Here is a 56,344-nt window from a genome sequence, read left to right as displayed (position 1 = left end):
GCGGACGTCGTCCTGCACGACGAGCTTTGCGGTCAATTCCGGGCTGATGCCGGCGGGATCTCCCATTGCCAATGCAATGAGCGGCTTTGCGGTCATATGGTCACCTTCTCTCGCGCGGTCTCTCGAGCTCTCTCTTGGGCTGTCATCTCATCAGCGGACGGCGCAGGCTTGCGCAGCAGGCGCGCAAGCTGCAGCACGAGCGGAAGCAGCAACAGCGCGATGCCGGCCACGATGAGGCATGTCACCAGCTTGTTGGCGAAGAATATCCCGAGCGATCCCTTGGACATCAGCATCGACTGCCGGAACGCGTCCTCGGCCTTGTCGCCGATGACGATCGCGAGCACGAGTGGCGCCAGAGGATAGAACAGCTTCTTGAAGAGATAGCCGACGATGCCGAAGCCGAGCATCATGACGACATCGAGATAGGAGTTCGACACCGAATAGGCGCCGACGACGCAGATGATCACGATCAGCGGCGCGATGATGACGAAGGGAATCCGCATCAGGGCGGCGAAGACTGGCACGGTCAAAAGCACCAGCACGACGGCAACGATATTGCCGACATACATCGAGGCAATCAGGCCCCAGACAAAGTCCTTCTGGTCGACGAACAGCATCGGCCCGGGATTGAGGCCCCAGATCATCAGCCCGCCCATCATGACGGCCGCCGTGGCCGAGCCGGGAATGCCGAGCGAGAGCATGGGCAGAAGCGCGCTGGTGCCGGCGGCATGATCGGCCGTCTCCGGCGAGATGATGCCTTCGACCTCTCCGGTGCCGAAATATCGGCCGCGGCGCGAGAAGCGTCGGGCGATGCCGTAGCTCATGAAGGATGCCGCGGTGGGGCCGCCTGGCGTGATCCCCATCCAGCATCCGATGGCCGCGCTGCGCAGCAGCGCAACGCTGTGCCGCGGCAGGCGGCCGATTGCGCGAAACACCTCCCGCCACTCAATCTTCGACGAGACCGCGCGGGCATGAAACTCCTCTTCGACGGCGACGAGCAGCTCGCCGATGCCGAACAGGCCCATCACCGCGACGACGAAGTTCACGCCCTTGACGAGCTCGTCGACGCCCATCGTGAGGCGCACGCTGCCGGAGACCGTGTCGATGCCGATGGCGGCAATGGCAAAGCCGATCGCCAGCGCGACGATGGTCTTGATCGGCGCTGCCCCGCCCATGCCGACGAAGCTGGCGAATGCCAGGAAATAGACCGCGAAATATTCCGCCGGCCCGAAGGCGAGTGCGACCTGCGCCACCCAAGATGCGAGGAAGGTGATCAGGATGACGCCGATCAGCGCGCCGAATGCCGCCGAGCCGAAGGCGGTGGCGAGCGCCGTGGTCGGCCGTCCGTCACGGGCCATCGGATAGCCGTCGAAGGTGGTGGCGACAGACGACGGCTCGCCCGGGATGTTGAACAGGATCGAGGTCACGGATCCCCCGAACAACGCGCCCCAATACATGCTGGAGAGCAGGATGATGGCAGAGACCGGCTGCATGCCGAAGGTCAGCGGCAGCAGCAGCGACACCCCGTTCGGAGCACCCAGCCCAGGCAGCACGCCGACGAGAATGCCGAGCAGCACGCCGATCACCATCAGCGCCAGATGCGGCAGCGTGATCGCGATGCTGAAGCCGTGAAGAAGTTCTCCAAGATTGTCCATCGGCCTCCCCGTCAGAAGCCGAAGGCCGCGGCGAGCGCGCCGTGCGGCAAGCTCACCTGGAACATGCGCTCGAACACGACGTAGAGCGCGAGCGCCGTCGCCGCCGCCATACCAAGCGCGCGCGGCACGGATTGTTGTTTGGGGATCGCCAGCACCGCGAAGATGTACAGGGCTGAGGCGACGTACATCCCGGCCAACGGAATCGCAGCCACGAAAATCGCGGCCGGCACGAACAGGCCGGCAAGCCGGCGCAGCTCGATCGAGGTGATCGCGATGGGGACGTTCGCCAGTGACGCAACCGGCATCAAACCGCGCGCCAGATTGTAGAGACTTCCGAGCACGATGATGATGCCAGTCAGGAACGGGAACGTGCCGGCATCCACGCCCGCGCTCGACCAGCCGATGCCGTTATCGAGGCTGGAGACGACGACGGCCACACCGAAGCTGCCGGTGAGGATTGCGGTCGCAAGTTCGAGGGCGCGGCGTGATATCACGAGCCACTCCAGCGAAACGCCAGATGTTTGCTCAGTCCTCGTCCTGAGGAGCGCGCGTTGGCGCGCGTCTCGAAGGACGGTTCCAGGCGACATCCCATCCGCGGCCATCCTTCGAGACGCCCGCCTGCGGCGGGCTCCTCAGGATGAGGACGGTGATTGAACTCGGCTGCGCGATCGAACGCCATCGGCCGCCTCACTTGACCAACCAGCCCTGCTCGCCCGCGACCTGCTTGACGTGCTCGAGGTCCTCCTTGATGAACTTGTCGAGTTCGGCGCCGGTCAGGAAGGTGTCGACCTGGGAGGTTTTCTCGATGTAGTCCTTCCAGTCCGGCGTCGCCTGCACCTTCTTCATCAGGTCAACATAGAACGCGGCCTGGTCGGGGGTGACCTTGCCGGGGAGCCACACCGTCCGCGGCTGCTCATATTGCTTGATGTCGAGGCCCTGCTCGACGCAGGTCGGAACGTCGCCCCAGCCTTCGGTCGCGGTGACCTTGGCGCCCTGCGGCAGCCGCTTCGGGCTGAACACGCAAAGTGGCCGCTGCGTTCCACCGCGCCATTGCCCAAGACTTTCGCTGGGATTGTTGACGTGGGAGTCGAGGTGTCCGCCGGCGAGCTGAACGGCGGTCTCGGCGCCGCTCTTGAAAGGAATGTAGGTCAGCTTGACGTGGCCGGCCTTCTCGATCATGCGGGTCAGCACCTCGTCGGTGTCCTTTGACTGCGCGCCGCCCATCTTGAAATCGCCCGACGCGGCCGCCTTTAGATAGTCGCCCGCCGTCTTGTAGGGCGCGTCCTGCTTGACCCAAAGCAGGAACTCGTCCTGCGCCATCGCCGCGATGGCAGTAAGATCGGTGTAGTTGAAGGCGACCTTGGAGACGAGCGGCTGCTGCCAGGCATTCGACGTGCCGAAGATCACCTTGTAGGGATCGCCGGCCGACGCCTTGCCATAGACATAGCCTTCCGCGCCGCTGCCGCCCCCTTTGTTGACGACGACGATCGGCTGCTCCACCAGCTTGTGCTTGGTGATGATGTTCTGCACGGCGCGCGCGAGATTGTCGGTGCCGCCGCCGGGCCCGGCGGTCGCCACGAACTCGATCGGCTTTTGCGGCTGCCAGGCGCTGAGCGCCGGCATCGTGCCGGCAAGCACGGTTGCTGCCGCGGAGAGCAGAAGTGTTGACGTCCGACCCATGATTTCCTCCAGCTGATTTTTGTCTCTTGTTCTTGTCGTTTTCGACGTCCGGTCAGGCGACGCGTTCCTCGCGTCTTCCCGGTGCCAGGACGATTGCGCCTTCTTGTTCGAGCGCTTCGATCTGCTTCTGGTCGAACCCGTGCTCGACCAGCACCTCGCTTGTATGCTCACCGTAGACCGGCGCGCCCGTGCGCACTTTGCCTGGGGTCTCCGAAAACTTGACCGGCAAGCCGATCGTCTTCACGGGTCCAAGCGTGGAATGCTCGACCTCGACGACCATCTCGCGCGCCAGCGTCTGGGGATCGCTGAGCGCCTCCAGCATGTCGTGCACGGGTCCACACGGGACACCCTTCTCGTCCAGCGCCGCCAGCCAGTGCGCGCGGGTCCGGGTGCGGAAGCGCTCGCTCAGGACAGCTTCGAGCTCCTTCAGATTGGCCATGCGGTCGGCGCCGTTGATGAAACGCGGATCGGAGGCGAGTTCGCTCGCACCGAGCGCGTCCAGCATCAACAGCCAGTGCTTCTTGTTGGCGCCGCCGACCACCAGCCAGCCGTCCGAGGCCTCGAAGGCCTGATACGGCGCGTTGAGCGGATGCGCCGAACCCATCGCGCGCGGCGCGGTGCCCGCGGCCAGCGCGATGGTCGACTGCCAGTAGGTCTGCACCAGCGCGGCCTCGTAGAGCGAGGTCTCGACCCACTGCCCTTCGCCGGTCTTGAGACGGTGCGTGTAGGCCGCGAGGATGCCCATGCTCGCGAGCAGCCCGGCGGTGATGTCGGACAGCGGCGGACCGCATTTCACGGGCGGACCATCGGGACGTTCGCCGGTAAAGCTCATGATGCCGCTCATGGCCTGGGCGACCAGATCGAAGCCGCGGCGATGCTTGTAGGGTCCGGTGCGGCCGAAGCCCGACAGCGAGCAATAGATCAGCGTCGGATGCTGCTTGTGCAGGTCTTCGTAGCCGAAGCCGAGGCGCTCCATGGCGCCCGGCGCAAAATTCTCGACCAGCACATCGGCGCCCGCGATCAGCCGCCGCAACACCTGCTTGCCGCCCACGGTCTTCAGATCCAGCACAATGCCGCGCTTGTTGCGGTTCATCATCAGGAAGGACGCCGCCTCGTCGCCAATCTTCGGCGGCACCGAATGGCGGGTGTCGTCACCGTTCGGCGATTTCTCGATCTTGATCACGTCGGCGCCCATGTCGGCCAGCATCAAGGTGCAGGTCGGCCCAGCCATGACATGGGTGAGATCGATGACCTTGAGGCCGGCAAGCGGCCCCGAACGGCCGGGGGTTGATTGCGAGCGATCGCTTTGCATCGGAGCGTCCTATTGGCCGCGCCATTGCGGCGCGCGCTTGGTTAGGAAAGCATCGAGCCCTTCGCGAAAATCCTGGCTCGTGTAGCACATCAGAATGAGGTCCTCGCCCTCGTCCGGCGTCAGCCGCCTTTGCAGGCGCGCCACGGCCTGCTTGGTCGCATTCAGCGTCAGCGGCGCGTGGCTGGCGAGCAATCGGGCAACCTCGTCCGCGCGCCTGTCGAGCGCGGCGAGATCCTCGACGACCTCGCCGAGCAGACCGACACTGGCGGCCTCCGTCGCGTCGATGAGGCGCGCGGTGAAGATCAGATCCTTGACGCGGGCGGCGCCGATCAGTGCAGTGAGACGACTGACATTGGACATCGACAGGCAATTGCCGAGCGTGCGGGCAATGGGAAAGCCGATTTTCGCGCTTTGGGTGCCGATGCGGAGGTCGCAGGCCGCGGCAATGCCCGCGCCGCCGCCGGTGCAGAACCCGTTGATCGCCGCGATCGTCGGCACGCGGCACTGCTCGAGCGTGGTCAGCACCCGATCGATGCGGTTCTCGTAGTCGATCGCGTCCTGCGGCGACTTGAAATCGCGGAACTGATTGATGTCGGTGCCCGCGGCAAACGCTTTGTCGCCGGCCCCGCGCAGCACCAGCACCTTGATCGCGTGATCGTCGTTGATCTCCTCGCAGATCGCGGCAAGCCGCTCATACATCGCGAAGGTGAAGGCGTTGCGAGCCTGCGGGCGGTTGAAGGTGATCCGCCCGATACCGTCCTGACGCTCGAAAACGAGGTCTTCCGCGACCACCTGCTGGTCCATTTCCTCAATGTCCTTCTGTTTTTTACAGTTTTGAATGCAAAATTATCGATTTACAAGCTGGAACTTGCATTTATTCGTATATAGCTCCATTTTTGCATTCAAATGGACTTCAGACCCATGCTCCATGAGGAAGTCGTCGGCCGCATCCGGGCCATCCTGCTCGACGGCGAAATCCCGCCGGGCGCGCGGATTCCCGAGCGCGAGCTGTGCGAGCGGCTGCAGATATCGCGCACGCCGCTCCGCGAGGCACTCAAGGTGCTCGCCGCCGAAGGGCTCGTGCAGCTTTTGCCGCATCGCGGCTCGCGCGCGGCAAAACTGACCGACAAGGACATGCGCGACCTGTTCGAGGTCTGCCAAGGCCTCGAGGCGCTCGCCGGCGAGCTCGCCTGCGAGCGCATCACCGACGCCGAGATCGACGCGATCGCCGCCGCGCACGCGGAGATGGTGCATCATCATCGCGAGGGCGACCTGATCCAGTACTATCGCGGGAATCGCGCCATTCACGAAGCCATCGTCGCTGCGGCCGGAAACCCGGTGCTCGCGGGGCTCTATACATCCGTGACCGCGCGCATCCGCCGCGCGCGTTACGTCACTCCGATGACGCCCGAGCGCTGGGCGGTCGCCGTGAAGGAGCACGATGCCATCCTGAACGCACTGCAGAGGCGCGACGGCGTCGGCCTTGCCCATATCCTGCGCGCGCATTTGCGCCACAAGCGCGAAGAGGTTTTACAGGCGGGTTTTGCCGAAACGGAAGGCAGCGACCTGGTGCCGCGGATTGCGTGAGACGGCATTCGCGACGTCAAAAGAATCTTGCGGTCACGCCGTATCGCGCGGCATCACTTCGCCTGGCCCGGCTACGGCCATGTCGCCAAGGCCGGCGAAGGATTCCACTATTGTCCCGAACCGATGCAGATGACGTTGTAATCGCCGGATCAGGGTCCGGGTGGCGTACGCGCCGCCCGGGCCGCCGAACGATCACCGCCGTCCGGCTGACCGGCAAGCAATTGCAATCCGCAATGTCTCCGGCGGCGTTGGCAAGCGGACATTTTGATGTTATTGAATTACATCTACTAATTGCAAATCGAGCTTATTGACGTGAATTTGTTTGGGAGCGTCAATGTCCCGCGAGAACGATGGTTTTGTCTTCCATCGTGACCTGCTCCAACGGGTCCCGGATGTTGTCTATTGGGCCATCAACTTCTTTGTCACATGGGACAAACTGCCGACCCTGCTCGGAGCTGCCAATCTCTCGGCGTTCCGCGATCGGTTGCGGGAGCACAATCTGCACCATACCGGCTACGGCACGACATCGCCTCGCTGGAGCACGGGCAATGACCGCTGGCGTTCCGCCGACGGCTCGTTCAACAGCCTCGACCATCCGCGCATGGGGATGGCTGGCGCCCGGTTCGGACGCAATTTCGCGCTGCCCCAATGTGTGCCGGACAGCCTGGACGACCTGCTCGAACCCAGTCCGCGCGTGATCTCGGAGGAATTGCTGGCGCGCCGCGAATTCATTCCCGCGACCAGCCTCAATCTGCTGGCCGCCGCCTGGATCCAGTTCGAAACCCATAATTGGTTCAGCCATGGGTCCCCCAAGTCGGGAAACGAGTTCAAGATTCCGCTGAAGCCAAACGACGAATGGCCAGCGGATCAGCGGATCGACGGCTGCATGACGATCCGTCGGACCGTTTGCGACGAGACGCCACGTGAACCATGGCTCGGCGCGACCCCCACGTTCCGCAACCTCAACTCGCACTGGTGGGACGCCGGACAGATCTACGGCAGCGACCGCGCGAGGCAGATGCAGATCCGTTCCGGGGCAGATGGGAAGATCGCGGTCGGCGATGATGGGATGCTTTCAGCCGATCCGGTGCATCCGGGCGCCGATCTCACCGGCTTCAATGACAATTGGTGGGTGGGGCTCAGCCTGCTGCATAACCTTTTCGCACGCGAGCACAATGTCATCTGCGACGGCTTGAAGACGCGGTATCCGACCTGGAACGACGAGGCGCTATTCCAGCATGCGCGCCTGATCAACGCGGCCCTGATCGCCAAGATCCACACCGTCGAATGGACGCCAGGCATCCTCGGCCATCCCGCGCTGGACTTCAGCATGCACGCGAACTGGTCGGGGATCCCGTGCCGGGTGCTACGCGCGGTGCTCGGCAAGAACAGCGAAGCCGCCTTTGGTATCATCGGCTCTCCGACTGATCAGCACAGCGCGCCCTACGCGATGACGGAGGAATTCACCGCCGTGTACCGCCTGCACCCGCTGATCCCCGAAACGATGGATGTACGGCGGCTCGATAGCACAGAGATTACCCCTAGCGATTTGGTCAAAATGCAGGGGCGCGCCTCCCGCGAGTTCATGCAGACTCACGGCTTCGTCGACCTGCTATACTCGTTCGGCACCGCTCATCCCGGCGCCATTCGCCTCCACAATTATCCCAACTTTCTGCGCCAGTTCACGAAGGACGACCAGCCGCTGCTGGACGTGGCGGCGATCGACATCATGCGCGATCGCGAGCGCGGCGTGCCGCGCTACAATCGGTTCCGCGAACTGGTCGGCAAGAAGCGGGTCAAGACATTCGAGGAAATCACCAGCATCCCCGATGCCGCCAGGAAGATGCGCGCGATCTACAAGGGCGACGTCGATCGCGTTGATCTGATGGTCGGATTATTGGCCGAGGACCTGCCGGACGGTTTTGGCTTCAGCGATACCGCCTTCCGCATTTTCATCCTGATGGCATCGCGGCGTCTGAAGAGCGACCGGTTCTTCACCGATGACTACCGGGCGGAAGTCTACACCAATTTCGGTCTGGACTGGATCCACAACAACGGAATGAAATCGGTACTGCTGCGGCATGTACCGCAACTCGGCCCGGCGCTCGAGGGCGTCAACAACGCCTTCGCCCCGTGGAACGTGCTGCGAGGCTGAGCCTTGGCCCTCTGCAAAGTCGCAGCCCCCCTAGCACCCGAGCGTGTCGGCGATCCCGCCAAAATCCTTGGCGACGATGTCCCAGTTGCCGGTGGCCTCGAAATCGACCTTCTGGAGCGGACCGTATTCGGTCGGCCGTGCCACGAAGGCCGTTTTCAGCCCGTTCTTCTGCGCGGCGGCGAGATCGCCGTTGTGGGCGGCGACCATCATCACCTGCTCCGGCTTGAGGCCGAGCAGGCGCGCGGCGCCGAGATAGGTTTCGGGATCAGGCTTGTAGTGCTCGAACAGCTCGGCCGACATGATGAGGTCCCAGGGCAGCCCTGCGAACTTCGCCATGTTCGTGAGCAGCGCGACATTGCCGTTCGACAGCGGCGAGATCACGAATTTCGTCTTCAGCCGCGTCAGGCCCGCCACGCTATCGGGCCACGGGTGCAGGCGGTGCCAACCCTTGGTGAGGTGATCGAGATCGGCTTCGGTGAGGCCTGGAATCGAAAATTGCGCGACCAGCTTTTCCAGCGAACGGCGATGCAGATCATCGAGCATGACATAGCCGCGCTCGGGATGTTTGCGCACGTCATCCATCGAAGCCATGTACATGCCGCGCCAGCCGTCGACCAAGGCAGTCCAGTCGGCGCTGATGCCGCGGCCCCTCGCCCACCACATGAAGTCGGTGATCAGGCTGGTGCGCCAGTCGACGACGGTGCCGAACACGTCGAAGACCAGGGCTTTGACGGCGGACAGGTCGGACACTGGCGCTTCCCTTAATTGTTCTTGTTGTCATTCCGGGGCGCGACGAAGTCGCGAACCCGGAATCCAGAAGTTGTGGCGCGAGATTCCGGGTTCTCGCTTCGCGAGCCCCGGAATGACGGAGAACATCAATCCAAATGGAACTTGGCCAGCTCGCGGTGCTCGGCCTTGATGTAGCGTACGGTGCCGGTGACGGAGCGCATCACCACCGTCTCGGTCTCGATCACCCCGTCCTTGCGGAATTTGACGCCTGATAGCAGCGAGCCCGTGGTGACGCCGGTGGCGGCGAACAGGCAGTCGCCGCGCGCCATGTCCTCTATGCCGTAGATCATCTTGGGATCGTTGACGCCCATCTTGGCGGCGCGCTCGCGCTTCTCGTCGGAGTCGAGGATGAGACGGCACTGCATCTGGCCGCCGATGCAGCGCAGCGCCACGGCCGCGAGCACGCCTTCGGGCGCGCCGCCGGTGCCGAGATACATGTCGACGCCGGTATTATCAGGGTCGGCGCAGTGGATCACGCCGGCGACGTCGCCGTCGGTGATGAGGCGCACGGCGGCGCCGGTCGAGCGCACGCTCTCGATGATGCTGGCATGGCGTGGCCGGTCGAGCACGAGAACAGTGATGCCGTCCGGCTTGACGCCCTTGGCCTTGGCAAGGCGGCGGACGTTTTCGGCCGGCGTCGCATCGAGCTCGACGACGCCTTTGTCGTAACCCGGACCGATCGCGAGCTTCTGCATGTAGACGTCGGGCGCGTGCAGCAGAGTACCGCCGTCGGCCATCGCCATGGTGGCGATCGAGCCCGGCATGTTCTTGGCGCACAGCGTGGTGCCTTCGAGCGGGTCGACCGCGATGTCGACCTGCGGGCCGGCGTTCATGCCGACCTTCTCGCCGATGAAGAGCATCGGCGCCTCATCGCGCTCGCCCTCGCCGATGACGATGGTGCCCTCGATCGGCAGCTTGTTGAGCTCGCGCCGCATCGCATCCACCGCGGCCTGGTCGGCCGCCTTCTCGTTGCCATGCCCGCGCAGACGCGCCGAAGACACCGCCGCCCGCTCCGTCACACGCACGATCTCCAGCGTGAGAATGCGCTCGAGCAACGCTTGCGGCGGGACTGAAATATGGGTCGACATCGGCTCACTCCTTAAACAGTTTTGGACGGACATCTCCGCCGCATCAACTCGTAACACCCACAGTTCGTTCGAACCGTGTCATTGCTAAGCATGCTCAGTTCTTCTCGATCCGTATCACCTGCGGCCGCCCGCTGATCACCTTGTCGCGCTGCACGGCCGCGAGCGCGCGGCGCACGGCGTCCTCGTGCGTGGCATAGGTGATGAGGATGACGGGCACCGGGACCGCCTTGCCGTTTGTCGACGCAGCGCCGCCATTGGGATGGCGCTGCACGATCGACTCGATCGAAATCTTCTGCTCCGCGAGCCGCGTCGCGATTGCAGCCGCGGTGCCCGGGAAATCGCGGGCCAGAAGGCGGATGTAGTAGCCGCCCTCGTGGCGCTCCATCGGCGCCTTCTTGGTGTCGCGCAGCTGCGAAACCGGCCGGCCGAACGGATTGGCGCGAATGCCGCGCGCAACGTCGGCGATGTCGGCGACGACGGCGGATGCGGTCGCGGCGCCACCGGCACCGGGGCCGACCAGCGTGATCGGCGGGATGCCCTCGCCATCGATCGTGACCGCGTTGGTGACACCCATCACCTGCGCAATCGACGAGGATTTTGGAACCATGGTCGGATGCACGCGCTGCTCGATGCCCGTGGCGGTGCGAACCGCGACGCCCAGCAGCTTGAGCCGGTAACCGAGATCGTCAGCGGCACGGAGATCTTCCGGCGCGATGGAGGAGATACCTTCGACATACACCGCGCTTTGAGCAACTTTCGTGCCGAAAGCGAGGCTGGCGAGAATGGCGAGCTTTTGCGCGGTATCGTGGCCGTCGACGTCGAATGACGGATTGGCCTCGGCATAGCCGAGCCGTTGCGCGTCCTTCAGGCATTCGGCGAAGGACAGGCCCTCCTGCTCCATCCGGGTCAGGATGTAATTGCAGGTGCCGTTGAGGATGCCGTAGACACGGTTGATGCCGGTTCCGGCAAGACCTTCGCGTAACGTCTTGATGACAGGGATCGCAGCGCCGACGGCTGCCTCGAAATTCAGCGCGCCGCCGTGCTTTTCGGCCGCCTTTGCCAGCTTGAGGCCGTGCTTTGCCAGCAACGCCTTGTTGGCGGTGACCACGGACTTGCCGGCAGCGAGCGCGGCTTCGACCGCCGACAGCGCGGGGTCGCCGGAGCCGCCCATCAGTTCGACGAAGCAGTCGATGCCGGGATGCGTGGCGAGGGCAAGCGGATCCTTGACCCATTCGACGCCGCGCAGATCGACGCCGCGCTTCTTCGCCTTCGAGCGCGCGGTGACGGCGACGACGCGGATGCCGCGGCCGCTGCGGCCGGCAAGCACGCGCGCCTGCGTTTCGATCAGACGGACAACTTCGGCGCCCACGGTGCCGAGCCCCGCTATGCCCACTTTCAGGGGTGCAACCATGATGCCTTGGAAAACCTGCGGAAGAGAACTTAACGCCGAGTGGCGAGCGGAACGACGTTGTGCAACGTTTCGATGCCGCTTTCAAGGAAGCGGCGCACGCCGCGCGCGGCCTGCCTAATCCGTTGCTCGTTTTCCACCATGGCGATGCGGACATATCCTTCGCCATGCTCGCCGAAGCCGACGCCGGGTGAGACCGCGACACCGGATTTCTCCACCATCAGGGTCGCGAATTGCATGCTGCCGACGCTGCGGAAGGCTTCCGGCAGCGGCACCCAGGCGAACATCGACGCTTCCGGCGGCGGGATCTCCCAGCCGGCACGGCCAAACGATTCCACCAGCGTGTCGCGCCGCTTGCGGTAGGTGTCGCGCATCTCCTTGATGCAATCGTCCGGTCCGTTCAGCGCGGCGGTCGCCGCAACCTGGATCGGCGTGAACGCACCGTAGTCGAGATAGGATTTGACACGGCCGAGTGCCGCAATCACGCGCTCGTTGCCGACCGCAAAGCCCATGCGCCAGCCAGCCATCGAATAGGTCTTCGACATCGAGGTGAACTCGACGGCGACGTCCATCGCGCCCGGCACCTGGAGCACCGAGGGCGGCGGGTTGCTTTCGTCGAAATAAACCTCGGCATAAGCGAGATCGGACAGGATCAGGATCTCGTGCTTCTTCGCGAACGCGACCAGGTCCTTGTAGAAATCGAGGCTCGCGACATAGGCGGTCGGGTTCGAAGGATAGCAGACGACGAGCGCCAGCGGCTTCGGGATCGAATGCACGATCGCCCGCTCGACCGCCTCGAAGAATTGCGGCGTCGGCTCCGAGGGCACCGAGCGGATCACGCCGCCCGCCATCAAGAAGCCGAAGGCGTGAATCGGGTAGCTCGGATTGGGACAAAGGATGACGTCGCCGGGCGCGGTGATCGCCTGCGCCACGTTGGCAAACCCCTCCTTGGAGCCGAGCGTCGCCACCACCTGGGTGTCGGGATTGAGCTTCACGCCGAAACGGCGGGCGTAGTAGCCGGCCTGGGCCCGGCGCAGCCCGGGGATGCCGCGGGAGGCCGAGTAGCGGTCGGTGCGCGGCTTGCCCAGCGTCTCCTTCAGCTTCTCCAGCACGTGCGCCGGCGCCGGCAGGTCCGGATTGCCCATGCCGAGGTCGATGATGTCGGCGCCGGCATTCCGCGCGGCTGCCTTGGCCCGGTTGACCTGTTCGAACACGTAAGGCGGAAGACGGCGGATGCGGTAAAATTCTTCCATGGCTCTCTCGGCTCCGGGCAACCGGTCAGGACAGAATCGACAGGCCATAAAGACCAGGCGGCAGGCGCCCGTATCCTTCGCGAAAATTACTCAAGATCAAATACTTAGAGCAATTATCGCCGACGTTGACTGAAGTCGTTCGCCCTGACTCTCGGCTGAACTAAGGTCTTTTAGCACGGCGAGGCGGAGGCGCCAGCGATTACCTTGCAGCGCCCTATTTCGCGTCCTTGGTGGCAACCGCCTGGCGGTCGCGCGCGGCAGCAAGTTCGGCCTCGATCTTGGCCCGTTGGTCCGGCGGCATGACCGCCTGATCGCGATCCGGCGGCAGATCGTGCACCGGCAGATAGCTACCGGCCTCCCTGGGATGCGCTTGCGCATCGGAAGGCGTCATATCCGCAAGCTGGCTCGAGCACCCGCCCAAGGCCAGCGCCGCCATCAGCAGCGCGCCACAGATCCGCCGCGACTTTTGCAGGTCCCTCAACGCCAACACTAGGGAAATCCCCACTTCGTACCAAAGCACGGCCCCGGGGCAATCTTACCCAAATCCGCGCCCAAGCTCAAACCATTGCTGCCCAAACGGTGCGAGCGAGAAAACAACCCCGGGACCACCAAGCCGAGCGGTGCGGCTCGATTGTGACGGAACCAAGAAAATTTGTCGCACTGCAACACATCTTCGAGAGTGTTTAACGCCAAACATGCGAGCTTCGCGGTGACGAATACGGAATGAATCGTTACTGTTCTGCTCATGAGTATGGCCACCACCGATACGCCCAGACCCGAGACGAAGTTCGATGCGGAAGCCTTCGCGATGAATGTCGCGCGGGCGATGGAAAGCGGCGGCAAGGCGCTCGCCGCGTACCTGAAGCCGCGCGAGAGCGGCGAGGTGCAGGATCGGCCGCCGGCCGAGCTTACCGAGGTTATCAAGACCTTCACCGCCGTCGCCGAATACTGGCTGTCTGATACGTCGCGGTCCTCCGAGCTCCAGACCAAGCTCGCCAAGGACTATCTCGACCTCTGGGGCTCGGCGGCGCGCCGCATGGCCGGTCAGGACGCACCGCCCGCGATCGCGCCCTCGCCGCGCGACAAGCGCTTTGCCGATCCGGAATGGAAGTCGAACCAGTTCTTCGATTTCATGATGCAGCTTTACCTGCTCACGACCAAATTTGCGCAGGAGCTTGTGCGGGACGCCGAGGGGCTCGATCCGCAGACCCGCCGCAAGGCCGAGTTCTACGTCCAGCAGCTCACCAACGCGATCTCGCCCTCCAACTTCGTGCTGACCAACCCGGAAGTGCTGCGCGCGACGGTGGCCAGCAGCGGCGAAAATCTCGCGCGCGGGCTGAAGATGCTGGCCGAGGACATCGCCGCCGGCAAGGGCACGCTGAAGATCCGTCAATCCGATCCTGACAATCTCGTCGTCGGCGTGAACATGGCGACGACGCCGGGCAAGGTGATCTACCAGAACGAGATGATGCAGCTGATCCAGTATGCGCCGGCGACGGAGAACGTGCTGCGCACGCCGCTCCTGATCATCCCGCCCTGGATCAACAAGTTCTACATCCTCGACCTCAAGCCGGAGAAATCCTACATCAAGTGGTGCGTCGATCAGGGCATCACCGTGTTCGTGATCTCATGGGTCAATCCCGACAAGCGGCTAGGTGCCAAGAGCTGGGAAGACTACATGAAGGAAGGCCCGCTCACGGCGATGGACGTGATCGAGAAGGTCACCGGCGAGATGAAAGTGCACACCGCCGGCTATTGCGTCGGCGGCACCATGCTCGCGACCACGCTGGCCTGGCTCGCCGAGAAGCGCCGCCAGCGCGTGGCGTCCGCGACGTTCTTCGCGGCACAGGTCGACTTCACCCATGCCGGTGATTTGCTCGTGTTCGTCGACGAGGAGCAGATCGCATCCCTCGAGCAGGACATGAAGGCGGCGGGCGTGCTCGAAGGCTCGAAGATGGCGATGGCCTTCAACATGCTGCGCTCCAACGATTTGATCTGGTCCTATGTCGTCAGCAATTACCTCAAGGGCCAGCAGCCGAGCGCGTTCGACCTGCTGCACTGGAATTCCGACGCGACGCGCATGACCGCGTCGAACCATTCGTACTATCTGCGCAATTGCTATCTTGAGAACCGGCTCTCGACCGGCACGTTGGTGCTGGACAACACCTTGCTCGATCTCTCCAAGGTCATGGTACCGATCTACAATCTAGCAACCCGCGAGGACCATATCGCGCCGGCGGAATCGGTGCTGTACGGCTCCCAGTTCTTCGGCGGCCCGGTGAAATACGTGCTGTCCGGCTCGGGCCACATCGCCGGCGTGGTCAATCCGCCCGCCTCGAACAAATACCAGTACTGGACCAACGACAACGTCAAGTCCGCCAACGTCGCCGAGTGGATGAAGGGCGCGGTCGAGCACAAGGGCTCGTGGTGGCCGGACTGGCGGCAATGGCTGGGCGCGCTCGATCCCGAGGAAGTCCCGGCCCGCACGGTCGGCAGCGATGCGTTTCCCCCGATCGAGGACGCGCCCGGCAGCTATGTCAGGGTTCGCGCATAGCAGAATCTTCCGCGCTTTCGTATAAGCTCCACGCCTGCGGCAGAAATTGATGAGGGGACCGGGTTATGACGCGTGAATTGTTCTGGCTGACACTGACGGTGGTCCTGACCGGAATCCTCTGGATTCCCTACACCATCAACCGCTGCCAGATTCGCGGTCTCGGTGGCGCGATGGCCAATCCCTCGCGCACCGACAAGCCGCAGTCGGAATGGGCGAACCGCCTCATGTTCGCGCATGACAACGCCGTCGAGAACCTCGTGCTGTTCGCGCCGCTGGTGCTGATCCTGAACGCGATCGACTACTCCTCGAAATGGACGGTGCTTGCCTGCGCCGTCTATTTCTGGTCGCGCGTCGCGCATCTGATCGTCTATGCGATGGGCATCCCCGTCTTCCGCACCCTGGCCTTCACTGTCGGCTTCATCGCGCAGGCCGTGCTGGCCGTCGCGATCTTCAAGGTGGTTTGATCGCAGCTCCGATGGCTTAGCGGCTGCAACAAAGGGGTAAAATCCTCGAAAGCCTGCCTCGGCTGCTGGTGTTGCCGAAGGATGACAGTGCGACAAAAACAGGAATGCCTTCCGTGGGCTGACGCGAAGGGTCGCCTATCCACAGGTATATTTGGTCATCGCATTGATGATTCGGGGCAGATATGAATTGGAAGATTGCATCCGCGCTCGCCGGACTCTCGCTCGCAGCCGTCACCACCCAGGCCAGTGCCGCCGATCTCGCCGCACGTCCCTACACCAAGGCGCCGCCGATGATCGCGGCGATCTATGATTGGAGCGGCTTCTACATTGGCGCCAACGGCGGCTATGGCTCGTCACGCAATTGCTGGGACCAGACGGTTGGTTTCGCCGCCGGCGTTGCGGAAGGCTGCCATGACGCGACGGGCGCCGTCGCCGGCGGCCAGATCGGATATCGCTGGCAGAGCAGCGCCTTCGTGTTCGGCCTTGAAGCGCAGGGCGACTGGGCAGATCTCTCCGGCCGGAACGCCAGCGCCGTGGCCGGCGTCGCGAACCGCACCCGTGTCGATGCTTTCGGCCTGTTCACCGGCCAGGTCGGCTACGCCTGGAATAACGCACTGCTTTACGTGAAGGGCGGCGCCGCCGTCACCCGCAACCGCTACCGCGGCATCGGAACGGGCGGTCTGGCCGGAGCCGAGTTCGACGGTGCCGACGACACCCGCTGGGGCGGCACGGTCGGCGTCGGCATCGAATACGGCTTCGCCCCGAACTGGTCGGTCGGCCTCGAATACGACCATCTGTTCATGGGCCGCCACGACGTCACGCTCACCTCCAACGGCGCGCTGACGCCGGTCGGCACGTTCTCACGCACCGACCGCATCGGCCAGGACGTCGATTTGATCACCGCCCGCATCAACTACAAATTCGGCGGCCCGATCATCGCGAAGTACTGAGAAGGCGCCCTCGCAGCCGTCATGCCCGGGCAGGTCGCGCCTGCGCGGCCGAAGCCGCTTCGGTGAGGCCAAGGCCACGGACATCCACGGTCGACCGCGGCGGTTGGCTTCATCGCACTGGCCGTGCTGGCCGTCGCAATCTTCAAGGTGGTTTGAGATCAGGCCTCGTCGTTTTAGATCAGGCCTTGCGAACGACGAGATGCAGCATGTTCGCCGGCGTCTCGTCAAAGCTCCGGATCACGTTCCTGTCCGACGACAGCGTGATCCATGGACCCGCGCTGGCGTAGGTCGCCTCGAGCCATTCTGGCGACGCATAATTGTAGTAACGCCCGAGGCTGTCCCGGCCGTCGCCCTCGCCCATCTTGTAGCTGGCATAGAACACGCCTGACGGCCTGAGCGCGCGATGAATCCGCGCCAGGATGCCGGCGAGCTCGTCGCGCGGTACGTGCAGGAGACAGGCGCTGGCCCAGACGCCGTCATAGGCCTCGTGCGCGTCAAGCTGGTCGAACCGCATCGCCTCGACGGCATGACCGAGCCGCTGCGACGCGATCTCGGCCATTTCAGGCGAGCCGTCGGTGGCGCGCACCGAAAAACCCTCGGCCAGCATCACCGCCGAATGATTGCCGGCGCCACAGCCGAGCTCGAGGATCGAGCCGCCGGACGGCAGCAGAGCGAGAAAGCCGCGCAGCCGCGTCGAGGGCGCCTTCGCCCAGTCCGCATAGGACCGGGCGTTGCTCCGATAGAATTGCAGAGTCCCTTCGTCCACGGCGACCACTCCGATCAGGGAAACAGCGCGATCTGCTCCAATCCAGCGGTCTCGGGAAATCCGAACATCAGGTTCATGTTCTGGATTGCCTGACCGGCCGAGCCCTTCACCAGATTGTCGAGCACCGAAATCACGATGGCGCGGTTCTTGATCCGGTCGGCGATGACACCGATCTGGACATAGTTCGAGCCGCGTACGTTCTGGGTCTGCGGCAGCACGCCCTTCTTGACGACATGCACGAAGGGCTCGTTTGCGTAGGCTTGCTCGAGGGCGGCCCGCAAGTCGTCCGGCGTCGCGCCGTCGAGCTTGACGTAGGACGTGCAGAGTTCGCCCCGCGACATCGGTATGAGATGCGGCGTGAAATTGACGGTCACGCTCGCGCCCGCCGCGACGCCGATCTCTTGTTCGATCTCCGGCGCATGCCGGTGCGTGCCGACCGAATACGGCGAAATCCCCTCGCCCGCCTCGCTGAACAGCGTGTTCTGCTTCAGGCCGCGTCCGGCGCCCGTGACGCCTGATTTGGCGTCGATCACGATGTCATCGACGTCGATCAGTTTTGCTTTCGCCAGCGGCACCAGCGCCAACAGCGCTGCCGTGGGATAGCAGCCGGGACAGGCGACCAGCCGCGCTGCGGTAATCTTCTCCCGATAGAATTCGGTCAGGCCGTAGACGGCTTCGCCCTGCAGCTCGAGCGCCTGATGTTCGTGGCCGTACCAATGGGCGTAGGTTTCCTTGTCGCGCAGCCGGAAATCGGCGGACATGTCGAGGACCTTGATCTTCGGGTTGGCCTTCAGCACGGCCGCGATGATCTGCTGCGTGGTGCCGTGCGGCAGCCCGCAGAACACCGCGTCGAGCTTGGTCCAGTCGACCTTTTCCCATTCCACGAGTTGGGGCAAATCCAGCATGAAGAAATGCGGAAACACCTCGCTCATGGCCTTGCCGGCGTGGGTGTTGGCGGTGAGTGCCGTGATTTCCGCATTCGGATGCCGCGCCAGCAGACGCACCGCATCCGCGCCGGTGTAGCCGGAGGCGCCGAGAATGCCGATTTTCTTCGAACTCATCACACGTTCCTTTCAGGCGTCGCTGGATCGTCTTGCCGGAGTAGAAAGTTGCAGCGTCGCTTCGTGACTGGTCTCGCGGGCAACGCTTATCGGCTACTCGTCGGCAAGGCCCAGCATCAGCCGCATGTTCTGCACGGCCGCGCCGGACGCGCCCTTGCCGAGATTGTCGAGCCGGGCGACCAGCACCGCTTGGTGGTATTTGTCGCTGGCGAAGACGTAGAGCTCGAGCATGTTGGTTTCGTTGAGCGCTTCCGGCTCGAGCTTGCCGCCCTTGGTCGCCTCGTTCTGCAACGGCATCGCCGAGACGTATTTCGAGCCGGCGTAACGCTTTGCCAGCGCCGCCTGGAGATCGGCGCCGCTGGGCTTGCCGGGCAGCGAGTCTAGCTGGAGCGGCACCGACACCAGCATGCCCTGCCGGTAGTTGCCGACCGACGGGATGAAGATCGGCCGCCGCGCCAGGTTCGAATAGAGCTGCATCTCCGGCAGATGCTTGTGCTCGAAGCCGAGGCCGTAGAGTTCGAAGGACGGCGCGCTGCCGTCTTCGAAACTCGCGATCATGGACTTGCCGCCGCCGGAATGGCCGCTCACCGCATTGACGGTGACGGGATAGTCCGCCGGCAGCAGGCCGGCATCGACGATCGGTCGCAGCAGCGCGATCGCGCCGGTCGGATAGCAGCCGGGATTGGAGACCTTCTTCGCAGCCTTGATCTTGCCGGCCTGATCCGGCGTCAGTTCCGGAAAGCCATAGGCCCAGTCGGGCGCGACCCGGTACGCGGTCGAGGCATCCAGCACCTTCGGGCCCGACGGCCCCATGCTGTCGATGAGCGCAACCGTTTCCCTGGCAGCATCGTCCGGCAGGCAGAGGATGACGAGATCAACCTCCTCCATCAGCGCCTTCTTGGCTGCGGGATCCTTGCGCTTGTCGTCGGCAATCGTCTTCACGACCACGTCGCTCTGCAGCTTCAGCCGCTCGTTGATGCCGAGCCCGGTGGTGCCGGAGCCGCCGTCGACGAAGACCGTGGCGGGCTTTGTCGCAGCGCCCGTCTTCGGGGCATTTTTGGTGTCAACGAGGCTGGCTTCAGAAAAGGTCATGGCGCGTTCCTTTCGAGCATGTTGGTTTCGGATGCGAAGGCCTCCGGCCTTACGTCCTGCATCAGTTGCGCGATCTCCCTGGCGTCGGCATGGGCTTGCGCGCCAAGCGCATTGGCGATCGCCGTATAGTCGGCGTCGGACTTGTGCTGGTTGAGCTTGAAGCTGGCTTCGACCTCCTCAACCGTCATGACCAGACCCACGATCGCCTTCTTCAGCGCCTCGAGCCGCCCGGCCGTCATCTTGGCCGACGTCCACGGCTTCTTCGGCAACAGCCAGCTCTCGAACTTGTCGCTGAGCGTATCGATTTGCTCGGCCAGTTCACCATCCGACAACAACCGCACCGGCCCGGTCAGATGGACCGACTGGTACAGCCAGGTCGGCACCTGATCCGGCGAGACGTACCAGTCCGGCGACACGTAGGCATCGGGACCGTTGACCGCGAGCAGCCAGGAGGTCGTCCCGTCCGCAAGCTTTAGCAGCGGATTGTGACGGGCGACATGAAAGGCAGCCTGCGGCGTGCCGTCCGCGGCATAGGTCAGATAGAACGGCAGCGGCGAGGCGACCGGCTTGTGGCCGTCGAAGGCGCACATGGTGCCGAAGCCGCGCGTGTCGGCGAATTTCAGGCTCGCGGCGCGGTCCTGCTTGAAAAAGGGTGGCGTGTACATCGTAGTCTCCTGCTGGCCTCCTTGGTGGCCGCCGGATCAGATCGCACTGACAGGAGAGAGAATGCCGCGGATCGGATCCAGCGGCAAAGACGATGATCTCAAACGCGATCGACCGCCCAAACCGCAAAGCTGCGGCGGCGGCGACGGGCGAACAAAATGGTCGCGGCGTTGATCATGGCGCGGGGCTATAGGGCCAGTTGCGGTTCGCGTCAAGGTTCGGACGTCACACCACCCGCCAGATCCATTCCATGATCTTCGCGATCACGTCCCCGAACAGCAGCAGCGCCGCCGACCAGATCAGCGCCGAGACGAAATTGGCCGCCTGGAAGCTCCAATAGGGCATCTCGAAAATGCCGGCCGCAAGCGGCACGGAGGCACGCAAGGGGCCGAAGAAGCGGCCGATGAAGATGCTCGGCACGCCCCAGCTGCGCACGAAAGCCTCACCCCTGGGCAGGAGTTCCGGATAGCGCGAGAGCGGCCACATCTGGGCGACCTTCTCCTTGTAGCGATAGCCGAACCAATACGAGACCCAGTCGCCCAGCGCCGCGCCGATGCCGCCGGCGATCCAGACCGGATAGAAGCTGATGCCACTCGCGCCGATCAGCGCGCCGATCGCAACCAACGCGCCCCAAGCCGGGATCAGCAGCGAGATGAAGGCAAGCGACTCCCCGAAGGCGAGCATGAACACGATGGGAGCTGCCCATGTCTGGTGAGCGCGCACGAAATCAGCGAGCCCGTGCGCAAACTGCTCCATTCAAAAATAGCCTTTCCGCCCTGCCCGAAGGTGCTGCTCGATGAAAAGGACTGGTAAGCCAAGGACTTGTGTGACATCAAGTCACAAAGTCCGGTCCAGGCTGGACCGGACCGTCAAATTGCCGGGATTTGATAGGGCTGCGGCGTAAAATCGCCGGGATTGGCTCCCAACCACACCGCCCGGCCCGCCCTGCGATAACCTTTCCAAGTCAGAAGTGGCATAGTCGCGCCAACCGATTCGCCGCTCATGCGGCCCTCAAAACGCATAAAGATATATGTCCAAGCAGTTGAAACCCAAAGCAAAAGACGATTTTTTCGGCGGCGATGAGCCGAAGCCTCGTCCCGGCAAGGCAGCCCCGCGCGCGGGCGGCGCCGAGGCCGACTACACCGCAGCCGACATCGAGGTGCTCGAAGGTCTGGAACCGGTGCGCCGCCGGCCCGGCATGTATATCGGCGGCACCGACGAGAAGGCGCTGCATCACCTCTTCGCCGAGGTCATCGACAACTCGATGGACGAGGCGCTGGCGGGGCATGCGACCTTCATCGGAGTCGAGTTGAGCGCGGACGGCTTTTTGACCGTCACAGACAACGGCCGCGGCATCCCGATCGATCCGCATCCAAAATTCCCGAAGAAGTCGGCGCTCGAAGTCATCATGTGCACACTGCACTCGGGCGGCAAGTTCGATTCCAAGGTCTACGAGACCTCGGGCGGCCTGCACGGCGTCGGCATATCCGTGGTGAACGCCCTCTCCTCGCTGCTCGAGGTCGAGGTCGCGCGTAGCCAGAAACTCTACCGCATGACGTTCGAGCGCGGGCACCCGAAGGGCAAGCTCGAGGATCTCGGCAAGATCAACAACCGCCGCGGAACCCGCGTGCGCTTCAAGCCGGACACCGACATCTTCGGTGCCAAGGCCGCGTTCAAGCCGCAGCGCCTGTTCAAGATGACGCGTTCGAAGGCGTATCTGTTCGGTGGTGTCGAGATCCGCTGGAATTGCGCGCCCGAACTGCTCAAGGGCGTCGACGACGTGCCGGCGGAGGCCACGTTCCACTTTCCTGGCGGCCTCAAGGATTATCTGGCGGCCGCGATCCATGCCGACACGCTGGTGCATCCCGACATCTTCTCCGGCAAGTCGGGCCGCAACGGCGCGCATGGCGCCTGCGAATGGGCCGTTGCCTGGACCGCGGATGCCGACGGCTTCCTGTCTTCCTACACCAACACCGTGCCGACGCCCGACGGCGGCACGCACGAATCCGGCCTGCGCAGCGCGCTGTTGCGCGGTCTGAAGGATCACGCCGAGCGCGTCGGCCAAGGCAAGCGCGCGTCGTCCATTACGTCTGAAGACGTGATGGTGGGTGCAGCCGTGATGCTCTCGGTGTTCGTGCGCGAACCTGAATTCCAGGGCCAGACCAAGGACCGTCTCGCCACCGCCGAAGCGCAGCGCATCGTCGAACAGGCGATGAAGGACCCGTTCGACCATTGGCTGTCGGGCAATCCGAACCAGGCCAACAGGCTGCTCGACTTCGTGATCGACCGCGCCGAGGAGCGGCTGCGCCGCCGGCAAGAGAAGGAGACCGCGCGCAAGACGGCCGGCAAGAAGCTGCGCCTGCCCGGGAAGCTCGCCGATTGCAGCGATGCCGGCCTGGACGGCTCGGAACTCTTCATCGTCGAGGGAGACTCGGCCGGCGGCAGCGCCAAGCAGGCGCGTGACCGCAAGACCCAGGCCGTGCTGCCGCTGCGCGGCAAGATCCTCAACGTCGCGTCCGCCGGCAAGGACAAGCTGACGGCGAACACGCAGCTCGCCGACCTCGTGCAGGCGATCGGCTGCGGCATGCTCGCGCAGTATCGCGAGGAGGATCTGCGCTATCAGCGCATCATCATCATGACCGACGCCGATGTCGACGGTGCCCACATCGCTTCGCTGCTGATCACCTTCTTCTACCGGCAGATGCCGCGGCTGATCGACGAAGGCCACCTTTTCCTCGCCGTGCCGCCGCTCTACAAGCTGACCAACGGCACGAAGTCGGTCTACGCCCGCGATGACGCGCACAAGGCAGCGCTGATCAAGAGCGAGTTCAACGCCAACGCCAAGGTCGAGGTCAATCGCTTCAAAGGCCTCGGCGAAATGATGCCGGCGCAGCTCAAGGAAACCACCATGGATCCGGCAAAGCGGACCATGCTGAAAGTGGTTCTGCTCGCCGACGACCGCGACACCACGGCGGATTCGGTGGAGCGCCTGATGGGCACCAAGGCCGAAGCGCGCTTCGCGTTCATCTCGGACAAGGCCGAATTCGCCAATGACGATTTGCTGGACGTCTGATCCGCAGGCGCTGCCCGGTCGTATCCCATCCTGAGCCCCGGCATGAAGCCCGGGGCTCTCTTGTTTTTGGGACGACAACCGCTCTTTCCCCGCCGATCCTGCCCGCCGATCTTGCCCGACCACCCGGCCAACGGTCGGCCTCGACTTCGCTGATTCCGGCCTCGTCGCATCGCGACTCGGCCAACGACTCACCCAGCCAGGCTGATGCAGGATTGCCTCCATATCGGACAAAGCCGGATTTGCTAACGAGAAGTTACCAAAACACAGATCGCAAAATTCTAAATAACGCATTGATAATGCAGGCATATTGTATATTTCGACAACGACGCTCAGAATCCCCGCCGTGCGGCGTTTCCCGGCGACTGTGCCTGCTCTGCAACAGCATTTCGGAGAGAAGCAGGTATAGTCCGGAACATCAGATCACACGGACTTCAGTGCGCTCGCGCCTGCCAGACAGACCAAAGCTTGGGGATTTTAAGATGAAGAAGATTTTGCTCGCACTGACCGCGGTTGCCGCGATGACCGGTTCGGCCTCGGCCGCTGACCTTGGCGCCCGTCCCTACGTGAAGGCCCCGATGGCAGCTCCCGTCGCCAGCTGGACCGGCTTCTACCTCTTCGGCGGCGCCGGCGGCGGCATCTCGGCCTCTGACCAGACCATCCTTTCGACCCCGACGGGCCTGCCCCTGACGATTGCACAGCGCCAGGGTGCTTCGGGCTGGTTCGGCACCGTTGGTCTCGGCTACGACTGGCAGTTCAGCGGCACCTGGGTTGCCGGCGTGTTCGCCGATGGCCAGTTCGGCAGCATCAGCGGCACCGTTCAGGATCCGATCCTGGGCTACACCGGCAAGCAGAAGCTGGAAGACTCCTGGGCCGCCGGTGTGCGCCTCGGCTGGCTGGTTGCCCCGAATGTTCTCTCCTATGTCAACGGCGGTTACTCGGGCGCCCATTTCGGCAGCACGAACTTCACGACCCTGGGCGGCGTTGCTTCTGGCGTGCATCTCAACGGCTATAACCGCAACGGCTGGTTCATCGGCGGCGGTGTCGAGAACAACCTGAACATCTTCGGCATCCAGTCACCCGGCTGGTTCATGAAGACCGAGTATCGTTCGGCCTTCTACGGTGCGAAGACCCGGGACGAAATCTCCGACGCCACCAACCTGCCGACCGGCATCAACAGCATCCGCGCCAACAGCTGGAACCAGACGATCTCCACCTCGCTGGTCTACCGCTTCAACTGGACCGGTCCGGTCGTCGCGAAGTACTGATCCGAACGCAAGTTCAGACGTCAAAGCCCCGGCATCGTCCGGGGCTTTTTCGTTGTGCGGTGCTTCAGCGGCTGATGCCCGCTTTTCAGCTTTGGGTAGGCATCTCCAAACCTGGCTTTCCCGCGATCTTGCGTCTGGACATGCATCCGCCCTGCGGCCTGCATCAGCAGGCATTGTATCCCAGCCACGGCTGCGGCTAGTCTCTCGCCAAGTTTTCGTGGCCGCGGCATCGATTGGTCCGGCTATGACAGAATCAGACCGATGGGGAGGAATGCATGCGCAGATTTCTGCTGATCGCAGGCCTGTTTGCCCTTGCCGTCGGGCTGCTCTGGATCGGACAGGGCACGGGCACCGTTGCGTGGCCGCGATCGAGCTTCATGGTCAACCAGTTGCAATGGGCCGGCTATGGCGCAGCCATGGCCGGCTTCGGGCTGGTGCTGATCTGGCAGAGCAACCAATAGAAGAAACCAGGGAATAGCAGCATGACATCCAGTCGGTTCGATCTCCGCGGCAAGGTCGCGATCGTCACGGGAGGCAATGGCGGCATCGGGCTCGGCATGGCCCGGGGCCTCGCCGATGCCGGCGCCAACATCGCCGTGGTCGGACGCAACGAAACCAAATCCGCCGCCGCCGTTGCCGATCTCGGTCAACGCGGCGTGAAGGCAATCTCCGTTCCCACCGACGTCACCGACAAGGCGGCCATCGCCGCAATGGTCGAGCGTGTCGTCGGTGATCTCGGCCGCATCGACATCCTCATCAATAATGCCGGCATGAGCATCCGCAAGCCGCCGCACGAGCTCGAGCTCGACGAGTGGAATACGGTGATCAACACCAATCTCACCAGCGCCTTCCTGTGCTCGAAGCTGGCCTATCCGGCGCTGAAGGCGTCCGGCAACGGCAAAGTGATCAACATCGGCTCGATGATGTCGATCTTCGGCGCGAGCTTCGCAACGGCCTATGCGGCGAGCAAGGGCGGCATCGTTCAGTATACGCGCGCCTGCGCCAATGCGTGGGCGCCCGACAACATCCAGGTCAATGCCATCCTGCCGGGCTGGATCGACACCGATCTGACCCGCGGTGCGCGGCAGCAGGTATCAGGATTGCACGAGCGGGTGCTGGCACGCACGCCTGCGGGGCGGTGGGGCGACATCGACGACTTCGCCGGCATCACCGTGTTCCTTGCCTCGTCCGCCTCCAACTTCGTCACCGGCACCGCGATCCCGGTCGACGGCGGGTTCTCGGTGATGGCCTAGGCGTACGCGAATAAATCTGCACACAAAAAAGAAGCCCCGGACGATGCCGGGGCTTTTAAATTTGGGCAGTGATCGTCTTTTATGGCTGCTTGGTCGTTCGTTGACCCACTCAGTAGCGGGCGATGACAGGCGCGTCGAACTTGTAGCTGGCGCGCACGACGGCCCACTGGAGGTCGCGCGGCTTGGCATCGAAGCTGTAATTGCCCGACGTGCCGCCAAGTTGATAGGTCTGGCTGGCGAAGGCTGCGTAATTGTACTCGAGACCGACGATCCAGTTGCGGGTGATGCCGTATTCCCAGCCGGCGCCGACGGTCCAGCCGTTGGCCCAATGGGTCTGGCCGCCAGAACCAGTGGCCACGCCGACGGTATCGGTGACCGACAGACGGTTGTTCACGCCGGCATAGCCGCCCTTGATGTAGAACAGGTTGTTCTGCACGGCGAAGCCCGCACGACCGACGACGGTGGCCAGCACATTGGCGCGCCAGGAGAACACGTCGTCACCCGCGCCGAACGCGGTGTTCAAGAACGAGCCCTTGTTGTCGAGGCCCGAGATCGTGCCTTCCATACCGAACACGTAGTTGTTGGCCTGCCAGTTGTAGCCGATCTGGGCGCCGCCCAGGATGCCGGAGTTGCGCTGACGGTAACCCTGCCCCGGGGTCAGATCGCCGAACGGTGCGCCGGTCCCGTTGTTGATGAACTGCTCGTTGGTCCATGCACCGCCGATGTGGCCGCCGACATAGAAGCCGGTCCAGTTGAACATCGACTCCATATAGGCAGGCGCCTTTGTGTAGGGCCGCGCACCGAGATCGGCGGCGGAAGCGGCGCCGGTCGAAACCAGAGCGGTCGTGCAGGCGAAGGCGGCAATCAACTTGTTACGCATGGTACACCCCGTGTCCTTTGATGGGTGCACGCTCACACGCAGGTCTTACTCAAATTTGAATCAAGACAGTTAAGATGTCGGATTGGCAAGCAGCGCGCCTTCAATCCGTTTGCGCTGTTGCACGCGGGCAACGCGTCGACCGCGATTTAACGCAGCGTTATCCCTACCAAGTCCTTGCGCTACCGTGCCGGCGCAGCCTTCGACTGCACGTGCTCGGGCCGGACGCCAAGGGCGAGCAGGCGCGCCGGAATGCCCTGGAGCCACGGCAGCGCGGTGATGAGGCGCAGGACCAGCGGCACTTTCAGCGGCCGGTCGCCACCCTGCAAGGCGCCGCTGATGATGTTGTTCTGCACGATCATCTGCATTCGTTGCGTCATCTTCACCGGGAATTCGCGGCGACGGCGCACAGCATCGAGTTCGTTCTCCGACGGGCAGGCGCGCTGCAGCTTGTCCGCTAGCAGGTTTGCGGTCGCGACCGCATCCTGCACGGCGAGATTGACGCCGACGCCGCCGACCGGCGACATCGCATGTGCGGCGTCGCCGATGAGAAGCAGGCCCGGCCGCGTCCAGCGCGGCAGGCGGTTGATCGCGACGGTGAGCAGCTTGACGTCGTCGAAACTCTTCACATCGGCAATGCCGCCCTTCAGGATCGGCGCCATGCGGACGACGTCGTCGAGCAGCGCCTGCAATCCCCTCGCCTTCACCGCGTCGTATTGTCCCTTGGCGATGACATAGGCGCACTGCCAGTAGTCGCCGCGGTCGAAGGTGATCATCATCTTGCCGGGCTCGACGCGAGCGAACAGGTTCTCGGTTTCGTTCGCCTTGCGTCCGACGCGGAACCACAGCACGTCCATTGGCGCGCCGATCTCCTCGACCTCGAGGCCGGAATGCTGGCGCACGCTCGAATGCCGGCCGTCACAGGCGATGGTGAGATCGGCTTCGATGTCCACGATGCCGTCAGGCGTATTCGCTCGCACGCCGGCGATGGTCTCGCCGTGGCGGATCAGATCGACCGCCTCGGTGTTCATCATCACCTTCAGCGAGGCGAAGCGCTGGCCGGCCTCGCGCAGGAAATTCAGGAAATCCCATTGCGGCATTAAGGCGATGAAGGGGTACTTGGTGCGGAGGCGGCTGAGATCGGCGATGCGAACGGGGGTACCGCCGAACAGGCCGTCCATCTTCTGCAAGCGCTGATGCGGCAGCTTCAGGAATCCGTCGATCAGGCCGAGTTCGTCCATCACCTGGAGCGTCGAGGGATGCACGGTGTCGCCGCGGAAGTCGCGGAAGAAATCCGCATGCTTCTCCAGCACCACGACATCGATGCCGGCGCGCCCCAGGAGATAGCCGAGCATCATGCCCGCCGGTCCGCCGCCGACGATGCAACACCGCACTTTCAGCGAAGCGCCTTGGGGATTCTGCGGCGTATCGGGTTTCACGGCCGGTCCTCATCTAGGGGTCAATGTTTCTGTGCAGTGCAGCAAGCAAGAATCATTTGCCGCAGTTGTGAATGGCCGTTAGCCTTGTCGCCAATTCCGACTCATTGAGGAAATTGCAGTGCAGACAATCCTCATACTGCTCGGCGTCTGGATCCTGATCAACGTGCTTTTCGTCTTGATCATGATCGCACCGCGCAGGCCGCCGCTTGCGCCGGTGCGCATCGAGCAGAACGGCTACCCGTACGAGGAGTAGGAGAAGCTCCTGCTGCGCCGCGTCATCGCCTCGATCGCGATGGGCGCGTTCTTCTCGCTGACTCCGCCCTTGATCGAGGCCGTCAAGCGCTTCATCAGGAAGCGCCGCGAATGGCTGCGGCGGACGCGGCCCGCTCGACACCTCAGTTGTTGCTGCGGTTCGCGCTGCGGAAGCTCTTGATCTCCGACACGCTGCCGTCGCGATAGGTCAACTCCACCGAGATGAACTGCGTTGCCGGCGCGAGCTTCATGTAGAGCGGCATGCCGGCGCTGATCGCGCTGGGATCGCGCATGTCGCAGCCGGGCATCTTCAACACCTGGTTCGGAACGGCGGTGTCGATGCCGATGCGCACCTCGCGGATGGCGCAGCGATAGGACACGAGGTGCGTGTAGTAGACCAGCAGCCCGTTGAACTCGCGGAACGACAGCCAGCTCGTCGCGGTCATGTCGAGGATCTTGCGCTGGTCGCGGATCAGCGCGGCCTCGGGATCGAACCTGATCGGGAACGGGCCTTGCATATCACCGGACTGGTCGACATAGCGGACCTCGATGGTGCCGGCCTGCGCGTCCGGCGGCAATTCGATCGACGGGTTCGGCATCCTCTTGCGCGTACGCGGGTCGAGCGTATCGATGAAGCCGGTTTCGCGGAAGTCGCCATTGCCGGCCATGCGCCAGGAAACGCCGAGCGTCGGATCGGCAAAGGAAAACACCACGCTCCAGCCGCCATTGTGGCGCGAGAAGCTCGCGATCGGCGCGTTGGTGGTCTCCTCCTTCGGCACGCGCGGCACTGAGACCGGTGGCAGCGCCGCGAGCTTCTGCGCCGGTGGGTCGGCCGGGCGCGGGGCGGCATCCTTGGCGATGCCGCTGAGGAAGACGTCGTCGACCATCTGATCGAAATAGACCGGCACCTGCCTGTGCTTGACGGTGTCGGCCATCTCGCTGACGAGACGGCGCGTACGCTGCGCCACTTGCACCAGGTTCTCGCCGGGCTGGAGCAGTTCCTTGGCGAAGGTGCGCGTGAACACTGAATTGGGATTGGCGTCGTCGTTGGAGAGGCGGTCGAGCGCGGTCTGGCGCGGGCCGGCCGAGAAGACCGAGAACACGCCTTCGGGCAGCTGCACCATCGGGGCAAGCCCGCCACCACCGGAGACGGCGCGGGTACCCTTGCGCTCGAACGGGTTGTTGCGGCAGGCGTCGAACACCAGGATCGAGGTTCGCGCCTTCTTGTTCTGGAGGCGCTCGACGATGCGATCGGCCAGGATGGAGGCGTCACGCACCAGCTCTTCCTGCCCTTCCGTCGCCGCCGGCACGTCCGTCGGCAGCAGATAGTTCTGGCCAGCGATCTCGAAGCCGTGGCCGGCATAGAAGAAGAACGCGGTGTCGCCGGGCTCGATCGTCCGATCGAACGCGAGCAGCGTCTCTGAAAATTGCTGCCGGCTCTGGTTTTCAGCGACCATCACCGAGAAGCCGAGCTGCTTCAGCGTATCGCCCATGGTGCGGGCGTCGTTGACCGCCTTGAGCAGCTTTGGAACGTTCCTGTAGTCGTTGTTGCCGACGACGAGCGCAACGCGCTTCTCGGCACAGGCGGGAAGCGCGAAACCGCTGAGGCCGGCCGCGAGGCCAAGCGCTGCCAGTACTCTGAAAAGCCGACGCGTCATCGAAAATCCCTCAAGAACGGCCCCACGCCGGTTCCCTCGAACAGCGGTTCATGGGAACCGCGTCGTTGATGTGATAGTCGGCCCAGCCACATCGCTGGTTCAACAGCCCTGAGGACTCAGGTCTGTCGTCCAGCTATGGTAGATGCCACCGGAATTTGCTTTTTCTCGGTCAATTCTTGTGGGCAATTCCGCTGGAAGTGGGGGCCGCTGTGTATTGTTGGTGCACCGACGAGGTCGAGCCGCACGACCGCTTCGACTTTTGGCGCGAGGTGCGCGCCAAGGGCCTGTTCGGCGTCACCGTCGAACTCGAGCGCGAACGCCGCGCGGACTTCTTCGGCGAATTCTCGCTGCACCAGCTTGGCGGAGCCGGCCTCGTCGAACTGAAGGCCTCGCACTACACGGTCGAGCGCAGCATGACCGACATCGCTGACGCGCCGGGCGACAGCCTCTGCGTCTATCAGCAGCTCGGGAGCGGCGCCTGGTTCGGCGGCATGCGCGGCAGCGACTTCACGATCGCCAATGGCAGCTTCGCGACCAGCCATACCGACCAGCCCTATCGCGCGGCACCGCTGGGCGCGGGAGGCTTCCACCTGCGGATCCTGAAGATTCCCTTGAGCGGCCTCTCCACGCAGGACAAGCGCATGCGCGAGCTTGCGCCTCGGACGTTCGACGATCCCGGATTGAAGCCCCTGCTCGACGCCTGCTTCGCCGATCTCGGCGAGGTTGCCGCGGGTGATGACGGCGCCGCCGATGCCGCTTCCCTCGTCGAGGCTTTAGCCCATCTGGCGCTGATCGAGCGCGGCATCGTGCGGCCCGGCAGCCGCCTCGGGCAGGCCGCGCTGCGGACCGCCCGGCTCTCGCACGCACGGCGCCTGATCGCGCGTCACCTGCAAGACCCAAATCTGGCGCCGACCATGGTGGCCGACCTACTCGGCGTCTCCGTGCGTCACCTGCATATGTTGTTCGAAGGCGCCGCCAGGAGTTTCTCGCAAATCGTGACCGACGAACGCCTGAACCAGAGCCGCCGCTTGATGCGCGAAGCCCCGGACCGGTTGATCGCCGACATCGCGACCTCCTGCGGCTTCGACAGCCTCGCGACCTATTACCGGGTCTTCAACGCCGCCTACGGGATGGCCCCCGGCGACTTCCGCGCGCAGAGGCCGGAGGGGCGTTAGCCGACGTTTGGGCAGCCCCGGCCGATCGCACGATTGGGCGGAAAACTGCAGCCGCGCCCGCTATTTGGGCGAAAACCTCAGGTTTTTTAGGGCCTTCCCGCGCCTGCTCCATTGACTTTGGCCGATTCCCGCCTATGTTCCGTGGCGACGCGGCTCAGATCGAAGAGCGATTCCTGAGCCTGGCGCTTTGTTCGCGTGAGTCAGCACCCCCAGCTTCTTTGAGAGCGCGCCGTTTCGGGGTGGAACGCGACAGCCTTATTACCCTCGATTCCGAACGGCGGTTTCGACCAGAGGCTCAATGTCTTTTACCCATCTCGGACTATCCGAAAAAGTCCTCGCCGCAGTGGCGGCCACCGGTTACACCACCCCCACCCCCATTCAGGAACAGGCGATCCCTCACGTCCTCGCTCGCAAGGACGTGCTCGGCATCGCCCAGACCGGCACTGGCAAGACCGCGGCCTTCGTGCTGCCGATGCTCACCATTCTCGAGAAGGGCCGCGCTCGGGCGCGCATGCCGCGCACCCTGATCCTAGAGCCGACCCGCGAACTCGCGGCGCAGGTGAAGGAAAACTTCGACCGCTACGGCGCGGGCCAGAAACTCAACGTCGCCCTCCTGATCGGCGGCGTTTCCTTCGGCGACCAGGATGCCAAGCTGACGCGCGGCGTCGATGTCCTGATCGCCACTCCCGGCCGCCTGCTCGACCACACGGAGCGCGGCGGCCTGCTCCTCACCGGTGTCGAGCTGCTCGTCATCGACGAAGCCGACCGCATGCTGGACATGGGCTTCATTCCCGACATCGAGCGCGTCTGCAAGCTGGTCCCGTTCACGCGGCAGACCCTGTTCTTCACGGCGACCATGCCGCCGGAGATCCGCCGCATCACCGAAACCTTCCTGCACAATCCGCAGAAGGTCGAGGTATCGAAGCCCGCCACCACCGCTGTGACCGTTACGCAGTGTCAGGTCCCGGCCGGGCGCGAGGCGCACGAGAAGCGCGAGCTGCTTCGCCGATTGCTGCGCGAGGCCAAGGATCTCCAGAACGCGATCATCTTCTGCAATCGCAAACGCGAGGTCGCCGTCGTTCACAAATCGCTGCAAAAGCACGGCTTCAGCGTCGGCGCGCTCCACGGCGACATGGACCAGTCGGCCCGCACGGCGGCACTCGAGCAGTTCCGCAAGGGCGAGCTGCCCCTGCTGGTCGCATCCGACGTCGCCGCCCGCGGCCTCGACATCCCCGAGGTCAGCCACGTCTTCAATTTCGACGTTCCCCACCATCCCGACGATTATGTCCACCGCGTCGGCCGCACCGGTCGCGCAGGCCGGTCCGGCATGGCGATCTCGCTCGTCACGCCGCTCGACCAGAAGTCGATGGTCGCGATCGAGAAGCTGATCGGCCAGACCATTCCACGCGCCGAAGGCGATTTCGAAGTCCGCACCGACGCTTCCGATTCGAGCGAGCGTCCGCGCGAGCAGCGCGGCCGTGAACGTTCACGCGGCGGACGCGGCAAGCCGCAGCGCGGTCGCGATCGTGAGCGCAGCCACGAACCGCGTGGCGAGGCACAGCCTTCAGCCGAAGCACGGTCCGCTCCCGAGGCAAGGCCCGCTTCCGAAGCAAGGCCCGCGCGCGAGGCCAGGCCTTCGCGTGAAGCAAGACCTCCGCGTGAAGCCAGGCCGCCGCGTGAAGCCAAGCCATCATCCGAGCCGCGTGACGGTGCGCGCCAGCAGCCCAATCCGTCGCATGTGCCGTCGATCGGCCGTCCCGAGCCGCGCCGTCAACGCGAGGCCGACAGCGAGCCGGGCGACCACTCGCATCTGCCGGCCTTTCTGCTGCGGCCGGTTCGCTCCCCCGCCGGTGCCTGAAGCGCGGTGCGCGCCCGGCTTTGGTTGAATAAAGCCGGCGCGCACTTTTTCGGATGCATTCGTGGACGTATATTTACGGGGCGTTCACGATCGTCCGTTAGCCTACGAACATAATTTAAGTATTGCTGCGGTCGACGGCGCGCCGATCGTTGTGGGGTATGTTCCGTGGTCAAGGTGCTCGACGAACACGAACGCACGATGGCGTTCGCCGAGGTAGCGCTCGGTCAAATCCGATCGCTACGGCAGACGGCAATTCCCCGCAATTACGAGATCTGGTTCGTCTACGCCACCGGCTACAACGCCCCGCTCAACAAGATCATCAACGAGACGCTGGCGCGGAGCGGCAAGCTGACCGAAGCCGATCTCGATCAGATCTACGAGACCTATCTCTCCCACATCAAGACCACCGACCGCATCGACAAGGTCGGCGCGCGCGTCATCGGCGAGATCGACGACGTGATGAAGGTTCTCGGCCACGCGCTTGGGATGACCGGCTCCTACGATGCCAGCCTGTCGGGCGCGACCGAAAAGCTGTCATCGGCCAAGAGCCGCGAGCAGATCAAGTCGATCGTCGAGACGCTGCTGCGTTCCACCAACGAGATGCGCGAGACCAACAAGGCGCTGGAAGACCGGCTGACTCTCTCGAAGAGCGAGATCAGCAACCTCCAGCAGAGCCTGGAGGCGATCCGCGCCGAGAGCCTGACCGATCCGCTGACGGGGCTCGGCAACCGCAAATATTTCGATCGCATGATCGACATGGCCGTGCAAGGCGCGCTCGCCTCCGGCGAGCCGCTGTCGCTGCTGCTGGTCGACATCGATCATTTCAAGTCGTTCAACGATTCCTACGGCCATCTCACCGGCGACCAGGTGCTGCGGCTGGTCGGTCTGTCCCTGAAGCAGACCATCAAGGGCCAGGACATTACCGCGCGCTATGGCGGTGAGGAATTCGCGGTCGTGCTGCCCAACACCGCGCTGCGCCAGGCTCTGACGGTGGCCGATCACATCCGCCGCGCGGTGATGGCCAAGGAATTGAAAAAGAAGTCCACCGGCGAAATCCTCGGCCGCGTCACCGTCTCCGTCGGCGTCTCCATGCTCAAGCAGGGCGACGACACCGATGCGCTGATCGAACGGGCGGATGCCTGTCTCTACGCCGCCAAACGGAACGGCCGCAACCGCGTGATCTGCGAGGCCGACCCGGAATTCGCGGTCGAGACGCACAACCGGGTGGCGTGACGCCGAAGCTGCGCATCGCCACCGACGCTTGACATTCTGCCCTGACAAACGACATCTCCGTCGCCGTCTCGAGGCGCGCGACTGCGAGCATCCGGAGGACTTGTCGTCTTGCCCAACCCGCATGATTTTCACGCACCGCAACCGTCCTACACCAGGGACGAGCTACTGAGATCGAGCGAGGGCGGCTATTTCGGCCCGGGCAATGCGCAATTGCCGGCGCCGCCGATGCTGATGATGGATCGCATCACGGAGATCAGCCTGGACGGCGGCGAGTTCGGCAAGGGCCACATCGTCGGCGAGCTCGACATCGCCCCGGGCCATTGGTTCTTCGATTGCCACTATCGCGGCGACGCGACGATGCCGGCCTCTCTGGGGCTGGATGCCATGTGGCAGATGGTCGGCTACTGGCTGGGATGGTCGGGCTCGCCGGGCAAGGGCCGCGCCATCGGCGTCGGCGAAGTCGCGTGCACGGGCGAGGTCACCCCGAACGCGCAACGCGTGCGCTACGAGGTCGCCATGCGGATGGTCCGGCGCGGCAAGCTGGTGCTCGGAATTGCCGACGGTCGCGTGCTTGCCGACGGCATCTGCGTCTTCACCGCCAAGGACATGCGGGTTGGGCTGACCAAGGCCGTGGAGTGAACCTCAAGCCCTTCGCGTGGCGCGCTCGCGGGCCGGGCTCTTCTTGCCGACTTTCTTCGCCGCTTTAGCAGGCTTGGCGACCTTCTTCGCCGGCTGGTTCGCTGGCTTCTTTACCGCCTTCTTAGCCTTGGGCCGCTTCTTCACCTTGGCGCGCTGGGCGGCGGCGAGCGCGGCCCTCGCCCATTGCGCAAGTTCCGCGGAATCGTCGAACAGGCGGGCCGGCAGCTCCCAGTAGGAGTTCACCAGCACCGTCTTGGCGCGGGTCGAGTACTGGAATGGCTTCGAGCCTTCCGCCTCATAGTCCGGGATGGTCATCTCGTCGGCGCGGAAAAACAGGCCGGCACGCAGGGACAGCGCGAAATTGATGCCGTCGGCGGAGATGCCGTAGCCGGAAAACATTTTCCGAATGGCGACGGGGCCGAAATCGGCGAACAGGTCGATCAGGAATTCGCGGTCCATGGCTGAACTGTTTCCCTGTCGTCGTCCTGGCGAAAGCCAGGACCCATCACCACAGGAGGGAGTTTAGCGAAGACTGCCGGTCGTGCCAGCGTCGGTATTGGCACCGACGATCACCGCGAGATCACCCGGTATGGGTCCTGGCCTTCGCCAGGACGACAGCGGAGTAATTTGCGAGAAACGGGCTACCCGTCGATCTGCGCCGGGCGCAGCTCGACCGACTCGCCGCAGCCGCAGGCGGAGATCTGGTTGGGGTTGTTGAAGACGAACTGGGCCTGCATCTTGTCGGCCTTGTAGTCCATCTCGGTTCCGAGCAGGAACAGCACGGCCTTCGGATCGACCAGGATCTTGACGCCCTTGTCCTCGACGACCTCGTCGGTCGGGCGGACATCGTGGGCGTATTCGACAGTGTAGGACTGTCCGGCACAGCCGCCGTTCTTGACGCCGACGCGCAGGCCCACGATCTCCGAATCGGCCCGCTGGGTCAGCTCGCTGATGCGCTGGGCAGCAGCGTCCGTCAGCCGCATCACCTGCGGGCGGGGCCGCCGCGGCTTTGGAGTGGATGCTGGTGTCGAGCCCGACGATATCTGTGTCATGTCAGTGATGTGGTCCGTTGCCGAGCGAATTCAATGCCAAGGATCGAAAGCAGGTTACGCGTCACCACATGTTGAGCACGAGGCGGGCCTCGTCGCTCATGCGTTCTGGCGTCCAGGCCGGCTCCCAGACCACCTTGACGTCGACCACGCCGACGCCGGGAACACTGGCGACCGCGTTCTCGACCATGGTCGGCAGCTCACCGGCGGCCGGACAATTCGGCGTCGTCAGCGTCATCTGCACGTCGACCGAGCGATCGTCCTTGATCTCGACCTTGTAGATCAGGCCGAGCTCGTAGATGTCGGCCGGGATCTCCGGATCAAACACGGTCTTGAGCCCGGCGATGATCTCGGTGGTCAAACGCTCGGTCTCTTCAGGCGGCAGCGCCGACCGGGTTTCCATCGGATTGGCTTTGATTTCGGCCGTGTCACTCATGCGAACAAATCCCGCGCCTTCAACAGCGCCTGTGCCAGATGATCGACTTCTTCCCGCGTATTATACATGCCGAAAGACGCCCGGCATGTGGCTGTGACGTTGAACCGCTCTAAAAGCGGCATCACGCAATGGGTGCCGGCGCGCACGGCGATGCCCTGGCGGTCGATCACGGTGGCGACGTCATGGGCGTGCGCGCCCTTGAGCTCGAAGGAGATCACCGGGCCCTTGCCCCGCGCCGTGCCGATCAGCCGCAGCGAGTTGATCTCGCGCAGCTTGTCCTGGGCGTAGGTGACGAGATCGTGCTCGTGCGCGGCGATGCGCTCCTTGCCGACCGAATTGACGTAGTCGATGGCGGCGCCAAGCCCGACCGCCTCGACGATCGCGGGCGTGCCGGCCTCGAATTTGTGCGGGGGATCGCCATAAGTGACGACGTCGCGCGAGACCTCGCGGATCATCTCGCCGCCGCCGTTGAACGGGCGCATCGCGACGAGGTGGTCGTACTTGGCCCAGAGCACGCCGATGCCGGTCGGACCATAGACCTTGTGGCCGGTGAAGACGTAGAAGTCGCAGCCGAGGTCCTGGACGTCGACGGGCAGATGCACCGCGCCCTGGCTGCCGTCGACCAGCACGGGAATGCCGCGGGCGTGGGCGATCCTCACGACGTCCTTGACCGGGACGATGGTGCCGAGCGCGTTCGACATCTGGGTGATCGCGACCAGCTTGGTCTTCGACGTCAGCAGCTTTTCGAATTCATCGATGAGGAAATTGCCCTCGTCGTCGACCGGCGCCCATTTGATCACGGCGCCATGGCGTTCCCTGAGGAAATGCCAGGGCACGATGTTGGAGTGGTGCTCCATGATCGAGATGACGATCTCGTCGCCTTCTTTGATGTTCGGCTCGCCCCAGGACGAGGCGACGAGATTGATCGCCTCGGTCGCGTTGCGGGTGAAGATCACTTCCTCGGTCCGGGCAGCGTTGATGAACTGCGCCACCTTGATGCGGCCGCCCTCATAGGCTTCGGTCGCGGCATTGGCGAGGTAATGCAGGCCGCGATGCACGTTGGCGTATTCGGAGGTATAGGCCTGCGTCATGCGATCGAGCACGGCGCTCGGCTTCTGTGCAGATGCAGCGTTGTCGAGATAGACCAGCGGCTTGCCGTAGATCTGCATGGCCAGCGCGGGGAAATCCTCGCGCACGCGCGCAACGTCGTAGGCGCCGTTCTTGACTGCCGGATGCGTGCTCATTGGCGCCGCTCCAGCCAGCGCTCGGCAATGCCGATCACGTGCTCGCGCAGATCATCGTCGGCGATCTGCTCGATCGCCTCTCCGACGAAAGCCTGGATCAGCAGCGCCTGGGCCTGCTTCTCCGGCAGGCCGCGCGCCTTCAGATAGAACAGCAGGCTGTCGTCGAGCGCACCGGCGGTGGCGCCGTGGCCGCAGGAGACGTCGTCAGCAAAGATCTCGAGCTCGGGCTTGTTGTCGGCCTCGGCTTCGTCCGAGAGCAGCAGCGCCCGGATCATCATCTTGCCGTCGGTCTTCTGCGCGTCGGGACGAACGATGATGCGGCCCTGGAACACCGAGTGCGCACGATCGTCGATCACGGCACGGAAGACCTCGCGGCTCACACAATTCGGCACGGCGTGGTCGACGACCAGGGTGGTGTCACCATGTTCGGTCTTCTGCAACAGGTTCACGCCGTTGACGGAGAGCTCGCTGCCCTCGCCTGCCAGCGTGATGAAACCTTGCAGGCGGCTGACCGCAGCACCGGTGGTCATGTTGAAGAAATTCAGTTTCGTGTTCGCACCGACCGTGACGAATTGCGAGGTGATGTTCACCGCATCTGGTGAATCATCCATCAGGCGGATATGCGCGACGTCGGCGTTGTCGCCGACGGAGAGGATGACGGCATCGCTGACCTGGTAAGCCTTGGCGCCGGCCGCCACAAAGCTCTCGATGATGGTGGCACGAACGCCCTTCCCGACCGCGACCTGCGAGCGGGTGAACGTTGATGCCGAAGCAGCGGTCGCGATGTGAATGATCTGGATTGGTGCGGACAGCTGCGTGCCGTCGGCGATATCAAGCACGACACCGTCGGTCGCCATCGCGGCGTTCAGCGCGATCACAGCATCGGTAGCTGCAGTCTTCAGCAGCCCGGAATCCTTCTCCAGCGTCTCCCGGAATGTCTTAAAGCTCGCCTCGGAGGCGAGCGCCTTGACGTCGGAGAGATCGGGAGCGAACACGCCATCGACCAGCACCAGCTTGCGGGCACCCGCGATCGCATGCGCCTTCACCGCGTCCGCGGCGCGCTTCAACGCAGCCGCATCAGGCGCAGCCGCGAGCGGCAGCACCTCACCGACCAGCGCGCGCAGATCGGTGTACTTCCACTCCTCGATCCGGCGGTGCGGCAGGCCGAGACGCTCATAGGTCTCGAACGCCTCGTGGCGCGCTGCGATCACGGAAGGCGAACCCGGCAGACGGCCTTCGGCGCTGGCGAAGAGATCGCTCACCGCGCGGCCGTTCCCGGTCTTTGCCACAGCAACGTTCATCTCAAACAATCCTTACGCGGCGTCCTCGAACTGGGCATAGCCGGACGCTTCCAGCTCCAGCGCCAATTCCTTGCCGCCGCTCTTCACGACACGGCCCTTCGACATCACGTGCACGACGTCAGGCACGATGTAGTTGAGCAGCCGCTGATAATGGGTGATGACGACCATGGCGCGCTTGGGCGAATGCAGCGCGTTGACGCCGTCGGCCGCAATCCGCAGCGCGTCGATGTCGAGGCCGGAATCCATCTCGTCGAGGATACACAGGCTGGGCTCGAACAGCGCCATCTGCAGCACCTCGTTGCGCTTCTTCTCGCCGCCGGAAAAGCCGACATTGACGCCGCGCTTGAGCATGTCCTGCGGGATGTTCAGCGACTTCGAGACTTCGCGAACTTTCTTCAGGAAGTCGGGGGTCGAATATTCGCCCTCGCCGCGCGCCTTGCGCTGCGCGTTCAGCGCGGTGCGCAGGAAGTTCATGGTGGAGACGCCGGGGATCTCGACTGGATACTGGAACGCCAGGAACACGCCCTTGGCCGCGCGCTCGTTCGGGGCCATCGCGAGCAGATCTTCGCCCTTGAACAGGATCTCGCCGTCGGTGACCTCGTAACCGGGCTTGCCAGCGATGACGTGGGACAGGGTCGATTTGCCGGAGCCGTTCGGCCCCATGATCGCGTGGATCTCGCCCTCGTTCACGGTCAGCGTCAGCCCATGGAGGATCTCACGCTCCTCGACACGAACCTTCAAGTCTTTCACTTCAAGCAAAGCCATTATCTTGTTTCCATCTATCTCCTCATCCTGAGCAGCGCCGCAGGCGCGTCTCGAAGGATTGAGGCCACTATCTTTCCGTATCCATCCTTCGAGACGGCCGCTTACGCGGCCTCCTCAGGATGAGGTCAGCGTTAGCCGACGCTCCCCTCGAGCGAGATCGAGATCAGCTTCTGCGCTTCCACCGCGAATTCCATCGGCAGTTGCTGCAGCACGTCCTTGACGAAGCCGTTGACGACGAGGCCGACAGCTTCTTCCTGGGTGAGGCCGCGCTGGATGCAGTAGAACAGCACGTCCTCGGAGATCTTCGACGTGGTGGCCTCGTGCTCGAACGTCGCCGAGGAGTTCTTGGCTTCGATATAGGGCACGGTGTGCGCGCCGCATTTGTCGCCGATCAACAGCGAATCGCAGGCGGTGAAGTTGCGAGCGCCGGTCGCCTTGCGATGCGCCGTGACGAGGCCGCGATAGGTGTTCTGCGACCTCCCGGCCGCGATGCCCTTCGAGATGATGCGGCTCGACGTGTTCTTGCCGAGATGGATCATCTTGGTGCCCGAGTCGACCTGCTGGTAGCCGTTTGAGATCGCGATCGAATAGAACTCACCACGGGAATTGTCGCCGCGGAGAATGCAGCTCGGATACTTCCAGGTGATCGCCGAACCGGTCTCGACCTGGGTCCAGGAGATCTTGGAGTTGTTGCCGCGGCAGTCGCCACGCTTGGTGACGAAATTGTAGATGCCGCCCTTGCCTTCGGAGTTGCCGGGATACCAGTTCTGCACCGTCGAATATTTGATCTCGGCGTCGTCGTGGGTGACGAGTTCGACCACGGCCGCATGCAGCTGGTTCTCGTCGCGCTGCGGCGCGGTGCAGCCCTCGAGATAGGAGACGTAGGAGCCCTTGTCGGCGATGATCAGCGTGCGCTCGAACTGGCCGGTATTGCGCTCGTTGATGCGGAAGTAGGTGGACAGCTCCATCGGGCAGCGCACGCCCGGCGGCACGTAGACGAACGAACCGTCCGAGAACACAGCCGAGTTCAGCGTCGCATAGAAATTGTCCGACGTCGGAACCACAGATCCCAGATATTTCTGCACCAGCTCGGGATGCTCGCGGATCGCCTCCGAGATCGGCATGAAGATCACGCCGGCCTTCTTCAGCTCCGCCTTGAAGGTGGTCGCAACCGAGACCGAATCGAAGACGGCGTCGACCGCGATCTTGCGCCGGTTAGGATCTTCCTCGCCGGGCTTGGGTTCGACGCCTTCGAGCATGGCGACTTCCCGCAGCGGAATGCCGAGCTTCTCGTAGGTCTTGAGAATCTCGGGATCGATCTCATCGAGCGAGGTGATCGTCTTCTTCGGCTTCGGCGCCGAATAGTAATAGAGATCCTGGAAGTCGATCTTGGGATAGTCGACGCGGGCCCAGGTCGGCTCGGTCATGGTCAGCCAGCGCCGATAGGCTTCGAGCCGCCACTGGAGCATCCAGGCGGGTTCGTTCTTCTTCTCGGAGATGAACTTGACGGTCTCTTCCGACAGCCCCTTGGGGGCCTTGTCGGACTCGATCAGGGTCTCAAACCCATAACGATACTGATCGACGTCGATGCGCTTCACGCGCTCGACCGTCTCTTGCACGGCTGGCATTCTATCCTCCGCTCGCGGTTTCAAGGACCGCGGTGGATCATCAAACTCGGACGACTATTACGATGTTTCTTGGCGGGACGCACGTGCTTAGAACCATTCAAGCCGTGTTTCATCGCTTATCCCTTAAGTAGGGTATTACCGAGCTTTCGCCAAGCCTCTAACGCCCTGTTGATGTCATCCGGCCCCGTGGACCAGCCCAGACTAAGACGCACCGCTCCTTGGGCGACGGTCGGATCATACCCCATTGCCGACAACACGTGGGACGGCTGCACCTTGCCCGAGGAACAGGCAGATCCCGAGGACACCGCGACACCTTCGAGGTCGAAACCGATCACCGCGGTCTCGGCTTTCAAGCCGGGAGCCGTGAAAAGAACGGTATTTGGCAACCGCCTGACTTCACTCGAGAAGACCGTTGCGCCGGCCATGGAGCGAATGCCATTTTCCAAGCGATCTCTTAGGCTTGCCATCCGTTCCGCATCCTCCGGCAAAGCCTCAAGGGCAACCCGCACCGCTGCCCCGAAGCCGGCTATGCCGGCGACATTCTCGGTTCCGGCGCGCCGGTTCAGCTCCTGCCCGCCGCCCCGCAGCACCGGCTCAAGTCCGGCCACACCCTCGGCCACAACCAACGCGCCGATACCCTTGGGGCCGCCGATCTTGTGTGCAGAAAAGGTCGCAAGGTCTGCGCCGATCACCTTGATATTAAAAAGGACTTTTCCAAGCGCCTGGATTGCATCGACGTGCAGCAGGCCGCCACCCTCGTGAACGATTGCCGCGGCCTCGGCGATAGGCTGCAGCGCGCCCGTCTCGTTGTTGGCCGCCATGATAGAAACCAGCGCCGGCGGGCCGTCGCCGAGCAGCGCCTTCAAATGGTCAAGGTCGATCACGCCGGGGCGCGTGACCCTGATCTGACCGATCTTATCCGCCGGGAACCGGCCGCCCGCCAGCACCGAAGCATGCTCGACAGCCGAGACCAGAAGCCGCTCGACAGGCCCGCCAGACGCCCCCCGCAGGCCCGGCGATAGCGCAAGCGCATTGGCCTCTGTTCCCGCCGAGGTGAACACGACATTCCGGGGCAGCGCCCCGACGGCTTCGGCAAGCGTAGACCGGGCTGCCTCGACGAGCCGACGTGCCTCCCGCCCCTCGGCATGAACCGAGGACGGGTTGCCGATCAGCTCCCAGGCCGCGACCATCGCCGCTCGCGCCTGGGAGCGCAGCGGCGTGGTCGCATTCCAGTCGAGATAGACACGGGTCGGCATGTCGCCCTCTTAGCACCTTTTGTCCTCGCGCCAATCGGAAGCCGATTCGCATCAGGCCGCCTGCTGCTGCGCGGTCGCGGCTGCGCGGCACCGCTCGATCCGCAAACCGAACAGCGGCCTCAACCAGGCGATCCGCCGTACCACCTCGTAAGTAACCACGCAGGTGACCGCTGTGCAGGCAATGACGATGAAGCCCTCGCTTCCGGCGGACAAATCGCTGCCCTTGAGTGCGTGCGCGATCATGATGATCGCGGTCTGGTGCACAATGTAATAGGGAAAGATGGCATCGGTCAGGTACCGGCGCGCGGCGCCATCGGCGGTGAAGTGGCGGCGCGCAAAGCCCAGCACAGCGGCCATCGCCAGCCATTGATAACAACCATATGCCAAGCCCGCGAACCACCTCAGCATCGATGTCTCGAACAGGCCGGCACGAAGCAGAATGAACACAACGAACAGGCCTGCGGCAAGGGCGAGCGCGATCCAGCGCTGACGTTCGGTGTCGCGCCAGATGTTGCCCTCTTTCGCCAGCAGGAAGCCGATCAGGAACGCGGTCGCATGGTCCGCATGGTTGTACCAGTCGCCGAACAGCGCGTGCGTCGACGGAAAGGCCGGAAACAGGAACAAGCGCCAAGCCGCAAACAAAACGCACGGCAGGACCAGCAGCCCGGGCCCGGCGAGCAGGACAGCCAGTCTCGCACCGACCTGATCGGCCAGCATGGGCCACAGCCAGAGCACGCCCGTCAGCGCGACAGTGTAGACCCACAGGTAGACCACGAACCAGAGATGGTTCCAGGTCGGCAGCACAATGCAGGGGTTCGGGCAGAATTGCGCTCCGAACGCCAGATAGTGCCGGACGTAAAAATCGGCGAAGCCGGCAGGGTAACCGAAGCTCTCAACGATCTGGAGGTAGGACTGCGGCGGCCCGATCACGAACATGCCAAAGATCAGTGGGATCAGGAGCCGTGCCGAGCGCGTGCGGACGAAGGCACCGAAATTGTACTTGCCCAGCATGAAACGAGTGGCGGCGCCGGACACCAGAAACAACAGCGACAGCCGCCATGGATTGATGACCAGCATCAGGGGCTCGAGCCAGCTCAGCCGGTGCGCGCTCTTGATGTGAAATCCCCAGGACACGTAGAGCATGCCGACGTGATAGAAGATCAGAAGCCCGAAGGCTAAAATCCGTACCCAATCCAGGTCGATCCGCCGTTCCGCGGTTGGGAGTTGCAGTGGTGTTGACATGGTTTTCTGCTCCTTGAGGGGATGCCAAATACGGTTCATCGGCCATGGCTGACACGGAAAATGCCTCACAAACCGAGCGCGTCGAGCCGGTTTGGGATCAGGACAGGGAACGAAGGGATGAAGTGCCGCCCGCGGGGACGAGCGGCGGGGCTTCGGGGGCCAGCGGCAATCATTGGACGATGTTCATCGCGATCGCCGCGGTTTCGCTCGCGATCGGAATCGTGAATGCACTCTCCGGAGCGCAGGATGCCGCCTGGCGCGGCGACAGTTCCGACGTCGGTAAGCGGCTTTTCTGGGAGCTCTCGAGCATCGTCGTGATCCTGCTGCTGCTGCCGATGCTCGTGCTCGCGATGCGACGGATGCGTTGCGCCGGGGCCCTCATGCGGGTCTGGATCGGCGTCGCCGCCCTGCTCGGCTTCTCGGCCCTTCACATCACCGGCATGGTCTGGATTCGGAAGCTCGCGCTCTGGCTTGCCGGAGGCGCCTATGACTTCCATTTCTCGCTTGCGACGGTCCTGTACGAGTTTCGCAAGGACAGCGTGGCCGTGTTCCTGATCGGCAGCACGCTCTGGCTGCTCGAAAGCCGGCGCGAGCTGAAAAGCGTTGCAACGTCGATCCCGCCCGCGCCGGCCGGCCCGCAACGATCCCCGCCCCCCGATCTGATCTGGCTCAGAGACGGCACAAGCCGCATTCGCGTCGTGCCCCGCGATATCCTGTGGGTCGCCTCCGCCGGTAATTATATCGAATACAGCCTCGCTGACGGCACGCAGCACCTGATCCGTGGCACGCTCGCAATGGCGGAGAGCGAGTTGTCGCGCCTTGGCATCGTGCGGGTCCACCGCACAAAGCTGGCCAATCTCGACCGCGTGAGCAGCCTCGACCTCAGGCCATCTGGGGATTTCGAACTCACTTTCGACAACGGGCAGACGCTTGGGGGCAGCCGCCGCTACCGGCCGGCGGTCGTCTCGCTCGGGGCCGGGCGGCAATCACGGGAAACGCCCGCGGATCGCCGAACGAACGAAAAAACGTTGTAATTCAGTTACTTGCCGGAGGCTAATGAGCTCCATTGCGGCCCACATCATCAGCTCCTGCCGCTAAACGACAGCGGCAGGAGCACATGCGCCGGGCGCTCACGACATCGTCACGACCAGCTAAGTTCTTGAGCTCGTTGAGAGATGCCGAAGATGCTTGCTTTTTGACCCTCGCCTCATGTTAGAACGCGCGCGTCAGTTCGCCGCGCGCCGCTCGCGCATCATCCGAGGGCGCCGCTCCACCCTTCCATTCGCGGCTTGATCGGCCCAGCAGCCGATGAAATCCGCACAATCGGTTGATTGTTGAAGATCGTCTTCAAGGGATCAATCAAGAGATCATCATGCCTGAAGTTATTTTCACCGGCCCCGCCGGCCGTCTCGAAGGCCGCTACCATCCGGCCAAGCAGAAGAATGCGCCGATCGCGATGGTCCTGCATCCGCATCCGCAGTTTCACGGCACGATGAATCATCAGATCATCTACCAGTGCTACTATGCGTTCGCGCATCGCGGCTTCTCGGTGCTGCGGTTCAATTTCCGCGGCGTCGGCCGCAGCCAGGGCTCGTTCGACCACGGCACCGGCGAATTGTCGGACGCGGCCGCGGCGCTCGACTGGGCGCAGACCATCAATCCCGAAGCCCGCGCGTGCTGGGTTGCCGGCTTCTCCTTCGGCGCCTGGATCGGCATGCAGCTGCTGATGCGCCGTCCGGAGGTCGAGGGCTTCATCTCGATCGCGCCGCCCGCCAACCTCTACGACTTCTCGTTCCTCGCACCCTGCCCGTCCTCGGGGCTCATCGTGCATGGCGAGAAGGATGCGGTGGTGCCGCCCAAGGACGTCAACACGCTGGTCGAGAAGCTGAAGACGCAGAAGGGCATCGTGATCGACCAGCAGGTCATCCCCGGCGCCAATCATTTCTTCGACGCCAAGCTCGAGCCGCTGATGGAAACCATCACCGCCTATCTCGACATGCGCCTCGCCAACGTGCGCTGAGGCCTCGTCGCTGAGCCTTGTAACCCGGATGGAGCGAAGCGAAATCCGGCAAGCTCCATCCGCGAGACAAGGCCCCGGATTGCGCTGCGCTCCATCCGGGCTACGAAACTTAAGCTCGGCTCAAGCCAGCTTGAGCGCAACGATCCCCATCATGACGAGCGCGATGCCCGCAAGCTTCATCGCGCTCAAGGTCTCGCCGAACAGCACGACGCCCATGACGAAGGTGCCGGCGGCGCCGATGCCGGTCCAGACCGAATAGGCGACGCCCACCTCGAGCACCTTCAAGGCACGCCCGAGCAGGACAACGAAGGCGGCGAGCAGCACCAGCGAGACGATGCTCCAGCCTGCGCGCGTGTAGCCCTCCGAGTATTTCATCGAGATCGCCCAGCCGACATCGAGTGCGCCGGCGGTCACCAGCATCAGCCAAGCCATGGACTGCGACATCGGCGTCGGCTCAGGCCGCAAGCTTGAGCAGATGCGCGTCGTGGCGCACGAGGAAAGCGCGCAGCAATTGCGGATAGTCGGCGCCCACGGCAGTGCGGACGCTCGGACGCTTCGCCAGCTCGGCGCGCCACGCCCGCACCTTCGGCAGATCCTTGAAGATGCCGAGTTCGGTCACTTCATCGAACACGTCGAAATAACGGAAGACGGGGGCGAACACTGCATCGACGAGACTGAACGTATCGCCCGCAAAGAATGGGCCTGCGCTGAGCGCGGCCTCGACACGCGCGAACTTCGCCACGAGTGCCTGGCGCTTGCTCTCGAAGGTCGCCGGGTCCGTCGTGGTCTCCAGCCCCCAGAGGTCGCCGAGCACTGCTGAACCAAACTCCATCCAGGCCCGGTGCTCGGCACGCTTCAAGGCATCCGCCGGATGCAGCTTCACACCGCCTTGCGTCTCCTCGATGTATTCGCAGATCACGTTGCTCTCGAACAGCGCGACCTCGCCCTTCTCGCCCGTCACGACCAGCACCGGCACCTTGCCGAGCGGCGACAGTTTGAGAAACCAGTCCGGCTTGTTGGCGAGATCGATGTCGACCCGCTCGAACGGAACGCCCTTTTCCTTGAGCGCGATCACCGCGCGCTGCACGTATGGACAAAGCTTGTGGCTGATCAGTTTGAGTGAGGCGGTCATGGCAACGATCCCGACGGTTGGATGCAACTGCATCCAAGATAGATGCATTTGCATGCACTCGTCAAGTTCAATGCATTTGCATCGACTGGTATCAATCCAGGAATTACCTCAAGGCCGCGCGATCACCCCGCCCGTCATCGGCATCGGCACCCCCGTGGTAGCGGGATACGACAGCGGCAGGCCCTTCAGGCCGCGCGCGGCGAGGAAGCCGAAGGCCTGCGCCTCGATGGCGTCGGAGGCCCAGCCGACTGTCTCGGCGGCCTCGACAGTGGCGGACCCAACGCGCTCCCGCAGCATCTGGAGCATGGTCCGGTTGCGGGCGCCGCCGCCGCAGACGATCCAGCTTCGCGGCCTGCGTGGCAGCAGCGGGATGATGCGGGCGATGGCCGCCGCAGTGAAGGCGGTCAGAGTCGCGGCGCCGTCGGCCGGCTGCACCTCGCCGAGCTTCAGTGCGGCAAAATCGTTGCGGTCGAGCGATTTCGGCGGCGGGCTTGCGAAGAACGGCAACTCCAGCGCCCGCGCGATCCAGGCGTCGTCCGCCTTGCCGAGGGCTGCGAACTTTCCGTCCGCGTCGAACGCCTGGTTCATGGTGCGGTACATGAAATCGTCGAGCAGCGCGTTGCCGGGCCCGGTATCGCAGGCAATCAGCGTGTCGTTGCCGTCGATATAGGTGATGTTGGAGACGCCGCCGATATTGACGACAACGATCGGTCCTTCGCGTTCCAGCGAATGGACAAGCGCGCGGTGATAAACCGGCACGAATGGCGCGCCCTGCCCGCCGGCCTCGACATCGGCGGCGCGGAAATCATGCATCACGGGGATATGGATCGCCCTGGCCAGCGCCGGCGCATCGCCGATCTGGACCGTCAGTCGCTTCTCGGGGCGGTGCAGCACGGTCTGGCCGTGGAAGCCGACGATGTCGATGTCTTCCGGCCTCATCCGGTTCTGGGCGACAAAGGCGGCGACCGCCTCGCCGTGCGCCAGCGTCACGGCGCGTTCGGCCTCGGCCAGAACTCCCGGTCGGGCATCGCGTTGCGACAGCTGCACAGCCTCGCTCAGCGCCTGCCGCAGCAGGTTGCGCTCCGCCGGGCTATACGGCCGGTAGCCGGATGGCCCGAACGCCTTCACCTGCTTTCCGTCGGTTTCGATCAGCGCGACATCCACCCCGTCCAGCGAGGTGCCGCTCATCAAACCGAGTGCCGTCAACATCATGGATCAGCGTCCTCAAGAGACCCTTCCGGCATGCCGATCTTGTGCCAGAGGGACACATCTTATAATGCCACAGGCCAAAGTGGCGGGCAGCAACCGAGTTCCCACGGAAGACCCTTAAATTGCTCCCAAAACAGTAAACCAAGAATTGTCAGGCGCGCCGACAAATGACTGCATTCAAATCGGATTTCCTCAACACGCTGCAGGAACGTGGATTCGTCCATCAGTGCTCCGATTTCGAGGGGCTGGACGCGCTCGCCGCCAAGGGCGAGGTGACGGCTTATGTCGGTTACGATTGCACGGCCCGCTCGCTGCACATCGGCAATTACCTGACCATGATGATGCTGCACTGGCTCCAGGAATCCGGCAACAAGCCGATCACCCTGATGGGCGGCGGCACAACCATGGTCGGCGATCCCTCCGGCAAGGACGAGACGCGCGCGATTCGCTCTGTCGCCGAGATCGAGGCCAACAAGGAATCGATCCGTGGTGTGTTCGCAAAAGTGCTGCGCTATGGCGACGGCAAGAGCGACGCCATCATGCTCGACAATGCCGAGTGGCTGACAAAGCTCAACTACATCGAGATGCTGCGCGACGTCGGCCGGCACTTCTCGGTCAACCGCATGCTGACCATGGACTCCGTGCGCCTGCGCCTCGAACGCGAGCAGGAGATGAGCTTTATCGAGTTCAACTACATGATCTGCCAGGCCTACGACTTCGTCGAGCTCGCCAGGCGGACCGGCTGCAACTTGCAGATGGGCGGCTCCGACCAGTGGGGCAACATCATCATGGGCGTCGATCTCGGCCGCCGCATGGGCACCCATCAACTGTACGCGCTGACGACGCCGCTGCTGACGACGGCGTCGGGCGCCAAGATGGGCAAGACCGCGCAAGGCGCGGTCTGGCTCAACGCCGACCAGTTCTCGCCGTATGATTTCTGGCAGTACTGGCGCAACACCGAAGACGCCGACGTCGGCAAATTCCTCAAGCTGTTCACGACGCTGCCGATGAGCGAGATCAGGAAGCTCGAGGCGCTCGGAGGTTCCGAGATCAACGAGGCCAAGAAGGTGCTCGCCACGGAGGCGACCGCGCTCTTGCATGGTCGCGAGGCCGCGAACGAGGCGGCCGAGACCGCGCGCCGCACCTTCGAAGAAGGCGCGCTGGCCGAGAGCCTGCCGACCGTGGAAATTCCACGCGGCGAGTTCGACGCCGGCCTCGGCGTGCTCAACGCCTTCGTCAAAGCGGGCCTCGTTGCCTCCAACGGCGAAGCACGGCGCCAGATCAAGGGCGGCGGCCTTCGCGTCAACGACGAGCCCGTCACCGACGAGAAGATGGCGTTGTCGGCGGCCGACCTGACGCCGGAAGGCGTGGTCAAGCTGTCGTTCGGCAAGAAGAAGCACATCCTCCTGAGGCCTGCATAGGCGTATGAGCTTTTCGCTGCTTGTCAGGGCGCGCTGAAGCGCGCTCCCTGATCGGCAATGGACCAGAACACGCCAGAGGAACAGTCCAAGCAAGCGACCAGGGAACGCGTCACGGCGACGCCGCAGGGCGTCGTGCGCACCGCGCTCGTGGTGCTCGCGCTCTGCTTCACACTCGCCGTGCTCGGCCGCGGCCTCAGCGAAAGCTTCACCGTCTTCCTGAAGCCGATCTCGGAAAATTTCGGCTGGGATCGCGCCCAGGTGGTCTCGATCTATTCGCTGACCTGGCTCGTCAGTGGACTGATGGCGCCGCTGGTCGGGCGCCTGTTCGATCATTCCGGCCCACGCGTCGTCTATGCACTCGGGCTGTTGCTGCTCGGCTCGGCCTTCCTGATCGCAAGCCACGCGCAGTCACTCTGGCAGTTCCAGCTCTCGATCGGACTCTGCGTCGGCATCGGCGTTGCCTTCATCGGCAATGTGCCGAACTCGATCCTGCTCGGCCGCTGGTTCGGCCCAAAGCTGCCGACCGCGATGGCGGTGGTCTACTCGGCCATGGGTGGAGGCGTGCTGGCGCTGCTGCCGGCCTCGCAGCTTTTGATCGATCATCTCGGCTGGCGCGAAACCTACCAGTTGTTCGGCTTCGCCGCGCTCGGCCTGCTGGTGCCGCTCATGCTGCTGCCATGGCGGCTGTTCGCCTCGGGCTCGCCGCATATCGCGAAGAAGACCGATCCGGATTTCGTCGATCACGGCTGGACCCTTCCGAGCGCGATGCGCCATCACGCCTTCTGGGCGCTGTTCTCGACATTCTTCTTCACCGCGGTCGGCATGTACGCGATCGCCGCCCAGATCGTGGCCTATCTGATCGATGCCGGCTTTCCGCCGCTGCAGGCCGCCACCGCCTGGGGCTTCTCCGGCGTCGTGCTGGTGTTCGGCATGTTAGGGGTGTCAGCGCTCGATGGCCTGATCGGACGCCGGCCGTCGGTGCTGCTCAGCTACGCGATCTCGATCCTCGGCATCTTCCTGCTGTGGCTGTTGCAGTACTCCGCGAATCTCCTCCTGCTCACCGGATTCGTGGTCTGCTTCGGCAGCATGATGGGCTCACGTGGACCGCTGATCACGGCGACCGCGATGAAGATCTTTGGGGGCAAGCGCGTCGGCACCATCTACGGCACCATCTCGATCGGCAGCGGGCTCGGCTCGGCTTTCGGCTCCTGGAGCGGCGGCCTGATCCATGACGCGACCCATGGCTACAACGCGCTGCTCGCCTTCGCGCTTGCAAGCGTGGTGCTCGGGATGATCCCGTTCCTGGTCGTGCCCGCTTTGCGGCGCTAGGTCTCCCGAAGGTAACCTGAGCGCATTCGCGTCACCGGGAAATTACGGATGGGCACGGCGCGAATAGCTGCAAAAAATACGGATTGCGCGCGGCTGAAAGTCCCGGCTGCGGTGTTTTGTCCGACATGACAATAATGTCAGCGCAAATTGCCCTTGGGTGGCTTGCAGGGCAGAACTGAATGCGGCTAGTCGCAAGCATTGGATGGAGGGCACAAACCAATGAACTTTCCCTATCTCGTTCGCTTTCAACCGGTTCTCTTGAGCCTGTTTCGCTTCATCACTGGACTCCTGTTGCTCCAGTACGGCATCGCCAAGCTTTTCAAGTTTCCGGTGCTTCCCTACTTCGCAAACATCCCGCCGATCATCTACGCAGCCGGTACGCTTGAGCTGGTGCTTGGCGCGCTGCTGATGATCGGCCTGTTCACCCGCCTCGCGGCGTTCATCCTCTCGGGTGAGATGGCCTTCGCCTATTTCATGGGCCACATGTTCAAGGGCGAGACGCCGGTGTTCCTGCCGTTGCTCAATGGTGGCACCGCGGCGATCCTGTTCTGCTTCGCCTGCCTCTACCTCTCGGCAGCCGGCGGCGGCTCGGTCAGCGCCGATGCGGCGATGGGCAAGGACTAGCGGCACAACCGGCGGCGCGTTCGCGCGGCGCTGAGGCGTCAGCAATTGATTCGTGAATAAAGGGATGGCACCAGTACATTTACGGGTGCCATCTCAGCGCGAGCCCAGCACGTTCCAGACCAGGACGAGGACCGCGACCAGCAGCATCGACATGATGAGGCGGTGGACGAATCGGTTCATGTCCGCTCCCACCGGATTCGGTCGGGACTAAACACCCACACAATCTTTCTCCCGGTTGACTTGCCATGCGCCGACACGGCGCTTTTCCGCATGGATGTTTGCGCATGCGGCTCGCGGACGCCGCTTGCGCGGCAGCCGTCGCACGCGTCCATTCATGATTGGTAAGAATTTCATGCTACCGACGCGAGCAACAATAACCATTCCGTCGAGGCCGTGATGAAGCTGCTGAGCCACCTCAAGATCCGCACCAAGCTCGCCAGCATGGTCTGTCTTTCGGCACTCACGGTCACGGCCATCATCGGGGTGTCGTCCGTGCTCAGCAAGAGCCGCATGCTGGAGGACCGCGTCCACCAGATGCGGACCGCGGTCGATATGCTCCACAACCTCGCCCAATCACTCGAAGAGGAGGTCGGCGCCGGCACGCTGACGCAGGCCGAAGCGAAGGTCCAGTTCCACCAGCGCGGCCGCCGCATGAGCTTCAATGGCGGCCAAGGCTATCCGGTGGTCTATAACGCCGATACGTCCCTCATCGTCAACGGCGCCAACCAGCAGCTCGAAGGCAAGATCACCGGTGCGAAGGACTCCAATGGCGTCCTGATCGCCGACGCCATTATCAAGGCCGGCGCTGAGACCGCACAGGGCGGCGTGACCTCCTATCTCTATCCCCGCCCCGGCCAGACGGAGCCCGTCCGCAAGACCGTTTTCGCGCGCAAATTCGCGCCCTGGAACGCGACGATCAGCTACGGCCTCTATGTCGACGACATCGACGCCGACGTGCGAGCCTTGACGCTGGAACTGGGGGCGATCGGCATCGGCCTGATGCTGCTGATGGCAACACTGTCCTGGCTGATCGCCCGCGACGTGCTCGGCGCGCTCGACCGCCAGAAGAACCGCATGCAGGCCATTTCCGAAGGCGCCATCGACGCGCCGGTCGAGGAGACCGGTCGCGGCGACGAGATCGGCCGCATGGCCGAGACCCTCGAAGTGCTCAGGCAGACCGCGCTGACGGCGCGCAAGCTGGAGGCCGAGCAGGTCGCCACCAAGATCCGCAGCGAACAGGAGAAGCGCGACGCGCTGATCTCGCTTGCCGACCGGTTCGACGCCTCCGTCGGCCAGCTCGTCGGCCTGATGGCCTCGGGCTCGGGCGAGCTGGAGGTTACCGCCAAGTCGATGTCGTCGACCGCGGAAGGCACCAACCGTCGCGCCGCCGTCGTCGGCTCGGCCGCCACTGAAGCCAGCCAGCGCGTCCAGACGGTCGCGGCCGCCGCCGAGGAGCTCTCCTCCTCCATCACCGAGATCAGCCGTCAGGTCGCGCAGTCCGCCGTGGTCACCGGCCGCGCCGTGGACAGCGCACGCCGCACCGACACCATCGTGCGCGCGCTCTCCGATGGCGCCCAGCAGATCGAGCATGTCGCCGAGCTGATTTCCAACATCGCGGCGCAGACCAATCTGCTCGCGCTCAACGCCACCATCGAGGCCGCACGCGCCGGCGAAGCCGGACGCGGCTTTGCTGTCGTCGCCTCCGAGGTGAAGTCGCTGGCGAGCCAGACCGCGGAAGCCACCCGCGAGATCGGCGACAAGATCGCCCAGATCCAGGGCGCAACCAAGGAAGCGGTGGACGCCATCGGCGGCATCACCGCCACCATCGAGGAGGTCAGCCGGATCGCCACCTCGATCGGCGCCGCGATCGAGGAGCAAGGCGCCGCCACCGCCGAGATCGCCCGCAGCGTCTCGCAGACGGCGGAGGCGACCCAGGAGGTCACCACCAATATCGGCGGCGTCAGCACAGCAGCGAACGAGACCGGCAATGCCGCAGGCATGGTGCTCGCAGCTGCGTCAAACCTCTCCAAGCAGGCCGAGCAGCTCTCTGGCGAAGTCGGGACCTTCCTGGCGGGCGTGCGCGCGGCGTAAACGGCCGGCTAGCTAGGCGCGCGTTCTACCGAGAATGTTGCGCGGGGTTAAGCACGCAGGAGCGCGCCGCGGGTTCTGAACCTCTCCCGCTTGCGGCAGCTCCGTCCTGGCGGCGGCCCGACTTCATCGCAGTCAACGAAATCAGCCCAGCCTCGCCGCTATCGCCGCGCGAGGGTGCAGCCGCTCGAGAGCTGGCGCGTCGTTCCGGTCGAGCCATCGCTCGATTGCGACGGGAATTCCTCGAACGGCGAGTTCTGTTTGCCGGTGTTGAATTCGAAGATCTTGCGGAACAGACCGGGCGCCATCGCCGAAATCGGATTGACGCGCATCACGGGCGCGGCCGGCGTGCCGACGACCTCGTAGGTCACGCCGATCAATCCTTCATTGTTGCCGCCCCCGAGGAAGATGCCGAACAACGGGATCTGGCCGAAGATGTTGTTGACGCCGTACATCGGCACGAAGGTGCCGCTCATGCAGACCTGATTGCCGGGAAAGTCGATCGAGCCCTCGATGGTGGCGCCGATCATCGGTCCCTTGACCACGCCGTCGCGGATCGTGAGCGCGCCGTTCTGCCGCGTGAACTCCGCGCGCAACGCCGTGAAGGCGACGCCGCTCTGCGCACCGTTGGGAGCGCCCGCCGCGACGCGATCGAGTTGATCCATTCCCTTGACCGAGAAGTCGCGCACGTTGATCAGGCCTTCCCGCGTCGTAGGCTCCGACGTCGGCGGCTCCATGGCCACGACCATCTGACCGCCGTAGACCTTGTTGGTGGTGTCTGTGAAGCGCAGGAAGTTGCCGGCATCGCTGGTCTGGAGATAGATCACCTCGCGGTTGCCTTGGGCACGCCCGCCGCGCAAATCGGCGGCCACAGGCGTGTCTTTTCCGATCCTGCCGCTCAGCGTGAAGGCTTTGACCGCGCCGTTGCGGCGCGACATCTTGGCCTCGACGCTGCGCATCGCCTCGCCGTTGAAGCCCATGACGGCGCCGAGCTTCACGTCGATGTCGAAATCGACGTTCTTCGTCTTGCTCTTGGCATCGTCCTTGGAACTGCCTGAGATCGCGGATTTCAGGAAGCCGCGGCCGTCGAATACGTCGCCGCGCATCGTACCCTTCAGCACGCCCTCCTGGCTGCGCTCCACCTTCAGCGACGCCTTGTCGCCGTCGGACGGCGCGTAAGTCGGGAAGTTCGCGTTCATGAGGTCGCCGTTGGCATCGACCTCGAGCGACCCCTTGATCGCAGCGCCGCCGCCTTCGATGACGATGTCCTCCAGACGCGTCGATTGCGCCGTCGGCACCACCTTGAAGCTGGCCTTGCCCGCTCTGCCCGGCAATTTGACCCAGCCGGGCAGGATGTTGTCGAGCTTGACCGAGGTCAGGTCGGCCTCGATGCCGAGCTTCGTCGTCTGGTCGGGTCCCCCGGCGATCTTGCCGGACAGCTTGATCGGCACCGATCCGCTGACGGCGGGGCCCAGATCGAATCCGAGGCGCGCGCGGCTCGCATCGTCCAGCGTGGTCTGCAATTTGACGTCCGCATCGCCCTCGGCCGGCTTGCGGTAGTCGAGCGAGGCCGCCTGCCCGTTGATCTTGACGTCGCCCTTGACCTGATAGCCCTGGTTGCTCGCGACGATCTTGAGGTTATTGGCCTCCAGCTTCTGGTTCATCACCAGCTTGTCGGCACCAAAACCGTTGAGATCGGCGGTAACGCTGTAGGTGGTATCGGCTTTGGTCAGCTCGCCCTTGACCGGCAACCCAAGCTGGACGTTCGCCACGAACGTCCCCTTGCTCGTATTGGGATCGATGACGGTCGACGACAGATCGCTCAGGCGATCGTTGGAAAGCATTTCGGCCGCCGCAGGCACCGGGCCTTCGACACGGAACCTGGTCCGCGACGGCGACGGCTTGGGCGCCATATCGGGCACCTCGAAGACGAAGTCGGAAATCGTGATCTTGCGGCCCGCTGGCGTATCGGCGATGCCCTGCCCGATATTCACGGTCGCCGTGCGGCCGGTCACGCGCGCCTTCAAATCGGCATCGTGCACCACCGGCAGGCCATCGACGGGGCGAACCGTGACACCGCTCGCCACGATATTGACCGACAGGCCGTCGTCGGGAATGGGTGGGCCCTTGCGCGGAAGATTCTTCGTCGGTGAATTAACGCCGATCTCGATGCGCTGGAGCGTTCCACGCTCGATCCGTTCGATCACCCATTCGCGCAACTCGGGGACGACAAGCGTCGGCCACATCCGCTTGAGCGCGGAGGCCGACATCGGCGTTCCCGCAAAACCCAATGTCAGCCGCGGCTCGCCCGAATAGTCGATGGCACCGGTGCCGGCAACGCCGATCTCTCCGTTGGAGATATCGGCCTGCGTCAACAGCAGCCTCTTGTGGTCGGTGTCGA

Annotated in this window: 52 protein-coding genes and 1 pseudogene (2 of these 53 only partly in view); 21 read left to right on the top strand and 32 right to left on the bottom strand. The window is 63.9% G+C overall.

The features are described from left to right. The 6 genes from BRA471DRAFT_RS18500 to BRA471DRAFT_RS18475 all read right to left on the bottom strand — a co-directional run. On the bottom strand, nucleotides 1–96 hold the 5' end (the start) of the coding sequence (locus BRA471DRAFT_RS18500) for a 4-hydroxythreonine-4-phosphate dehydrogenase PdxA (protein WP_007609895.1). The gene continues 909 nt to the left of window position 1, outside the view; 96 of the gene's 1,005 nt are visible here — the first part of the coding sequence; its start codon is at nucleotides 94–96; the stop codon falls past the left edge of the window. Continuing rightward, entirely contained in the window at nucleotides 93–1,655 is a 1,563-nt protein-coding gene (locus BRA471DRAFT_RS18495) for a tripartite tricarboxylate transporter permease (RefSeq protein WP_007609894.1), read from the bottom strand. Before BRA471DRAFT_RS18495 ends, BRA471DRAFT_RS18500 begins: the two co-directional genes overlap by 4 nt. An 11-nt stretch (nucleotides 1,656–1,666) precedes the next feature. Next, on the bottom strand, nucleotides 1,667–2,149 hold the full coding sequence (locus BRA471DRAFT_RS18490; RefSeq protein ID WP_007609893.1) for a tripartite tricarboxylate transporter TctB family protein: 483 nt from the start codon (nucleotides 2,147–2,149) through the stop codon (nucleotides 1,667–1,669). A 193-nt stretch (nucleotides 2,150–2,342) separates the two neighbouring features. Further along, nucleotides 2,343–3,335 carry a tripartite tricarboxylate transporter substrate binding protein gene (locus BRA471DRAFT_RS18485; RefSeq protein WP_007609892.1) on the bottom strand — a complete coding sequence of 331 codons (993 nt, stop codon included), beginning with the start codon at nucleotides 3,333–3,335 and terminating at the stop codon, nucleotides 2,343–2,345. Nucleotides 3,336–3,387: 52 nt separating this feature from the next. Next, entirely contained in the window at nucleotides 3,388–4,647 is a 1,260-nt protein-coding gene (locus BRA471DRAFT_RS18480) for a CaiB/BaiF CoA-transferase family protein (RefSeq protein ID WP_007609890.1), read from the bottom strand. 9 nt (nucleotides 4,648–4,656) lie between these two features. Further along, nucleotides 4,657–5,451, bottom strand: coding sequence for an enoyl-CoA hydratase/isomerase family protein (locus BRA471DRAFT_RS18475; protein ID WP_007609889.1), 795 nt, complete (start codon nucleotides 5,449–5,451; stop codon nucleotides 4,657–4,659). Nucleotides 5,452–5,568: 117 nt separating this feature from the next. Here BRA471DRAFT_RS18475 and BRA471DRAFT_RS18470 point away from each other — a divergent pair, with 117 nt between their 5' ends. From BRA471DRAFT_RS18470 to BRA471DRAFT_RS18465, 3 genes and pseudogenes are all read left to right on the top strand, one after another. Then, entirely contained in the window at nucleotides 5,569–6,234 is a 666-nt protein-coding gene (locus BRA471DRAFT_RS18470) for a GntR family transcriptional regulator (protein WP_088931066.1), read from the top strand. A 42-nt stretch (nucleotides 6,235–6,276) separates the two neighbouring features. Then, nucleotides 6,277–6,375: pseudogene (locus BRA471DRAFT_RS40375) on the top strand (MBL fold metallo-hydrolase); the annotation flags it as partial. Between the two features lie 193 nt (nucleotides 6,376–6,568). After that, a complete protein-coding gene (locus BRA471DRAFT_RS18465) occupies nucleotides 6,569–8,389 on the top strand; it encodes a peroxidase family protein (RefSeq protein WP_007609887.1) in 1,821 nt (606 codons plus the stop codon). Nucleotides 8,390–8,419: 30 nt separating this feature from the next. Here the strand turns inward: BRA471DRAFT_RS18465 and BRA471DRAFT_RS18460 are convergent, their stop codons facing one another. The 5 genes from BRA471DRAFT_RS18460 to BRA471DRAFT_RS18440 form a co-directional block, all read right to left on the bottom strand. Continuing rightward, on the bottom strand, nucleotides 8,420–9,139 hold the full coding sequence (locus BRA471DRAFT_RS18460; RefSeq protein WP_007609886.1) for a haloacid dehalogenase type II: 720 nt from the start codon (nucleotides 9,137–9,139) through the stop codon (nucleotides 8,420–8,422). 125 nt (nucleotides 9,140–9,264) lie between these two features. Next, entirely contained in the window at nucleotides 9,265–10,266 is a 1,002-nt protein-coding gene (gene glpX / locus BRA471DRAFT_RS18455) for a class II fructose-bisphosphatase (RefSeq protein WP_007609885.1), read from the bottom strand. 94 nt (nucleotides 10,267–10,360) lie between these two features. Next, nucleotides 10,361–11,677 (bottom strand): homoserine dehydrogenase, encoded by a 1,317-nt coding sequence (locus BRA471DRAFT_RS18450; protein WP_007609884.1) that lies wholly within the window; start codon nucleotides 11,675–11,677, stop codon nucleotides 10,361–10,363. 29 nt (nucleotides 11,678–11,706) lie between these two features. Next, nucleotides 11,707–12,927, bottom strand: a complete 1,221-nt coding sequence (locus BRA471DRAFT_RS18445) for an LL-diaminopimelate aminotransferase (RefSeq protein WP_007591524.1) — start codon at nucleotides 12,925–12,927, stop codon at nucleotides 11,707–11,709. Between the two features lie 214 nt (nucleotides 12,928–13,141). Then, nucleotides 13,142–13,417, bottom strand: coding sequence for a hypothetical protein (locus BRA471DRAFT_RS18440; protein ID WP_007609882.1), 276 nt, complete (start codon nucleotides 13,415–13,417; stop codon nucleotides 13,142–13,144). 255 nt (nucleotides 13,418–13,672) lie between these two features. On the opposite strand from BRA471DRAFT_RS18440, the gene BRA471DRAFT_RS18435 reads away from it, so the two are divergent. The 3 genes from BRA471DRAFT_RS18435 (at nucleotide 13,673) to BRA471DRAFT_RS18425 (ending at nucleotide 16,895) form a co-directional block, all read left to right on the top strand. Continuing rightward, complete coding sequence (locus tag BRA471DRAFT_RS18435; RefSeq protein ID WP_007609881.1) at nucleotides 13,673–15,481, top strand: alpha/beta hydrolase; 1,809 nt, start codon at nucleotides 13,673–13,675, stop codon at nucleotides 15,479–15,481. 65 nt (nucleotides 15,482–15,546) lie between these two features. Beyond that, nucleotides 15,547–15,945 carry an MAPEG family protein gene (locus tag BRA471DRAFT_RS18430; RefSeq protein ID WP_007609879.1) on the top strand — a complete coding sequence of 133 codons (399 nt, stop codon included), beginning with the start codon at nucleotides 15,547–15,549 and terminating at the stop codon, nucleotides 15,943–15,945. Nucleotides 15,946–16,127: 182 nt separating this feature from the next. After that, nucleotides 16,128–16,895, top strand: coding sequence for an outer membrane protein (locus BRA471DRAFT_RS18425; RefSeq protein ID WP_007609877.1), 768 nt, complete (start codon nucleotides 16,128–16,130; stop codon nucleotides 16,893–16,895). A 178-nt stretch (nucleotides 16,896–17,073) separates the two neighbouring features. On the opposite strand, the gene BRA471DRAFT_RS18420 is transcribed toward BRA471DRAFT_RS18425, so the two are convergent. From BRA471DRAFT_RS18420 to BRA471DRAFT_RS18400, 5 genes are all read right to left on the bottom strand, one after another. Continuing rightward, nucleotides 17,074–17,661 carry a bifunctional 2-polyprenyl-6-hydroxyphenol methylase/3-demethylubiquinol 3-O-methyltransferase UbiG gene (locus tag BRA471DRAFT_RS18420; protein WP_007609876.1) on the bottom strand — a complete coding sequence of 196 codons (588 nt, stop codon included), beginning with the start codon at nucleotides 17,659–17,661 and terminating at the stop codon, nucleotides 17,074–17,076. A gap of 14 nt (nucleotides 17,662–17,675) precedes the next feature. Beyond that, on the bottom strand, nucleotides 17,676–18,722 hold the full coding sequence (gene argC, locus BRA471DRAFT_RS18415) for an N-acetyl-gamma-glutamyl-phosphate reductase (protein ID WP_007609874.1): 1,047 nt from the start codon (nucleotides 18,720–18,722) through the stop codon (nucleotides 17,676–17,678). A 93-nt stretch (nucleotides 18,723–18,815) separates the two neighbouring features. After that, entirely contained in the window at nucleotides 18,816–19,814 is a 999-nt protein-coding gene (argC, locus tag BRA471DRAFT_RS18410; RefSeq protein ID WP_007609872.1) for an N-acetyl-gamma-glutamyl-phosphate reductase, read from the bottom strand. After that, nucleotides 19,811–20,479 (bottom strand): FMN-binding negative transcriptional regulator, encoded by a 669-nt coding sequence (locus BRA471DRAFT_RS18405; protein WP_007609870.1) that lies wholly within the window; start codon nucleotides 20,477–20,479, stop codon nucleotides 19,811–19,813. The genes argC (BRA471DRAFT_RS18410) and BRA471DRAFT_RS18405 overlap by 4 nt, the downstream gene beginning before the upstream one ends. 223 nt (nucleotides 20,480–20,702) lie before the next feature. Further along, the gene (locus BRA471DRAFT_RS18400; protein ID WP_007609868.1) at nucleotides 20,703–21,233 is read right to left on the bottom strand and encodes a DedA family protein; all 531 of its coding nucleotides are present in this window, start codon (nucleotides 21,231–21,233) and stop codon (nucleotides 20,703–20,705) included. Between the two features lie 274 nt (nucleotides 21,234–21,507). Here BRA471DRAFT_RS18400 and parE point away from each other — a divergent pair, with 274 nt between their 5' ends. From parE to BRA471DRAFT_RS18380, 4 genes are all read left to right on the top strand, one after another. Then, nucleotides 21,508–23,550, top strand: a complete 2,043-nt coding sequence (parE, locus tag BRA471DRAFT_RS18395) for a DNA topoisomerase IV subunit B (RefSeq protein WP_007609851.1) — start codon at nucleotides 21,508–21,510, stop codon at nucleotides 23,548–23,550. 479 nt (nucleotides 23,551–24,029) lie between these two features. Continuing rightward, complete coding sequence (locus BRA471DRAFT_RS18390; RefSeq protein WP_007609849.1) at nucleotides 24,030–24,815, top strand: outer membrane protein; 786 nt, start codon at nucleotides 24,030–24,032, stop codon at nucleotides 24,813–24,815. Between the two features lie 275 nt (nucleotides 24,816–25,090). Continuing rightward, complete coding sequence (locus tag BRA471DRAFT_RS18385; protein WP_007609848.1) at nucleotides 25,091–25,276, top strand: hypothetical protein; 186 nt, start codon at nucleotides 25,091–25,093, stop codon at nucleotides 25,274–25,276. A gap of 21 nt (nucleotides 25,277–25,297) precedes the next feature. Continuing rightward, nucleotides 25,298–26,068 (top strand): SDR family NAD(P)-dependent oxidoreductase, encoded by a 771-nt coding sequence (locus tag BRA471DRAFT_RS18380; RefSeq protein WP_007609847.1) that lies wholly within the window; start codon nucleotides 25,298–25,300, stop codon nucleotides 26,066–26,068. A gap of 109 nt (nucleotides 26,069–26,177) precedes the next feature. Here the strand turns inward: BRA471DRAFT_RS18380 and BRA471DRAFT_RS18375 are convergent, their stop codons facing one another. Both BRA471DRAFT_RS18375 and BRA471DRAFT_RS18370 read right to left on the bottom strand, forming a co-directional pair. After that, nucleotides 26,178–26,948 (bottom strand): outer membrane protein, encoded by a 771-nt coding sequence (locus BRA471DRAFT_RS18375; RefSeq protein ID WP_007609844.1) that lies wholly within the window; start codon nucleotides 26,946–26,948, stop codon nucleotides 26,178–26,180. A 179-nt stretch (nucleotides 26,949–27,127) separates the two neighbouring features. Continuing rightward, on the bottom strand, nucleotides 27,128–28,384 hold the full coding sequence (locus BRA471DRAFT_RS18370) for an FAD-dependent oxidoreductase (RefSeq protein ID WP_007609842.1): 1,257 nt from the start codon (nucleotides 28,382–28,384) through the stop codon (nucleotides 27,128–27,130). Nucleotides 28,385–28,502: 118 nt separating this feature from the next. On the opposite strand from BRA471DRAFT_RS18370, the gene BRA471DRAFT_RS39995 reads away from it, so the two are divergent. Continuing rightward, entirely contained in the window at nucleotides 28,503–28,637 is a 135-nt protein-coding gene (locus BRA471DRAFT_RS39995; protein WP_007591544.1) for a hypothetical protein, read from the top strand. A 142-nt stretch (nucleotides 28,638–28,779) separates the two neighbouring features. Here BRA471DRAFT_RS39995 and BRA471DRAFT_RS18360 read toward each other — a convergent pair whose 3' ends face one another. Then, nucleotides 28,780–30,294, bottom strand: a complete 1,515-nt coding sequence (locus BRA471DRAFT_RS18360) for a caspase family protein (RefSeq protein WP_007609841.1) — start codon at nucleotides 30,292–30,294, stop codon at nucleotides 28,780–28,782. 209 nt (nucleotides 30,295–30,503) lie between these two features. Here BRA471DRAFT_RS18360 and BRA471DRAFT_RS18355 point away from each other — a divergent pair, with 209 nt between their 5' ends. From BRA471DRAFT_RS18355 to fabA, 4 genes are all read left to right on the top strand, one after another. After that, nucleotides 30,504–31,469 (top strand): helix-turn-helix transcriptional regulator, encoded by a 966-nt coding sequence (locus BRA471DRAFT_RS18355; RefSeq protein ID WP_007609839.1) that lies wholly within the window; start codon nucleotides 30,504–30,506, stop codon nucleotides 31,467–31,469. A gap of 298 nt (nucleotides 31,470–31,767) precedes the next feature. Next, the gene (locus BRA471DRAFT_RS18350) at nucleotides 31,768–33,327 is read left to right on the top strand and encodes a DEAD/DEAH box helicase (protein WP_007609837.1); all 1,560 of its coding nucleotides are present in this window, start codon (nucleotides 31,768–31,770) and stop codon (nucleotides 33,325–33,327) included. A 165-nt stretch (nucleotides 33,328–33,492) separates the two neighbouring features. Beyond that, nucleotides 33,493–34,560: a GGDEF domain-containing protein gene (locus BRA471DRAFT_RS18345; protein ID WP_007609835.1), complete on the top strand. Its 1,068-nt coding sequence runs from the start codon at nucleotides 33,493–33,495 to the stop codon at nucleotides 34,558–34,560. Between the two features lie 108 nt (nucleotides 34,561–34,668). After that, nucleotides 34,669–35,199 (top strand): bifunctional 3-hydroxydecanoyl-ACP dehydratase/trans-2-decenoyl-ACP isomerase, encoded by a 531-nt coding sequence (gene fabA / locus BRA471DRAFT_RS18340; RefSeq protein WP_007609833.1) that lies wholly within the window; start codon nucleotides 34,669–34,671, stop codon nucleotides 35,197–35,199. A gap of 3 nt (nucleotides 35,200–35,202) precedes the next feature. On the opposite strand, the gene BRA471DRAFT_RS18335 is transcribed toward fabA, so the two are convergent. From BRA471DRAFT_RS18335 to BRA471DRAFT_RS18295, 9 genes are all read right to left on the bottom strand, one after another. After that, nucleotides 35,203–35,658: a TfoX/Sxy family protein gene (locus BRA471DRAFT_RS18335; RefSeq protein ID WP_007609829.1), complete on the bottom strand. Its 456-nt coding sequence runs from the start codon at nucleotides 35,656–35,658 to the stop codon at nucleotides 35,203–35,205. Nucleotides 35,659–35,840: 182 nt separating this feature from the next. Next, entirely contained in the window at nucleotides 35,841–36,251 is a 411-nt protein-coding gene (locus BRA471DRAFT_RS18330) for an iron-sulfur cluster assembly accessory protein (RefSeq protein WP_007609828.1), read from the bottom strand. Between the two features lie 61 nt (nucleotides 36,252–36,312). Continuing rightward, nucleotides 36,313–36,684: an SUF system Fe-S cluster assembly protein gene (locus BRA471DRAFT_RS18325; RefSeq protein WP_007609827.1), complete on the bottom strand. Its 372-nt coding sequence runs from the start codon at nucleotides 36,682–36,684 to the stop codon at nucleotides 36,313–36,315. Next, nucleotides 36,681–37,928: a cysteine desulfurase gene (locus tag BRA471DRAFT_RS18320; protein WP_007609823.1), complete on the bottom strand. Its 1,248-nt coding sequence runs from the start codon at nucleotides 37,926–37,928 to the stop codon at nucleotides 36,681–36,683. The genes BRA471DRAFT_RS18325 and BRA471DRAFT_RS18320 overlap by 4 nt, the downstream gene beginning before the upstream one ends. Beyond that, complete coding sequence (gene sufD, locus BRA471DRAFT_RS18315; protein WP_007609817.1) at nucleotides 37,925–39,229, bottom strand: Fe-S cluster assembly protein SufD; 1,305 nt, start codon at nucleotides 39,227–39,229, stop codon at nucleotides 37,925–37,927. The genes BRA471DRAFT_RS18320 and sufD overlap by 4 nt, the downstream gene beginning before the upstream one ends. A gap of 12 nt (nucleotides 39,230–39,241) precedes the next feature. Then, nucleotides 39,242–39,994: a Fe-S cluster assembly ATPase SufC gene (gene sufC, locus BRA471DRAFT_RS18310; protein ID WP_007609807.1), complete on the bottom strand. Its 753-nt coding sequence runs from the start codon at nucleotides 39,992–39,994 to the stop codon at nucleotides 39,242–39,244. A 131-nt stretch (nucleotides 39,995–40,125) separates the two neighbouring features. Then, nucleotides 40,126–41,622 carry a Fe-S cluster assembly protein SufB gene (gene sufB / locus BRA471DRAFT_RS18305; protein ID WP_007609805.1) on the bottom strand — a complete coding sequence of 499 codons (1,497 nt, stop codon included), beginning with the start codon at nucleotides 41,620–41,622 and terminating at the stop codon, nucleotides 40,126–40,128. Between the two features lie 116 nt (nucleotides 41,623–41,738). Next, a complete protein-coding gene (locus BRA471DRAFT_RS18300; protein ID WP_007609803.1) occupies nucleotides 41,739–42,878 on the bottom strand; it encodes a cysteine desulfurase family protein in 1,140 nt (379 codons plus the stop codon). 51 nt (nucleotides 42,879–42,929) lie between these two features. Further along, complete coding sequence (locus BRA471DRAFT_RS18295) at nucleotides 42,930–44,120, bottom strand: acyltransferase family protein (protein ID WP_007609801.1); 1,191 nt, start codon at nucleotides 44,118–44,120, stop codon at nucleotides 42,930–42,932. A 179-nt stretch (nucleotides 44,121–44,299) separates the two neighbouring features. Here BRA471DRAFT_RS18295 and BRA471DRAFT_RS18290 point away from each other — a divergent pair, with 179 nt between their 5' ends. Continuing rightward, the gene (locus tag BRA471DRAFT_RS18290) at nucleotides 44,300–45,154 is read left to right on the top strand and encodes a LytTR family DNA-binding domain-containing protein (protein ID WP_050992634.1); all 855 of its coding nucleotides are present in this window, start codon (nucleotides 44,300–44,302) and stop codon (nucleotides 45,152–45,154) included. A 338-nt stretch (nucleotides 45,155–45,492) separates the two neighbouring features. Beyond that, nucleotides 45,493–46,140 (top strand): alpha/beta hydrolase, encoded by a 648-nt coding sequence (locus BRA471DRAFT_RS18285; protein ID WP_007591562.1) that lies wholly within the window; start codon nucleotides 45,493–45,495, stop codon nucleotides 46,138–46,140. 120 nt (nucleotides 46,141–46,260) lie between these two features. Here BRA471DRAFT_RS18285 and BRA471DRAFT_RS18280 read toward each other — a convergent pair whose 3' ends face one another. From BRA471DRAFT_RS18280 to BRA471DRAFT_RS18270, 3 genes are all read right to left on the bottom strand, one after another. Beyond that, nucleotides 46,261–46,584, bottom strand: coding sequence for a multidrug efflux SMR transporter (locus BRA471DRAFT_RS18280; RefSeq protein WP_007609797.1), 324 nt, complete (start codon nucleotides 46,582–46,584; stop codon nucleotides 46,261–46,263). Nucleotides 46,585–46,594: 10 nt separating this feature from the next. Then, entirely contained in the window at nucleotides 46,595–47,272 is a 678-nt protein-coding gene (locus tag BRA471DRAFT_RS18275; protein WP_007609787.1) for a glutathione S-transferase family protein, read from the bottom strand. A 108-nt stretch (nucleotides 47,273–47,380) separates the two neighbouring features. Then, nucleotides 47,381–48,484: an anhydro-N-acetylmuramic acid kinase gene (locus BRA471DRAFT_RS18270; RefSeq protein WP_007609782.1), complete on the bottom strand. Its 1,104-nt coding sequence runs from the start codon at nucleotides 48,482–48,484 to the stop codon at nucleotides 47,381–47,383. Between the two features lie 164 nt (nucleotides 48,485–48,648). On the opposite strand from BRA471DRAFT_RS18270, the gene tyrS reads away from it, so the two are divergent. The 4 genes from tyrS to BRA471DRAFT_RS18250 all read left to right on the top strand — a co-directional run bounded on the left by tyrS (nucleotide 48,649) and on the right by BRA471DRAFT_RS18250 (nucleotide 53,946). After that, entirely contained in the window at nucleotides 48,649–49,902 is a 1,254-nt protein-coding gene (gene tyrS / locus BRA471DRAFT_RS18265) for a tyrosine--tRNA ligase (RefSeq protein ID WP_007609781.1), read from the top strand. A gap of 57 nt (nucleotides 49,903–49,959) precedes the next feature. Continuing rightward, nucleotides 49,960–51,231, top strand: coding sequence for an MFS transporter (locus BRA471DRAFT_RS18260; protein ID WP_007609772.1), 1,272 nt, complete (start codon nucleotides 49,960–49,962; stop codon nucleotides 51,229–51,231). A 219-nt stretch (nucleotides 51,232–51,450) separates the two neighbouring features. Continuing rightward, complete coding sequence (locus tag BRA471DRAFT_RS18255) at nucleotides 51,451–51,855, top strand: DoxX family protein (RefSeq protein WP_007609771.1); 405 nt, start codon at nucleotides 51,451–51,453, stop codon at nucleotides 51,853–51,855. 396 nt (nucleotides 51,856–52,251) lie between these two features. Then, complete coding sequence (locus BRA471DRAFT_RS18250) at nucleotides 52,252–53,946, top strand: methyl-accepting chemotaxis protein (protein ID WP_007609770.1); 1,695 nt, start codon at nucleotides 52,252–52,254, stop codon at nucleotides 53,944–53,946. A 158-nt stretch (nucleotides 53,947–54,104) separates the two neighbouring features. Here the strand turns inward: BRA471DRAFT_RS18250 and BRA471DRAFT_RS18245 are convergent, their stop codons facing one another. Further along, nucleotides 54,105–56,344: the 3' portion of a DUF3971 domain-containing protein gene (locus BRA471DRAFT_RS18245; RefSeq protein WP_007609769.1), read on the bottom strand. It continues 1,558 nt past the right edge of the window; 2,240 of the gene's 3,798 nt are visible here — the last part of the coding sequence; its start codon lies beyond the right edge, outside the window; the stop codon is at nucleotides 54,105–54,107.

Origin of the sequence: Bradyrhizobium sp. WSM471 (assembly GCF_000244915.1) — a bacterium.
Taxonomy (GTDB): domain Bacteria; phylum Pseudomonadota; class Alphaproteobacteria; order Rhizobiales; family Xanthobacteraceae; genus Bradyrhizobium.
This window is presented reverse-complemented; position numbering and strand designations above follow the sequence as displayed.

Coding starts and splice junctions, on each gene's coding strand:
- BRA471DRAFT_RS18285 (WP_007591562.1), top strand. CDS start 45,493: ATGCCTGAAGTTATTTTCACCGGCCCCGCCGGCCGTCTCGAAGGCCGC.
- BRA471DRAFT_RS18390 (WP_007609849.1), top strand. CDS start 24,030: ATGAAGAAGATTTTGCTCGCACTGACCGCGGTTGCCGCGATGACCGGT.
- BRA471DRAFT_RS18295 (WP_007609801.1), bottom strand. CDS start 44,120: ATGTCAACACCACTGCAACTCCCAACCGCGGAACGGCGGATCGACCTG.
- BRA471DRAFT_RS18495 (WP_007609894.1), bottom strand. CDS start 1,655: ATGGACAATCTTGGAGAACTTCTTCACGGCTTCAGCATCGCGATCACG.
- BRA471DRAFT_RS18255 (WP_007609771.1), top strand. CDS start 51,451: ATGAACTTTCCCTATCTCGTTCGCTTTCAACCGGTTCTCTTGAGCCTG.
- BRA471DRAFT_RS18270 (WP_007609782.1), bottom strand. CDS start 48,484: ATGATGTTGACGGCACTCGGTTTGATGAGCGGCACCTCGCTGGACGGG.
- BRA471DRAFT_RS18450 (WP_007609884.1), bottom strand. CDS start 11,677: ATGGTTGCACCCCTGAAAGTGGGCATAGCGGGGCTCGGCACCGTGGGC.
- BRA471DRAFT_RS18300 (WP_007609803.1), bottom strand. CDS start 42,878: ATGCCGACCCGTGTCTATCTCGACTGGAATGCGACCACGCCGCTGCGC.
- BRA471DRAFT_RS18430 (WP_007609879.1), top strand. CDS start 15,547: ATGACGCGTGAATTGTTCTGGCTGACACTGACGGTGGTCCTGACCGGA.
- argC (WP_007609874.1), bottom strand. CDS start 18,722: ATGAGTTCGAAGAAAATCGGCATTCTCGGCGCCTCCGGCTACACCGGC.
- BRA471DRAFT_RS18435 (WP_007609881.1), top strand. CDS start 13,673: ATGAGTATGGCCACCACCGATACGCCCAGACCCGAGACGAAGTTCGAT.
- BRA471DRAFT_RS18405 (WP_007609870.1), bottom strand. CDS start 20,479: ATGTACACGCCACCCTTTTTCAAGCAGGACCGCGCCGCGAGCCTGAAA.
- BRA471DRAFT_RS18325 (WP_007609827.1), bottom strand. CDS start 36,684: ATGAGTGACACGGCCGAAATCAAAGCCAATCCGATGGAAACCCGGTCG.
- BRA471DRAFT_RS18480 (WP_007609890.1), bottom strand. CDS start 4,647: ATGCAAAGCGATCGCTCGCAATCAACCCCCGGCCGTTCGGGGCCGCTT.
- sufB (WP_007609805.1), bottom strand. CDS start 41,622: ATGCCAGCCGTGCAAGAGACGGTCGAGCGCGTGAAGCGCATCGACGTC.
- BRA471DRAFT_RS18360 (WP_007609841.1), bottom strand. CDS start 30,294: ATGACGCGTCGGCTTTTCAGAGTACTGGCAGCGCTTGGCCTCGCGGCC.
- BRA471DRAFT_RS18465 (WP_007609887.1), top strand. CDS start 6,569: ATGTCCCGCGAGAACGATGGTTTTGTCTTCCATCGTGACCTGCTCCAA.
- BRA471DRAFT_RS18320 (WP_007609823.1), bottom strand. CDS start 37,928: ATGAGCACGCATCCGGCAGTCAAGAACGGCGCCTACGACGTTGCGCGC.
- BRA471DRAFT_RS18470 (WP_088931066.1), top strand. CDS start 5,569: ATGCTCCATGAGGAAGTCGTCGGCCGCATCCGGGCCATCCTGCTCGAC.
- BRA471DRAFT_RS18380 (WP_007609847.1), top strand. CDS start 25,298: ATGACATCCAGTCGGTTCGATCTCCGCGGCAAGGTCGCGATCGTCACG.
- BRA471DRAFT_RS18280 (WP_007609797.1), bottom strand. CDS start 46,584: ATGTCGCAGTCCATGGCTTGGCTGATGCTGGTGACCGCCGGCGCACTC.
- BRA471DRAFT_RS18475 (WP_007609889.1), bottom strand. CDS start 5,451: ATGGACCAGCAGGTGGTCGCGGAAGACCTCGTTTTCGAGCGTCAGGAC.
- BRA471DRAFT_RS18385 (WP_007609848.1), top strand. CDS start 25,091: ATGCGCAGATTTCTGCTGATCGCAGGCCTGTTTGCCCTTGCCGTCGGG.
- sufD (WP_007609817.1), bottom strand. CDS start 39,229: ATGAACGTTGCTGTGGCAAAGACCGGGAACGGCCGCGCGGTGAGCGAT.
- BRA471DRAFT_RS18275 (WP_007609787.1), bottom strand. CDS start 47,272: ATGACCGCCTCACTCAAACTGATCAGCCACAAGCTTTGTCCATACGTG.
- BRA471DRAFT_RS18290 (WP_050992634.1), top strand. CDS start 44,300: ATGTTCATCGCGATCGCCGCGGTTTCGCTCGCGATCGGAATCGTGAAT.
- BRA471DRAFT_RS18260 (WP_007609772.1), top strand. CDS start 49,960: ATGGACCAGAACACGCCAGAGGAACAGTCCAAGCAAGCGACCAGGGAA.
- BRA471DRAFT_RS18425 (WP_007609877.1), top strand. CDS start 16,128: ATGAATTGGAAGATTGCATCCGCGCTCGCCGGACTCTCGCTCGCAGCC.
- BRA471DRAFT_RS18445 (WP_007591524.1), bottom strand. CDS start 12,927: ATGGAAGAATTTTACCGCATCCGCCGTCTTCCGCCTTACGTGTTCGAA.
- sufC (WP_007609807.1), bottom strand. CDS start 39,994: ATGGCTTTGCTTGAAGTGAAAGACTTGAAGGTTCGTGTCGAGGAGCGT.
- glpX (WP_007609885.1), bottom strand. CDS start 10,266: ATGTCGACCCATATTTCAGTCCCGCCGCAAGCGTTGCTCGAGCGCATT.
- tyrS (WP_007609781.1), top strand. CDS start 48,649: ATGACTGCATTCAAATCGGATTTCCTCAACACGCTGCAGGAACGTGGA.
- BRA471DRAFT_RS18350 (WP_007609837.1), top strand. CDS start 31,768: ATGTCTTTTACCCATCTCGGACTATCCGAAAAAGTCCTCGCCGCAGTG.
- BRA471DRAFT_RS18335 (WP_007609829.1), bottom strand. CDS start 35,658: ATGGACCGCGAATTCCTGATCGACCTGTTCGCCGATTTCGGCCCCGTC.
- BRA471DRAFT_RS18330 (WP_007609828.1), bottom strand. CDS start 36,251: ATGACACAGATATCGTCGGGCTCGACACCAGCATCCACTCCAAAGCCG.
- parE (WP_007609851.1), top strand. CDS start 21,508: ATGTCCAAGCAGTTGAAACCCAAAGCAAAAGACGATTTTTTCGGCGGC.
- BRA471DRAFT_RS18400 (WP_007609868.1), bottom strand. CDS start 21,233: ATGGAGCAGTTTGCGCACGGGCTCGCTGATTTCGTGCGCGCTCACCAG.
- BRA471DRAFT_RS18485 (WP_007609892.1), bottom strand. CDS start 3,335: ATGGGTCGGACGTCAACACTTCTGCTCTCCGCGGCAGCAACCGTGCTT.
- BRA471DRAFT_RS18250 (WP_007609770.1), top strand. CDS start 52,252: ATGAAGCTGCTGAGCCACCTCAAGATCCGCACCAAGCTCGCCAGCATG.
- argC (WP_007609872.1), bottom strand. CDS start 19,814: ATGACCTTTTCTGAAGCCAGCCTCGTTGACACCAAAAATGCCCCGAAG.
- BRA471DRAFT_RS18375 (WP_007609844.1), bottom strand. CDS start 26,948: ATGCGTAACAAGTTGATTGCCGCCTTCGCCTGCACGACCGCTCTGGTT.